The organism is Acidovorax sp. 59 (assembly GCF_002754175.1).
Lineage (GTDB): Bacteria > Pseudomonadota > Gammaproteobacteria > Burkholderiales > Burkholderiaceae_C > Acidovorax > Acidovorax delafieldii.
Window position 1 is genome coordinate 3,073,602 of record NZ_PEET01000001.1, and the last position, 55,868, is coordinate 3,129,469.

The window sequence follows — 55,868 nt, forward strand, 5'->3', positions numbered from 1 at the left end:
GATCATCAACACCGCCGTGGGTGTGCAGCGCGTACCGCAGGACTACATGAACGTAGCGCGCGTGCTCAACCTGAGCGAATGGAAGATCGCCACCAAGATCCTGTTCCCCGCCGTGCTGCCCTACATGCTGACCGGTGTGCGCCTGGCCGTGGGCACCGCGTGGCTGGTGATCGTTGCGGCCGAGATGCTGACCGGCGGCGTGGGCATCGGCTTCTGGGTGTGGGACGAGTGGAACAACCTCAACGTCAAGAACATCATCATCGCGATCTTCGTGATCGGCATCGTCGGGCTGCTGCTGGAGTTTGCACTCATCAAGCTGGCCACCGCATTTACGTTTGAAGAGGTGAAAGCATGAACACGACAGCTCCATCCCCCCACCCTTCCATGAGCACCAAGTTCATCGAGATCCACGGCGTCGAGCAGACCTTCAAGACGGCCAAGGGCCTGTTCCCGGCGCTGCGCGACATTCACCTGACGATTGCCAAGGGCGAGTTCGTGGCGCTCATCGGCCACTCGGGCTGCGGCAAGTCCACCTTGCTCAACCTGATTGCCGGCCTGACGACGCCCACCAACGGCGCGCTGCTGTGCGCCAACAAGGAGATCAAGGGCCCGGGGCCGGAGCGCGCGGTGGTGTTCCAGAACCACTCGCTGCTGCCCTGGCTCACCTGCTTTGACAACATCTACCTGGCCGTGGAGCGCGTGTTTGGCGCCAAGGAAACCAAAGCCCAGCTCAAGGCCCGCACCGACGCCGCACTGGCGCTGGTGGGCCTGACCCACGCGGGGCAAAAACGCCCCGGTGAAATCTCGGGCGGCATGAAGCAGCGCGTGGGCATCGCCCGGGCCCTGAGCATGGAGCCCCAGGTGCTGCTGATGGACGAGCCCTTCGGCGCGCTCGACGCCCTGACCCGCGCCAAGCTGCAGGACGAGTTGCTGGAGATCGTGGCGCGCACCCAAAGCACCGTGGTGATGGTGACCCACGACGTGGACGAAGCCGTGCTGCTGTCCGACAAGATCGTGATGATGACCAACGGCCCGGCCGCCACGATTGGCGAGGTGCTGACCGTGGACTTGCCCCGCCCCCGCAAGCGCGTGGAGCTGGCCGAGGACCCGCAGTACGTGCACTACCGCAAGGCGGTGATCGACTTTCTGTACACGCGCCAGGGGCACGTCGAAAAAGCCGCTTGAGCGGCCGGTCAGCAGCGCACCCGGCCGCCCAAAACAAAAGGGCTCTGACCAGATCGGTCAGAGCCCTTTTTCGCTGTGTCCGCTTGGCAGAGCCGCCGCACGCGCGCAGCTCCAGACCAGCGCACCCGCGCAAGGGCTGCCCCGCCACTCTGGGTGCGTCCCCCTTCCCGCATGGCGCAGACCTTCGAGAGAAGGGGGAAGGCGCGCAGCGCCTCAGGGGGTTGCTCCTAGTGACTCCCGGTGATGTAGTTCTCCAACTGCTCAATGATGAATTTCTGCTCGGAGATGATGTCCTTGACCAGGTCACCAATGGAAATCATGCCCACCAGCTTGCCGCCATCCACCACGGGCAGGTGGCGCAGGCGGTTGTTGCTCATGAGCTGCATACACTGCTCGCTGGTCTGATCCGGGCGCACAAACATCACGGCCGAGGTCATCACATCCTTGACCTGGGTGACGGCTGAAGTGCGCCCCATGAGGGCGATTTTTCGGGCGTAGTCCCGCTCGGTGAAGATGCCGACGATGGACGCACCCTCGGTCACGATGAGCGCGCCAATGCCCTTGTCGGCCATGAGCTGGAGGGCGTCCAGCACGGAAGCAGCAGGGCTGATGGTATGGACGGTGGCGTCGGGTTTGGACTGAAGAATCTTGGCGACTGCGGTCATGGAAACCTCCCTCGTGAAAACGGAAACGGGCACAGGGAGATTTCAGCCCATAAGGCCCGTGCGCGCAACCCACGCAAGCCCCATGTGCAGCGCTTTTTGATCATCTGTTGCACGGCGAATGCAATGGATGTTTCTGCGCGGTTGCATACCGCCTTGCGCGAAACAAACTGAAAAGAAGCGAAACCGCGGCGAGACGACGCCCCCGGCCTGCCCCGGCACGATGGAGCCCATGTTCAACGCACCGACCACGTTCACCTCTGCGGCATCTGTTGCCTGCCACTGCCCGGCGGATTCCATGGCAAACCGCCAGGGTTCCGAGGGCAGGCAGACACGGCAGACGGCCCGGGAGATTGTTTCCAATACTGGAACAGTTAGTTCGCGACTCAGTGGTTTTTCTCTGAACAGCACCGGCGTACAGTTCATCCCATCGATGAGCCGAACCCGCAAGGCGACTCACCGAACCCGGTGCGAAGCGAGTCGTTTCTGATCTTCACCCGGTTTTTTGAGACGCTTTTTTAACTTCAAGGATTTCCATCATGAACAACACCGCACGTTTCCTGTCTATCGCCGCTGTCGCTGCTTTCGCTTCTTTCGGTGCCCAAGCCGACGAAGCTGACGCTTCGCAGTTCGCCACCCAATTCGAAACCAGCCGCACCCGCGCCGAAGTGATCGCCGAAGCAGCTACGGCTGTGCAAATGCGCAGCCAAGAGCCCGCAGGCTCCCGCGTGGTGACCTACAAGTCCACGGCTGACCGCGCTGCCGTGCGTGCCGAAGCTGCCGCACAAGCCATGCGCACTGGCCGCGTGGGCCCTGCTGAAGGCGGTTAATTCAATTTCTTGAATCCACAGCTTCACCCACCGCGTATTCCAGATACCTCGTCCCCATTTTTCGAATTTCACAGGAGTTTCATCATGAACAAGACTGCCCGTTTCCTCTCTATCGCTGCTGTTGCTGCTTTCGCTTCTTTTGGTGCCCAGGCTGACGAAGCCGATGCTTCGCAGTTCGCCACCCAATTCGAAACCAACCGCACCCGCGCTGAAGTGGCTGCCGAAGCTGCTACCGTGGCCCAGACCCGCTCCATCGAACCCGCTGGTTCGCGTGTGGTGACCTACAAGTCCACGGCTGACCGCGCTGCCGTGCGTGCCCAGGCTGCTGAAGCCCTGCGCACCGGCCAGATCTCGTCCGGCGAAATCGGCTCCATGTAATTCGCTGGGCCTGCGCCACGGTGCAGGTAGAAGGTTGCAAATGCCAAAAAGGCCGAGGCCCCTGCAGGGGCCTCGGCCTTTTTTGATGGTACTTCGCTAAAAAGTGAAGCTCGAAGCCCGCCCTCGACAGCTTGGCGGCCGCCGAGGGTCTCCGCCAAGATTTACTTGCCCGCGCGCGCCTGGGCGACCGCTGCCTGTACGTCCTTCCACAGCGCCTCGCCCACGTTGGCGGCAATGCTGGCGTTCACGGCACTGAGCTTGTCGCGCATGCGGTTGGCTTCAGCTGCGGGCAGATCATTGACCTGCATGCCTTTGCCCTTGAGGTCAGCCAGCGCCTTGTCGGCCTCGGCACGGGTGTCCTGGCGCTCGAAGTCGCGGCTCTTCTTGGCGGCGTCGAGCAGCACCTTCTGCTCAGCCTTCGACAGGCCATCCCAGTACTTCTTGCTGACCAGCACGATCCAGGGGCTGTAGACGTGGTTCGTCACCGTGAGGTACTTCTGCACCTCATAGAACTTGCTCGACAGGATGGTGTTGTAGGGGTTCTCCTGGCCGTCCACCGTCTTGGTTTCGAGGGCAGTGAAGAGTTCCGAGAACGGCAGCGGCACCGCATTGGCGCCCAGGGTCTTGAAGCTGTCGAGGAACACGTTGTTCTGCATCACGCGCAGCTTGATGCCGTCCATGTCTTCGAGCTTGTTGACCGGGCGCTTGCTGTTGGTGAGGTTGCGGAAACCGTTCTCCCAGTACACCAGGCCCACCAGGCCCTTTTCCTGCAGCTTGTCCATCACCTTCTGGCCCACGGGGCCATCGAGCACCACGTCGGCTTCCTTGGCGTTGTTGAACAGGAACGGCGTGTCCCAGATCGCCATTTCCTTGGTGATGCCCACCAGCGTGGCCGTGGAGCCCACCATCATCTCCTGCGCGCCGCCGATCAGGGCCTGCTGCATCTGCACGTCAGAGCCCAGCGCAGCAGCACCTATGGCGCGAATCTTCATCTTGCCGCCCGAGGCCTTTTCCACTTCCTGGGCAAACAGTTTGGTGGCCCGGCCCTGGTTGGAGTCCTCGTTGAGGCCGTAGCCAAAACGGATGATGCGCGGCTTGAAGTCTTGGGCTGCGGCCTGGAACGAGCAGGTGATGGCAGCGACCGACAGGGCGGCCAGCAGGGTGCGACGGAAAGTTTTCATGGTTGTCTCCATTGGCAAGAAAAACGGGAAAGAGGAAAAGGAATCAAAAGACATAGATGGCCAATACCGGCGCGGCCTAGGCCAGGGCCCCCGCGCAAGGGCCGCCCCGCCGCGAAGGCGGCGTATCCAGCTCATGCGCTGGGGGCGTCCCCCTCCCGCACTGCGCAGCAATGCGAGAGAGGGGTGAAGGCGCGAAGCGACTCAGGGGGTGCCTCATCTCACCTCAGCCAGACGACGGGCGCAGTCACGATCTGCGGGAAGACCACCAGCAGCGCCAGGATCAGCACGTAGGTGATAAGAAACGGGTTCACGCCCTTGATGACGCTGTGCATAGAGATGCGCCCCACCCCGGCGACCACGTTGAGCACCGTGCCCACCGGCGGGGTGATGAGGCCGATGGCGCCGTTGAGCACGAACATCAGGCCGAAATACACCGGGTCGATCCCCGCCTTGACGGCGATGGGCAGCATCACAGGCGCGAAGATCAGGATGGTGGGCGTGAGGTCCAGCGCCGTGCCGATGAGCACCAGCACGATCATCATCACGGCCATCAAGAGGCGCGGGTTCTCCACCAGCGGGCCCAGCCAGCTGGTCAGCACGTTGGGCAAGTCGGCCAGCGTGATCATGTAGCTGGCCACCTGGGCACCAGCACACAGGAACATCACGATGGAGGTCGTCTTGGCCGCCCGCACCAGCACGCCGTAGATGTCGGCCAGCTTCATCTCGCGGTGGATGAACAAGGCCACCACCAGGGCATAGAACGCAGCCACCACGGCGGCCTCGGTGGGCGTGAACACGCCGGTCTTCATACCGCCGATGATGATGAGCGGCATGAGCATCGCCCAGAAGGCGCGCACGGTGGCGCGCAGGCGGTCCTTGACGGGCAAGGGCTCGCCCTGGGGCAGGTCCATGCCGCGCAACACCCAGCGCCAGGCAAAGATGAGACCCACGCCCATCATCAGCCCCGGCACGATGCCCGACACGAAAAGCGCCGAGATCGAGGTATTGGTCGTCACACCGTAGATCACAAAGGGCATGGACGGCGGAATGATGGGCGCGATGATGCCGCCCGAGGCAATCAGCCCGGCGGATGTGTTCATGGGGTAGCCCTGCTGGCGCATCATGGGCAGCAGGATGGTGGCCAGCGCGGCAGTGTCGGCCAGGGCCGACCCGCTCATGCTCGCCATCAGCACCGCAGCGCCAATCGCCACATAGCCCAGCCCACCCCGGATGTGCCCCACCCAGGCCTGCGCCATGTCGATGATGCGGCGGCTGATGCCGCCGGAGTTCATCAACTCACCCGCCAGGATGAAGAAGGGCACGGCCAGGAGCGGAAAGCTGTCCACCCCGGCCACCAGGTTCTGTGCGAGCAACTGCGCATCCCAGAAGTCGAGCACCCAGGCCATGCCTGCGCCCGTGAGCACCAGGGCCAAGCCCATGTTCATGCCCGTGCCCATCAGCACCAGCATGCCCAGCGAAAAAACGAGAAAAGCCTGCGCTTCGGGTCCCATGGTCACTCCACCTCAGCGCCATGACCGAGGTCCAGCGGCTTGCGTTGAATCAATTCGATGGTTGCCATCACACCAATGGCCACCGCGCACAAAAAGGCCGGCAACGGCAGCAGCGCCGCCGGGTAGGCCATGACGACCGAGCGGCTGCCCATGCCCACCACCACCTGCTGCCAGGCACCCCAGGCCAGCATCGCGCTGGCGGTGATCACCAGCAGCCGGATCACGGCCGTCAGCAGGCCAAAGGCCACCGGGCGCTTGGCCAGCAGGCCAGCCAGGCTGGTGAAGGCCATGTGTTCGCCTGCCGGATAGGCCGCTGAGGCACCGATGAACACCATCCAGACGAACAAAAGGCGCGACAGTTCTTCACTGGCTGCCACGCCGCTGCCAAAGCCGTAACGCAGCACCACGTTGATGAACACGGCCACGGCCATCACACCCAGGCAGCTGGCCATGAGCACCTGGGAGATCCGAGCAAAGCGGCTCTGCGGCACGGCATGTTGTGCAGGGGAACTCATGCGGTCTCCTTCGTTGCCAGCCAGGCCGAGGCCTGTTGTTGCAGCGTGGGCAGGTCCAGCAATGCATCCAGGCGCAGCACGCCCGTTTCGCCCACGGGGGATTCCAGCGTGGCGAACTGGCTGTCCACCAAGGCACTGGAGAAAAAATGGGTGCCCGCTCGGGCAGCCACCCGCTGGCCGGCGTTGGCGCGGTCGATCTCCAGAAAGACAAAACGCAAGCCGGGGCAAGCATTGCGCAAGCGGTCCCGGTAGGCCCTCTTGAGCGCAGAGCAGGTCAGCACCACCCCGCGCGGCTGGTCCTGCAGCAGCTGTCCCAACGTGGCCAGCCATCCTTCACGGTCTGCATCGGTCAGTGCAATGCCCTGGCGCATCTTTTCGCGGCTGGCGGGGCTATGGTGGTCGTCCCCTTCGATCAGAGGCAGGCCCTCGGCCTGGGCCAGGGCGGAACCCAGGCTCGACTTGCCGCAGCCCGCCACGCCCATGACGACCACAAAAGCCGGTGACGCTTGAAAACTCATATTGGTAGCGCTATCCAAACAATCCATAAAAAAGGCATCCGCTCTGGATGCCGCACCATCTGTGGCAACTTCTGCAACTTGATCCAAAATGGTCCCTGTCGCGTTGCCCATCAGCTTGGACAGCGCTATCCTAACCAGATCAAACCCAACCCCCATGAGGGTTAACCCTTGAACAAACCCGAGACAAAACGCCGCTCCAGCGGCCGCATCACGCTGAACGACGTGGCCAAGGCCGCCGAGGTCAGCCCCATCACTGCCTCCCGCGCCCTGCGGGGAGAACGCGGCGTGGCGCAAGAACTGGTGCAGCGCGTAAAAGTCGCCGCTGAGCAATTGGGCTATGTACCCGACCCCGCAGCGCGCGCACTCGCTTCACAGCGCAGCGTGCAGGTGCCTGTGCTGGTGCCGCTGCTGTCCAACGCGCTGTTTGTGGACGTGCTGGAGGCCGTGCACCGCACGCTGTTCCCGCAGGGCTACCAGGCGCTGATCGGCGTCACGCACTACGACCCGCAAGAGGAGGAGCAGCTGCTGCGCACCTACCTCGCGCACCGTCCGGCCGGGCTGCTGGTCACCGGCTTTGATCGCACCGAGGCCGCGCGCCACCTGATTGCCGCCAGCGGCGTGCCCTGTGTGCACCTGATGGAGATGACCTCGGCCCCCGGCGTGTTCTGCGTGGGGTTTTCGCAGCAGGATGCAGGCCACAGCATGACGGATCACCTGCTGGCGCGGGGCTACCGAAAGATCGCTTTTGTGGCCGCCCAGCTGGACCCCCGCACCATGCAGCGCGCAGAGGGCTACCGCCGCTGTCTGCGCGAAGCGGGCCTGTACGACCCCAAGCTGGAGCTGCTGAGCCCGCAGCCTTCATCGATGCGGCTGGGTGGGGAACTGCTGGAAGAGCTGCTGCGCACCCGCCCCGGTGTCGATGCCGTGTTCTTCTGCAATGACGACTTGGCCCAGGGCGGCCTGCTGGCCGCGCAGCGCCTGGGTCTGTCGGTGCCCGGCCAAGTGGCCATTGCGGGCTTCAACGACCTGGCAGGCAGCGACCAGATGCTGCCGCCGCTGACCACGGTCCACACGCCACGCTCCGCCGTGGGCGAGGCCAGCGCACGCATGCTGCTGACGCTGATGCGCGGCGAGGTGCCAGAGTACAACTCGGTGAATCTGGGGTTTGAGCTGACGGTGCGCGAGAGCACCTGACCCCTCTCTCCGCGGCGCCCACCGGAAGCCACAGCGCCGCCCAGACCTACGCCAAGACCCGGCGGCAGCGCGGTCGCTCGTCTCGCGCAGACAACCCATCCCCTCACTATCGCTCAGGCCAGGGTGAGCGCCGTCGCACGCCACAACCGTCGCGTGCGCCCCCCCCACTTTGCCCACCTTTGAGCTCACGCCTCCTACCGGCTCTGCAGACGGGACGAGACCCTGACAGTCACGCAGCGTACGCCGTCGCGGCGGCCCCCCTACCCAGCATGCGACTCGGAGTCAGCGCACAGAGCTCTCGCCTCAATTTAAGACAATATATTTTCACAAAGGCAACAAGAAGTTTTTATCAAAGGTGCTCTTATCTACCGATAAATCTATCGATTTCCTGGAGAAATTCGGGTTAACACCTATCTCACTACAAACGACAACTGTTTGACACATTCAATTTGCATCACTACGATAAGCAAATATGTTGTCTTAATTGCCTTCTGCTGTTGTAGCAGGGGGTGTGCCCCGAACTACTCAGGAGAGAACCATGCGCAATCTGAATGGAAAGACCGTGATCGTGACCGGCGGCGGCGGCGGCATTGGTGGGGCCACCAGCCGCCGCTTTGCCGAAGAAGGCGCCAAGGTGGCTGTGTTCGACATGAACCTGGAGGCTGCGCAGAAAGTGGCCGAAGGCATCCAGGCTGCAGGGGGCGTGGCCCAGGCCTTCCAGTGCGATATCACCCAGCGCACCCAGGTAGACACCGCCGTGGCAGCGGCCGAAGCTGCCCTGGGACCCATCGATGTACTGGTCAACAACGCCGGCTGGGATGTGTTCAAGCCTTTCACCAAGACCGTGCCTGCCGAGTGGGACAAGCTCATTGCCATCAACCTGACGGGTGCACTGCACATGCTGCACGCCGTGCTGCCCGGCATGGCAGAGCGCAAGACCGGCCGCATCGTCAACATCGCGTCCGATGCGGCGCGCGGTGGTTCGTCCGGCGAGGCGGTGTACTCCGCGTGCAAGGGAGGGCTGGTGGCCTTGTCCAAGACGCTGGCCCGGGAGCACGCCCGCCAGAACATCACCGTCAACGTGGTCTGCCCCGGCCCCACCGACACCGCACTGCTGGCCGGTGTGGCTGAAGGCGCCCGCGACCCCGCCAAGCTGCTTGAAGCGTTTCGCAGCGCTATCCCCCTGGGCCGCCTGGGCCAGCCCGATGACCTGGCCAGCGCCATTGCCTTCTTTGGCAGCGATGACGCGGGCTTCATCACCGGCCAGGTCATCAGCGTGTCGGGCGGCCTGACCATGCACGGTTGATCCCCGGATACCTCCTTACCTTTACCGAGAGAACACCATGAATTTCGAAGACATCCTGTACGAAGTGCGCAACGGCGTGGCCTGGATCACCATCAACCGGCCCGACAAGATGAACGCCTTTCGCGGTCAGACCTGCGACGAAATCATCAAGGCGCTGAACAAGGCCGGCTATGACCGTGATGTGGGTGCCATCGTGCTGGCCGGCGCTGGCGATCGCGCTTTCTGCACTGGCGGCGACCAATCAGCCCACAGCGGCAACTACGACGGCCGCGGCACCATTGGGCTGCCTATGGAAGAGCTGCACACCGCCATCCGCGACGTGCCCAAGCCCGTGATCGCCCGCGTGCAAGGTTTTGCGATCGGCGGCGGCAACGTGCTGGCCACCATCTGTGACCTGACCATTTGCTCCGACAAGGCGCAGTTCGGTCAAGTCGGTCCCAAGATGGGCTCAGTGGACCCCGGCTACGGCACGGCTTTCCTGGCCCGGGTCGTCGGAGAAAAGAAAGCGCGCGAGATCTGGTACCTCAACCGCCGCTACAGCGGCGCCGAGGCCGTGGCCATGGGCCTTGCCAACTTCTGCTTCCCGCACGACGAGCTGGATGCAGAAGTGCAAAAAATTGGTGAAGAGCTGTGCGAGCGCAGCCCCACCGCGCTGGCCATTGCCAAGCGCAGCTTCAACGCAGACACCGCCCACCAGGCTGGCATTGCGGGCCTGGGCATGTATGCGCTCAAGCTGTATTACGACACCGAAGAGTCGCGAGAAGGCGTGAACGCTTTGAAAGAGAAGCGCAAGCCCGAATTCCGCAAGTACGTGAAGTAAGCAACCGCCGGAGAAGAACGATGAACCCGAACCCGTACATCAACGAAGACCTGCAGGCACTGGCTGAAACGGTGCGCCGCTTTGCGCAGGAGAAGGTCGCGCCTGGCTTTTTGGAGCGCGACAAGACCCGGGTGCTGGACCGCGCCCTGCTGCGTGAAATGGGCTCGCTCGGGTTCATCGTGCCGGAGTTGCCCGAGCAGTTCGGCGGACTGGGCATGGGGTGTCTGGCTGCGGGCGTGATCCACGAAGAGATTGCCCGCGCCGACCTGAGCTTCTCGTACCTGAATCTGCTGGCATCGCTCAACGCGCAGATCCTGTCCAAGTATGGCAACCCTGACGTGGTCGGCCCCTGGCTGCAGAAGCTCATTCAAGGCGAAGCGATCTGCGCCATCGCCCTGACCGAGCCGCGTGGCGGCTCCGACGCCGCCAACCTGCGCCTGAAGATCGACCGCGATGGCGACCATTACGTCATCAACGGTGAAAAGACCTCCATCTCGGCCGCCGACCAGGCCGACATCACCGTGGTGTTTGGTCGCACCGGCACACCCGAGCAGGCCGCGCATGGGGTGACCGCAGTGCTGGTGCCCATGGATACACCTGGCATCACCACCAACCGCTTTGACTGCCATGGCCAACGCGCCATTGGCCGCGGCTCGATCTTTTTCGAGAACGTGCGCGTGCCCATCAGCCACCGCCTGGGCGACGAGAACAAGGGCTTCGTGCAGGTAATGCACGGCTTTGACTTCTCGCGCTCGCTCATCGGTCTGCAATGCCTGGCCGTGGCGCGCGTGGCGCTGGAGGAAACCTGGGAATACATCACCCAGCGCCAGGCCTTCGGCCAGCCGCTGTCGGCGTTCCAGGGCGTGACGCATCCGCTGGCGCAGTACGACACTGAGGTCGAAGGCGCTCGCCTGCTGTGCCTGCAGGGCCTGTGGCTCAAGGACAAGGGCCTGCCGCACACCGCAGAAGCCGGCATGGCCAAGTGGTGGGGCCCCAAGCTGGCCTACGACGTGATCCACCAATGCCTGCTGTGCTTTGGCCACGGCGGCTACGACCGCGGACTGATGGAGCAGCGCCTGCGCGACGTGCTGGGCTTCCAGATCGGAGACGGCACGGCGCAGATCATGAAAACCATCATCGCCCGCGCCCGAGCCGGCCGCAAGTTTGTGCCGGCCTGAGCGCCCCCCCTAAGTCACCACAGCTCACCGCAGGCCACGGATCACCCACAACAACACCAGGAGACAAGACCATGGAATTTGACGCTGTACTGCTCCCCCCGCGCCGCACGCAGCGGGTGGCCGAAGGCCACTGGCGTGACCGCACCATCAACGATGCGCTGGACGCCTGCGTGGCCACCTGCCCCGACAAGCTGGCGCTGACCGCGCTGCAAGTGGAAACGGGAGCCACCACCCGCTTTACCTACCGCGAGTTGGCACGCATGGCTGATCGCATTGCCGTGGGCCTATCGCGCCTGGGCGTGGGCCGGGGCGACGTCGTGGCGTGCCAGTTGCCCAATTGGTGGCAGTTCACGCTGACCTACCTGGCCTGCTCGCGCATCGGTGCCGTAATGAACCCGCTGATGCACATCTTTCGCGAGCGCGAACTCTCGTTCATGCTGCAACATGGCGAGGCCAAGGTGGTGATTGCGCCCCAAACCTTTCGGGGCTTTGATTTTGAGCAAATGATCACCGCCCTCCAGCCCACCCTGCCGCACCTCAAGCATGTGGTGGTGGTCGGTGGCAGTGGTGCCAACAGCTTTGACGCCCTGCTCAGCGGTCCCGAATGGGAACAGCAGCCCGATGCGCAAGCCATCCTGACCGCCCACCGCCCCGGCCCCGACGAAGTCACCCAGCTCATCTACACGTCGGGCACCACGGGCGAGCCCAAGGGCGTTATGCACTCGGCCAACACCGTGATGGCCAACATCATCCCGTACGCCGAGCGCTTGCACCTGGATGCCGACGACGTGGTGTTGATGGCCTCGCCCATGGCACACCAGACGGGCTTCATGTACGGCCTGATCATGCCCATCCTCCTACAGGCCAGTGCCGTGCTGCAGGACGTGTGGGAGCCCACCAAGGCCATTGCACTGATCAATGCAGAGAAGGCCAGCTTCACCATGGCCTCCACGCCGTTCCTCACCGATCTGGCGCGTACGGTGGCCGACAGCGGCGTAGCCGTGCCCAGCCTGCGCACCTTTTTGTGCGCTGGCGCGCCCATCCCCGGTCCGCTGGTGGAACAGGCGCGCAAGGCGCTGGGCGCCAAGATCGTCTCGGCCTGGGGCATGACCGAGAACGGCGCTGTCACGCTCACCCGTCTGGAGGACGACGATGAACGCTCTTTCAACACCGATGGCTACCCACTGCCTGGCGTGGAGATCAAGGTGGTGGATGTGGACGGCAACGCCTTGCCGCCAGGCGAGCCCGGCAAGCTGCTGCTGCGCTCATGCTCCAACTTTGGCGGCTACCTGCACCGCGCGCACCTGAACGCCACCGACGCCGACGACTGGTTCGACACCGGCGACCTGGCCCGCATCGATGAGCGCGGCTACCTGCGCATCACCGGCCGCAGCAAGGACGTGATCATCCGCGGCGGCGAGAACATTCCGGTGGTCGAAGTCGAGTCGCTGCTCTACCGCCACCCCGCCATCGCCATGGCTGCCATCGTGGCCTACCCCGACGAGCGCCTGGGCGAGCGCGCTTGCGCCGTGGTGGTGCCCAAGCCCGGTCAGACCATCGACCTGCCGGGCCTGGTGCAGTTCCTCAAGGACCAGAAGATTGCCGTGCAGTACATCCCCGAGCGCCTGATCGTGCGAGACGTGATGCCAGCCACACCGTCCGGAAAGATCCAGAAGTTCAAGCTGCGCGAAATGCTGCGCGAACAGGTTGCCTGAAGGTTGCCACCGTTTTCCCGTCGATCACTACACAACAAACCAGCAGGAGACAACGACATGCTTACACGCCAACCTTCCCCCATCCGCAGACGCCTCATCCAGTCTGCCGCCCTGGCACTCTGTGTCCTGGGCGCCATCGGCACGGCGCATGCGCAGGCCTGGCCCACCAAGCCGGTCAAGATCGTGGTCGGCTTTGCCCCCGGCGGCACCACCGATGTGATGGCACGCGTCATGGCCCAGTCGCTCACCGAAGCGCTGGGCCAGCCCGTCGTGGTGGACAACAAACCTGGCGCCAGCGGCAACGTGGCAGCAGCCGAAGTGATTCGCGCACCTGCAGACGGCCACACCTTCCTGATTGCGCCTACTTCGTTCGAAACGGCCAACCCTTTCCTCTTCAAGCAGAGCATTGCCCCGGCCAAGGACCTCACGCCCATCGCGGGCGTGGGCCGCAGCCAGATGTACCTGGTGGTCAAGCCCCAGTCCACCTTCAAGGACGCCAGGGAGTTTGTGGCCCATGCCCGCGCCAACCCGGGCAAACTGTCGTACTCCTCCGCAGGCCCCGGCACGCCACCGCACCTGGCGGGCGAGCTGTTCAAGAAGGTCACCGGCGTGTTTGCAACGCACATCCCTTACCGGGGCGCAGCGCCTGCATTGCAGGATGTGATGGCCAACCAGGCGGACTATGTCTTTGACCCAGGCATTGCCTTCCCGCACGTGCGCGCAGGCAAGGTACGCATGCTGGCCGTGGCGGGGGCCAAGCGGTCGTCGTTCTTCCCGGACGTGCCCACGCTGGCAGAGCTGGGCTTCAAGGGTGCGGAGCTGGACATCTGGTTTGGCATGTGGGCCCCCAATGGCACGCCTGCAGACGTCACGGCCCGCATGGCCCGGGAGATCGCCAAGGTGCTGGCCCTGCCCAGCACCAAGAACCGATATGAATCGCTGGGCGCCGAGCCCGTGGGCCTGGACAACGCCGAGTTCCGCACCCTTCTGACCGAAGAGACCAAGCTGCTGTCTGGCCTGATCCAGGAAGCCAAGATCAACATCGACTGACCCGGCCACCCGCCACACCCACCATGAATGATGCTTTGGTACTGACGGAAACCCGGGGCCGGGTGGGCGTGATCACGCTCCACAGGCCCCAGCAGCTCAACGCACTCAACGACGCCCTGATGGACCAGCTGGGCGCCGCCCTGCTGGCCTTCGATGCGGAAGACGATGTCGGCGCCATCGTCCTCACCGGCAGCACCAAGGCATTTGCGGCCGGTGCAGACATTGCGGCCATGGCCGACTGGTCGTTCATGGATGTGTACCGGGGCGCCTTCATCACCCGCAACTGGGAGACCATTCGCCAAGTACGCAAACCGGTGCTGGCGGCCGTGGCAGGCTTTGCCATGGGCGGCGGCTGTGAGCTGGCCCTGGCCTGCGACATCATCGTTGCCGCTGAATCAGCCCGGTTCGCGCTGCCTGAAATCAAGCTCGCCATGCTGCCGGGCGCGGGGGGCACGCAGCGCCTGCCGCGCGCCATCGGCAAGGCCAAAGCGATGGACATGTGTCTGTCGGGCCGCATGCTCGATGCGCAAGAGGCCGACCGCTATGGTCTGGTCTCGCGCGTCGTACCCGACGCCGAGTTACTGGACCGCACGCTCACGCTCGCGGCGCAGATTGCCAGCTTCTCGCTGCCCGCACTCATGGCCATCAAGGCATCGATCAACCGCGCCTGGGAAAGCCCGCTGACCGAAGGCATTCTGTTTGAGCGCCATGCGCTGTACGAGCGCTTTGCCAGTGCCGACGCCCACGAGGGCATGCACGCGTTCCTGGACAAACGCGCCCCCGCGTTCGAACATCGCTGAGCTGAAGGCACCGATCGCCCCCAACCGGCAGCGGGAAGTCCTTAGCAGGCTCAGCCCTCGGACTCCGCGCCAGTATCCAGCCGCTGCATGTTGTCCAGCAGCTTGAGCAGGTAGTGCAGCGTGTGGGTGATGTCCCCCACCGAGAATTCGTCCAGCGCCTGCTCGTAATATGCATCGATCTTGGGCCGGGCCTTGACCAGCCACGTCATGCGTCCGGACTCGGTCATCTTGATCAGGCGGGAGCGGCGGTCCTTCTCATCGGTCTCCATACAGATGTGGCCATCGCGCTCCAGGCGTCCAATCACCCCCGCAAGGTTCTGGCGGCTGACCAACAGGTAGCGCGCCAGCTCGTTCACCCCCATACCCTGCTGCGCTTCCTCGCGCGAAAGGGCTCCCAGCACCGCCCATTGCTGCGTGGTCAGCCCCTCGCTCTCCACCGCTCGCGAACCGGTTTTATGCAACAAGTTCGCACATTGATACAGCCGAAAAAACAACCGGTTAGCCAGCTCCATACGGGCAATCTGTGCTTTGGAATCAGGGTGGTGCATGCGTGAGTTCTTAGTGGGTTATGCAGACTGCAACCGCGCGGCAATCAAGTCAACATATTGTCTCACTTCAACATCCACCCCGCACCACACCATCACGATCAACCCAATCACCGGCTTTGTCTCTTGCCCTTCGGACTGCATGAATTCAAGCACCCGGTGCGCAACACAATCATTGGCGATCTGCTGCTCATCGAAATCCACAACCCACCGAAAGCGGTCGCGCAACGGGCCAACGCCCTCGGCACTGCGAGCGGGCGGACCATAGGGGCGACAACACCGTCATCGCGCGCTGTAGCGCATGCGGCTGTGTGGGCTCAGGCCGCCGCCAGCGCCCGGCTGCTGGATGAGGCCTTCATCTCCTTGCGCAGCGCCACCGCATCGCGCGACTGGGCGGGCGCCGAGGCGTCGATGCGGAACACCTGCACCGTCTCGGTCATGGTCTGCGCCTGGCCATTGAGCTGCATGGCCGAGGCGGCGTTCTCTTCCACCAGCGCGGCGTTTTGCTGCGTGATGGTATCGAGCTGCGCCACGGCCGAGTTGACCTGCGAGATGCCGCTGAGCTGCTCATTCGAGGCGCTGTGGATCTCGCCAATCAGTGTGTTGACCCGGCGCACCAGCTCCAGCGACTCGGTCATGGTTTTCTGCGCAGCGTCGGTTTTTTCATGGCCCTCGGTCACCTTGGTGGCCGAGTCGTCGATGAGCTGACGGATCTCCTTGGCGGCCGAGAGCGTGCGGTGCGACAGGCTGCGCACCTCGGAGGCCACCACCGCAAAGCCCCGCCCCTGGTCCCCGGCGCGCGCAGCCTCCACTGCGGCGTTGAGGGCAAGGATGTTGGTCTGGAAGGCAATGGAGTCGATCAGCTGCGTGATCTCGCTGATGCGGCCGGACGCGGCCTGGATCTGCTTCATGGTGCTGGCCACACCGTCCACAGCGGCACTGCTGCGCTCGGTGACCTGGGTGGCCTGGGTCGCCAACACCGTGGCCTGGCGCGCGGATTCGGCGGTTTGCTTGACGGTGCCGGTGATTTCTTCCATCGACGCGGCTGTCTGCTGCAGGTTGCTGGCCTGCGCCTCGGTGCGCGACGACAGGTCCTGGTTGCCCTGGGCAATCTCGCGGGTGGAGACCTGCATGTGCTCGCTCTCCTGCCGGGCGTCGCGCACGATGGACAGCAGGTTCACGTTGAGCTGCGCCAGCGCCTTTTGCAGCTGGCCCACCGTGTCGCTGCGCGATGCCGATATCTTCTGGGTAAGGTCGCCCGCGGCCATGCGGTTGGCCCACAGCAGCATCTGCGACAACGGCGCCACCGTGACCTGGTGCAGGTAGACCGCCATGCCCAGCGCCAGCACCACCACCCCCAGCCACGCGGCCCCAGACGCCAGCGACAGCGTGTGCCCGCCCAGCAAGGCGGCGCACCACGAAGCCACCACCAGCAGCAAGGTACACACCATCATCTTGCCCATGGGCCCCAGCGCCAAAGCCCGGGCCACACGGCCCCACAGGGTGTCTTTGACCAGTTGCCCGGCCGACAGCCGGTGCACCAGCGTTCCCGCCTGCTTTTCGGCCTGCATCTGCTTGTACAGCGACTCGGCCGCCTGGATCTGTTCGCGCGTGGCTTCGGTGCGCACCGACATGTAACCCGTGGGCTGGTCGCCCTGCATGAGCGGGGTGACGTTGGCCATCACCCAGTAAAACGTACCGTCCTTGCGCCGGTTCTTGACCGGGGCCGACCAGGGGATGCCTTTGGCGATGGTCTCCCACATGTCGCGGTAGGCCTCCTCGGGCATGTCGGGGTGTCGCACGATGTTGTGGGGCTGGCCCAGCAACTCTTCCTTTTCGTAGCCGCTGACCTCGATGAACATCGGGTTGCAGTACAGGATGCGGCCCTTGAGGTCCGTGGTGGACACCAGAGTCTGGCCCTTGGGAAACGCATATTCGTGCTGGCTGACCGGCAGATTGACGCGCATGGGAACCCCATTTCGTAGATGCCTTGATGCTCCCTGACCGGGCAACACGGCAGTGGAAAAGCCGAACACATCCTATGACGAAGGCCATGGATTTGAAACAGAAAAATGGCATCTCCATCGCGAACTCACCAACTCAGTGCGCAACACCAACACTGTGCGTCGCACTCCGCTGCAATGCACCAAAGTGAGCACTTGGCAGAAAATGCGCTTCATTTTTGATAGCTAAAAGTACTTAATTTACAAGCGCTTCCTGGCAATTTCCTCACAATCCCTCCCCCATATCGGCACTGGCATAGCCATTGCTTGCCGTAAGGCGCGGCCAACGCTGGCCGCGTGTCAGCCCGGTGCAATGGCGGATTGGGCGAACAGGACGTTGGCGTCTTCATGGAGTGCGTTGGGGCTGGCCAGCCCGCGCGGTCCGTGTGGACGCCTTTTTGTTTTCTGGCCGGGCGAAGGGGTCACCCCCTCAGCCCTTTGCACTCACACCCATGCATTACTTCAGAGAGTTCCTCAAATCCGGCCACGCGCCCACGCTGTGGGCGTCGTTTCTGTACTTCGGCTTTTCGTGCGCGGTGTGGGTCATCAACGGTGCGATGGCGCCGTTCATCCGCGAGAGCTTCCAGCTCTCACCCACCCAGATGGGCATGATGCTGTCCATCCCCATTTTTGCGGGAGCGCTGATGCGGTTTCCGCTGGGCATCCTGGCGCAGTACATCGGCCGCAAGAGCGCCACCCTGGTAGAGATGGCCGGCATCTTTTTGGCCATGGGCTATGGCTACTTGTTCGTGCACACCTTCAACGACCTGCTGGCGCTGGGCATCCTGCTGGGCGTGGCGGGAGCGAGCTTTGGCGTGGCGCTGTCGCTGGGCTCGGGCTCGTTCCCACCGCGCTACAAGGGCCTGGCCATGGGCATCGTGGGCGCAGGCAATGTGGGCACTGCCGTGGCCGCGCTGCTGGCGCCTGCCCTGGCGCAGAAGTTTGGCTGGCAGGCAGTGTATGGCTTTGCCGCCGTGAGCGTGGCCGTACCCGCCGTGGTGATGGCGGTGTATGCGAAGGAACCGCCGGACCTCGCGCCCCACGCCACGTTTCGCGAACACATTGCCTGTCTCTTTGAAAAAGATGGCTGGGCGTTCAGCCTGATCTACGCCGTGACCTTTGGGGGCTTCATCGGCCTGACGGCCTTCCTGCCCAGCTACTTCTACGACCAGTTTGGCGTGAGCAAGGTGCAGGCAGGGCAACTGACCATGCTGGCCGCCTTTCTGGGTGCGGCACTGCGGGTGATGGGCGGCTGGCTGTCCGACCATTGGGGCGGCGTCAACACGCTCACGGGTGTGCTGGCCATCACCGCCGTGAGCATGGTGCTGTGCGGCCTGGCCGAGAACTCGCTGCCGGTGACGATGCTGCTGTTCCTGGTGTGTTTTGCGGCACTGGGCGCGGGCAACGGCGCGCTGTTCCAGCTGGTGCCGCTGCGCTGGCCGCTGTCCACGGCCGTCGCCGGCTCGATGATTGGCGAGATCGGCGCGCTGGGTGGCGGCCTCATCCCCAACGGCATGGGCTTTTCGCGCCAGTACACCGGCACCTACCTGTGGGGCTTTGTGGGCATTGCGGTGTGCGCCGCTGCCATGCTGGTGCTGTTGCGGGTCATGCAGATCCGCTGGACCCGTACGTGGGCGGAAAAGGGCGGTCGGGCACGCAGTGCCTGAGCTGGCGTAGCCAGCCAAGGCGTAGCATTGCCCGCGCTTTCGCCAGAAGGGTGGCCGTGCGCGCAGCGCATGACCGGCGTTGAGCAAGTAAGCGCGACAGCGCTTGCCACACTTTCGCCAGAAGGGTGGCCGCGCCCGGGGCGCGTGAACGTCCGTAGTCAGTCAACGCGCCGGCCACCCCACATTTCAAGCCCAATCGCCACCAAGCGCATTTCCCATATGCATCGATAGCTATATTTTCAATAGCAAATCCATCGATCTCATCGCGGTAAAAACAGCAGCCAATACACCAGCAAAAGGTTCACCAGCACACTCACCGCCAGCGCGATCTTCCACAGTGCCGTGGCATCGCGCTGCATCAGCGGCTGCGGGCCCGGGGCGGACAAGGGGCGCGAAGCCCCCCGCTCCAGGGCCAGCAGCAGTTCCTCGGCGGTTTCAAAGCGTTGTGTGCTCTGGCGGGCCACAGCCTTCAACGCGATCTGGTCGAGCCAGATGGGGACGCTGGGGTTGTGGCGGCTGGGGGCCAGGGGGTCGCGGTGGTAGCGGCCCAGCTGGTACTGCACCACCTCGCCATAGGGCAGGCGCCCATGGCTCAGCAGCTGGTACAGCGTGACGCCCAGGGCAAACAGATCGCTGCCCGCATCGGGCAACTGGCCGGCGGGGTCCCCGTTCTTTTCATAGCCCGGCCACTGCTCGGGGTTCATGTAGCTGGGGGTGCCCGCGTGCAGGCGGCGCGTGGCCTCGGGCTCGCGGCCCGACAAGGCCACGCCCAGGTCCAGCACCCGCAGCACACCGTCATCGCCCAGGTGCAGGTTGTCGGGCTTGATGTCGCGGTGCACCACCCCTTGCCGATGCAGCCAGCCCAGCACCTGCGCCGCCTGCATCACCACCGACACGGCCTGCGGCACGCCCAGGTGCTGGCGGCCGCGCAGGCGCTGGCCCAGGGTCTGGCCCGCATGCCAGTCATAGAGCAGATAAAACGCACTGGCGCCGGGGCTTGCACCGCCCTGCTCTGGCGGCCAGGTGTTCAGACGCGCAAGGTGCACCGCCGCGTGGCCGGACTGCATGCGCCGGGCCACCCAGGCCTCATGCGCCAGAGTGGCGCGCTCCTGCGCATCGTGCGCGCGGGCGGGCACCAGCGTCTTGAGCGCGTACAGCCGCTGCGTGGCCGGGTCGCGCACCTGGTAGATGCAGTGCACGCCGCTGTCGGCCACCAGCGCGGTCACCACCAGGCCATCCACCGGCTCGCCCACCTTGAGCAGCGGCAACACTGGCAAGTGCTGCGCCCGGCGGGACTCATCCTGCAAGGTGGCTTCCAGCGCCCCCTGCACCCGCACCACCAGCGCGGTCACGTTGTCGGTGCTGCCCCGGCGCAAGGCTGCGCGCGTGATCTCCTCGCTCAGCGCCTGGGCGCTGGCGGCACTGGCGGTGTTGGCATCCTGTGGCTGCAGCAGCAACTGGCGCAGTTCACGCTCGGGCAGGCTGCCGTGCACGCCATCGGACAGCAGCACCAGCAGGTCACCGCTGTGCAGTTCGCCCTGGCTGTAATCCACCACCACATGGTCGTCCAGACCCATGGCGCGGGTGAGCTGGTGCGCCAGGTCACGCTGCGCCATCACATGGTCGGTCGTCAGCAGTTGCAGCCGGCCGCCCCGCAGCAGATAGGCGCGCGTGTCACCCACATGGGCCAACGTGTACGACTGGCCGCGCAGCACGATGGCGGTGAGCGTGGTCAGGCCCACGGCGGGCTGGCGGCGCCGGTTCATCGACGCCAGCCAGCCGTTGTGCGCGCTCAGGATGCGGTCCAGCGCCACGGTGGTGTCCCAGGTGTCGGGCGTGGCGAAGTAGTCGTTCACCAGGGTGTTCACCGTGGTCTGTGCGGCTTCTCGGCCCTTGCCTCCGGTGCTTACACCATCGGCAATGGCAGCGATGGCGCCGCGTTCGCGGTCGCGCCCCTGCCCCTGCACCAGGGCGGCAAAGTCTTCATTGACTTCGTTGCGCCCGGCCTGCGAGGTGTGGCCGATGTCCAGTTCAAAACTCATGCACCACCTCCATGCAGGTTCCATGCCCAAGGTGGTGCATACACGCACCGCACCGCGCAGCCGAGCCACCCGTCAACACCCAAAACTCCGCCCTCTGCAGGGCGGACAACACCGGATCACCCCACATCAGTGCACAAACTCTGGCACGGGCATTGCTTACCCGAAGCAACGGCCCAGCTGGGCCACGCAATTCAGCGGTGCAACGGCGCACCAAGGGGTTGTATGGACGAAGGCGTCCCCACATGCGGTTTCGATGGAATGTCGGAGCTGCATCGTGTGGACGCCTTTTTTGTTTTTTGCATCGCCCAGGCGATGGAACCGACGGAGTCACGATGAAAAAGCTCAAACTGGTGATGGTGGGGAACGGCATGGCCGGTGTGCGCACGCTGGAAGAGCTGCTCAAGATTGCCCCCGATCTGTATGACATCACGGTCTTCGGGGCCGAGCCGCACCCCAACTACAACCGCATTCTGCTGTCGCCGGTGCTGGCTGGCGAGCAGACCATCGACGAGATCATCCTCAACGACTGGCAGTGGTACGCCGACAACCACATCACGCTGCACACCGGTTTCACCGTGACCGATGTGGACCGCGTGCGCCGTGTGGTGAGTGCAAGCAGCAAGGACGGCGATGTGATCACCGCCGAGTACGACCGCCTCATCATGGCCACGGGCTCCAACCCCTTCATCCTGCCCGTGCCCGGCAAGGACCTGAAAGGCGTGCTGGCCTACCGCGACATCGCCGACACACAGGCCATGATCGACGCAGCCGCCACGTACAAGCACGCGGTGGTCATCGGCGGCGGCCTGCTGGGCCTGGAAGCCGCCAATGGCCTCATGAAGCGCGGCATGACAGTGAGCGTGGTGCACGTGATGCCCTCGCTGATGGAGCGCCAGCTCGATGACGTGGCGGGCAAGATGCTGCAGAAGTCGCTGGAAGACCGTGGCATGCGCTTTTTGATGGGTGCGCAGACCCAGGAGCTGGTGGGCAATGCCGAAGGCCGGGTGGCCAGCGTCAAGTTCAAGGACGGCACCGAAGTGCCCGCCGACCTGGTGGTGATGGCCGTGGGTATCCGCCCCAACACGCAGCTCGCCGAAAAGATGCGCCTGCACGTGAACCGCGGCATTGTCGTGAGCGACACGCTGCAGACCACCACCGACGCCCGCATCTATGCCGTGGGCGAATGCGCGGCACACCGGGGCATTGCCTATGGCCTGGTGGCCCCGCTGTTCGAGCAGGGCAAAGTGCTGGCCAACCACCTGGCCGAGTTCGGTATCGGCCGCTACCAGGGCTCGCTCACCTCCACCAAGCTCAAGGTCACGGGCATAGACCTGTTCAGCGCGGGCGACTTCCAGGGCGGCGACAACACCGAAGAGATCGTGATGAGCGACCCCTTTGGCGGCGTGTACAAAAAGCTGGTCATCAAGGACGACAAGCTGGTGGGCGCCTGCCTCTATGGCGATACGGTGGACGGCAGCTGGTACTTCAAGCTGCTGCGTGATGGCCGCAGCGTGACCGACATTCGCGACAAGCTGATGTTTGGCGAATCGCACCTGGGCGACACCGGCCACCAGGGCCAGAGCAAGGCCGCCGCAATGCAGGACAGCGACGAGGTCTGCGGCTGCAACGGCGTGACCAAGGGCGCCATCTGCAAGGCCATCAAGGACAAGGGCCTGTTCACGCTGGATGAAGTGCGCAAGCACACCAAGGCCAGCGCATCGTGCGGATCGTGCACGGGCCTGGTCGAGCAGATCATCATGTTCACTGCCGGTGGCGACTACAGCGCCACGCCCAAGACCAAGGCCATGTGCGGCTGCACCGACCACGGCCACCAGGCGGTGCGCGACGCGATTCGCGCCAACAAGCTGCTGAGCATTGGCGATGTGTTCAAGTTCATGGAGTGGAAGACGCCCAACGGCTGCGCATCCTGCCGCCCCGCCGTCAACTACTACCTCATCAGCACCTGGCCCAAGGACGCGAAGGACGACCCGCAAAGCCGCGCCATCAACGAGCGCAGCCACGCCAACATCCAGAAAGACGGCACCTACAGCGTCATCCCCCGCATGTGGGGCGGCGAAACCACAGCCGACGAGCTGCGCCGCATCGCCGATGCGGCCGACAAGTACAACATCCCCACCATCAAGGTCACGGGGGGCCAGCGCATCGATTTGCTGGGCGTGAAGAAGGAAGACCTGGTCAACGTCTGGAAGGACATCGGCATGCCCAGCGGCCATGCCTATGCCAAGGCACTGCGCACCGTGAAGACCTGCGTGGGCAGCGAGTGGTGCCGCATGGGCACCCAGGACAGCACGCAGATGGGCAAGGACCTGGAGCGCGCCATGTGGCGCATGTACGCCCCGCACAAGGTCAAGTTTGCGGTGAGTGGCTGCCCGCGCAACTGCGCAGAAGCCGGCATCAAGGACGTGGGCATCATCGGCGTGGACAGCGGCTGGGAGATGTATGTCGCCGGCAACGGCGGCATCAAGACCGAGGTGGCGCACTTCTTCACCAAGCTGAAAACCGCCGAGGAAGTGCTGGAGTACACCGGCGCGTTCTGCGAGCTGTACCGCCAGGAAGGCTGGTACCTGGAGCGCACCGTGCACTACGTGAGCCGCGTGGGCCTGGACTATGTGAAAAAGCGCATTCTGGAAGACCACGAAGGCCGCAAGGCGCTGTGGGAGCAGCTGCAGTTCGCGCTGGACGGCGAGCCCGACCCCTGGTTCGAGTTTGACAAGGCAGCCGTGGACACGCGCCAGTTTGCCCCGCTGACCGCTGCCTGAAGCGCCCGGAGCCGCACACCATGCAACGCCGCACCTTGCTGACCGCCGCCGGCTACACCACGGCCTGGAGCACCCTGGGCATCATGTCGCTGGGCACCGCCCAGGCCCAGGTCACAGACCTGAACGACGCCATCAACAAGGCAGGTCGCCAGCGCATGCTGAGCCAGCGCATGGGCAAGGCCTGGCTGGCGTTGGCGCACAAATCCGACACGCCTGCTGCACGCGCCGTGCTGGACCAGTCGCTGGCGCTGTTCGAGCGCCAGCTGGGCGAACTCAAGGCCTACGCGCCCTCGCCCACCATCCGCGACACCTACACCAAGCTGGAATCGGCCTGGACCGACCACAAGGCCACGTTGCTGGGCACCAGCCCGTCGCGCGACGGCGCGGCCGCCTTGCTGCAGGCCGACGCCAAGGTGCTGGCCCTGGCCCACCAGGGCACCGTGCAGTACGAAGCCGCCTCGGGCAAGCCCGTGGGCAAGCTGGTCAACGTGGCAGGCCGCCAGCGCATGCTGAGCCAGCGCATGGCCAAGTTCTGCCTGTCGGCCATGCTGGGGGTGGACACCTCCACCGCCACCACCGAGATCGCCAAGGCGCGTGACGAGTTCATCAGCGCCACCGAGCTGCTGCGCAATGCCCCACAGGCCACCAATCGCATCCGGCAAGAGCTGCTGCTGGCCGATGGCCAGTGGGTGTTTTTTGACGCCGCGTTGCAACGCCTGGGCACCAGCAACAACACCTTCCGCCAGGTGTCTGAAGTGTTTGTGAGCAGCGAAAACCTGCTCGCCAGCATGGACCGCGTGACCGGCCTGTATGCAGCGCTGGGCAGCAGCTGAAGGCCTGCCCTGCAACGGCCCCCCTGCACGCCCCCGACATCCCACCGAACAACACCAAGGACGATTCCCATGACCACCAACAACCCAACCCCTGAATGGAAGCTGATCTGCCGGGTGGACGACATCCCCGTGCTGGGCTCACGCCGCGTGGCGCGCCCCCAGGGCCTGGACGTGGCCATCTTCCGCAACGACGCCGGTGGCGTGTTCGCGCTGTTGGACCGCTGCCCGCACAAGGGCGGCCCGCTGAGCCAGGGCATCGTGTTTGGCACCCATGTGGCGTGCCCCCTGCACAACTGGACCATTGGCCTGTGCGACGGCCAGGCCTCGGCGCCCGATGAGGGCTGCACGCCGAAGTTTGCCGTGAAGGTGGAAGACGGCGCGGTGTACCTGGACGCGAGCGAGATGGCGACGGTGGCCACGGATTTGACGCGCCCCATCGCAGGGCCTGCGCGCAGGACGGTGGGCGCGTGAGCGGTGGAGAGTGTTGCGCCCCAGGCGCCGCATGCGTACCCGGCGAGGACACGACAACACTATCAAAACAATAGCTGACAGCGCAACATGCACTAGCGCCTGAGGCCAAAACAACCCCAACCACGCCATGCAAGAAACCAAATCCACCTGCCCCTACTGCGGCGTAGGCTGCGGCGTGATCATCGAAAGCACAGGCACCCAGATCACCGGTGTGCGCGGCGACCCCACACACCCCGCCAACTTTGGCCGCCTGTGCACCAAGGGCTCGACCCTGCACCTCACAGCCACCAGCCCGGTCACCCTGCAAACCCGCCTGCTGCACCCCCTGCAACGCGCACAGCGCAACGAAGCCGCCCTGCCCGTGACCTGGGATGCCGCGCTGACGCTGGCGGCCGACCGGTTCGCCCACACCATCGCCCAGCACGGCCCTGATGCCGTGGGCTTCTACGTCAGCGGCCAGTTGCTCACCGAGGACTACTACGTCTTCAACAAGCTCGCCAAGGGCCTGATCGGCACCAACAACATCGACACCAACTCGCGCCTGTGCATGAGCAGCGCTGTGGCCGGCTACAAGCAAACGCTGGGCGCCGACGCGCCGCCCGCCTGCTACGACGACGTGAACCACGCGCAGTGCCTGTTCATCGTGGGCAGCAATGCGGCCTGGGCCCACCCCATCCTGTTCCGCCGCATCGAAGACGCACGCGCCGCCAACCCGGGCATGAAGGTCATCGTGGCCGACCCGCGCCGCACCGACACTGCGGGCATGGCCGACCTGTTCCTGCCCATCCAGCCCGGCAGCGACGTGATGCTGTTCAACGGCATGCTGCACATCATGCTGTGGGAGGGCTGGGTCGACACCGCCTACATCGCCGCCCACACAACGGGCTTTGACGAACTCAAGGCCCTGGTGCGCGACGCCACGCCCGAGCGTGTGGCGCAGACCTGCGGCATCAGCGTGGCCGACCTGACCACCGCCGCCAAATGGTTCGCCACCTCCAAAGCGACCCTGAGCCTCTACTGCCAGGGCCTGAACCAGAGCAGCAGCGGCACGGCCAAGAACGCCACACTCATCAACCTGCACCTGGCCACCGCGCAGATCGGCAAACCCGGCGCGGGCCCCTTCAGCCTGACCGGCCAGCCCAACGCCATGGGCGGGCGCGAAGTGGGTGGGCTGGCCAATTTGCTCAGCGCCCACCGCGACCTGGCCAACCCGCAGCACCGCGCCGAAGTCGCCGCGCTGTGGGGCGTGGCCGATGTGCCATCCAAGCCCGGCAAGACGGCGGTGGAGATGTTCCAGGCCGCTGCCGACGGCGAGATCAAGGCCCTGTGGATCGCCTGCACCAACCCCGCGCAAAGCATGCCCGACCAGGCCACCGTGCGCCGCGCCCTGCAGCGCGCCGAGTTTGTGGTGGTGCAAGAAGCCTTTGCCACAGCCGCCACCTGCGCCTTTGCCGACCTGCTTCTGCCCGCCACCACCTGGGGTGAAAAGACCGGCACGGTGACCAACAGCGAGCGCCGCATCTCGCGCGTGCGCACTGCCGTGCCCGCACCCGGCCTGGCGCGCCACGACTGGGCCATTGCGGTGCAGTTTGCGCACCAGCTGGAGGCACGCCTGCGGCCTGGTGCACCCACGCTGTTCCCCTACGCCACAGACGCGGCCGATATGGGCGCAGAAGCCGTGTGGAAGGAGCACCGCGAAAGCACACGCGGGCGTGACCTGGACATCACGGGGCTGTCCTGGGAGATGCTCGAAGCCCAAGGCCCGCAGCAGTGGCCACTGGAGGATGGCACCACCACCGGTAAGGCCCGCCTGTACGAAGATGGCGTGTTCCCCACCGCCGACGGCCGCGCGCGTTTTGCTGCGCATGCATGGCAACCCACCGCCGAGTCCCGCGAATCGCGCTACCCCTTCAGCCTGACCACGGGCCGCCTGCGCGACCAGTGGCACGGCATGACCCGCACCGGTACGCTGGGCCGCCTGTTTGGCCATGTGGCCGAACCCAGCCTGCAGATGCACCCGCAGGACATGGAGCGGCGCAAGCTGGCCAGCGGCGACCTGGTGCATGTGACCAGCAAGCGCGGCTCTATCGTGGTGCCCGTGCAGGCCGACACCACGCTGGGCCTGTCGCAGGTGTTCATGGCGATGCACTGGGGCAGCGAATTTTTGAGCGGCGTGTCCTCCGCCGGCGAGCGGCTGGCGGGCGTGAATGCGCTCACCACCTCGGCGTTCTGCCCCACCTCCAAACAGCCCGAGCTGAAACACGCGGCCGTCAAGGTGCTCAAGGCCGAACTGCCGTGGACGCTGCTGGCCATGGCCTGGCTGCCTGCCGAAGGTGCACTGGCAGCGCGCGAAACCTTGTCCGCACTGATGGCGCGGTTTGCGTTCGCCAGTTGCGTGCCCTTCAGCAACAACACCCCGCTGGATGAGCCCGGCCGCGAGCGCACTGGCGTGCTGCTGCGCGCCGCCGCCCACGAGGCACCGCCCGATGCGTTGATCGCACAGATCGAAGCCCTGCTGGGCATGGCAGGCGCCGACACGCTGCGCTATGCCGACAAAAAACGCGGCCAGCGCCGCGCCGCACGGCTGGCGCGCCAAGGCGACAACACCACGCTCGAAGGCATCGTGCTCGCTGGCGACACCAGCGCCGAAGGCTGGCTCAAGACCCTCCTGCAGGAAGAGCTTCCTGCACAGACCTACGGCCGCCTGCTGCTGGTGCCCGGCGCCAAGGCGCCCGTGGCCGTGCAGTCGCGCGGCAAACCGGTGTGCACCTGCTTCAACGTGACAGACGCCGCCATCACCGCCCAACTGGCGCACTGCCATGGCACCGACGACGACCGACTGGCGCAACTGCAAGGCCAACTGCGCTGCGGCACCAACTGCGGCTCGTGCGTGCCCGAACTCAAGCGAATGGTGAGATCCACGGGACCGCTGGCATCCAAACCGCTCGCGCAGGCCGTCATATAACCAAAAGTTCTCTTGCTTGCAGGAAAATAGCCCTCGAACCAACAAACCCCACCAGGACTTGTGCAACAGGGCTCCAGCTAGGCGCTTTCGGCGCAGACAGTACGCCTGTACGGCAAGCCGATACAACGACGCTGGCGCCCTGTTTCACAAGTCCCGCCAACAAAAGCCATGGGCATTAGCCAGTACATCAAGGAAATCGGCCGCGGCGCGCGCGGCGCCAAGCCGCTGACGCGCGAGCAGGCCACGGACCTGTTCGGCCAGGTGCTGGATGGCGCCGTAACCGACCTGGAGATTGGCGCCTTCTGCCTGGCCATGCGCATCAAGGGCGAGACGTCCGAGGAGATGTGCGGCTTTCTGGATGCCACGCACAGCCGCCTGGCGCTGCTGCCCGCCAGCGACCGCCCGCTGATCGTGCTGCCCAGCTACAACGGCGCACGCAAGCTGCCGGTGCTGACGCCGCTGCTGGCGCTGCTGCTGGCCCGTCAAGGGTTGCCCGTGCTGCTGCACGGCATGCGCACCGAGGCGCGGCGCGTTTTGGCATCGGATGTGCTCAATGCGCTAGAAGTACCTGCCCTGATAGCTCCTGAAAAAATAGCAAATGGCACGGTCCGCCATATCCACACCCAGCACCTGCACGCAGGGCTGGCACGCCTGCTGGCCGTGCGCGAGGTGGTGGGCCTGCGCAACCCAGGGCACAGTGTGGTCAAGCTGATGAGCCCGTGCGCGGGGCCGTCGGTGGTGGTCACGGCGTACACACACCCCGAATATTTCGAGATGCTGCAGAGCACCTTCCGCACCCTGGGGATGAACGCCTTGCTCTCGCGCGGGCTGGAGGGCGAGGTCGCCACGGACCCACGCCGCACCCCCCGCTACGACGGCTTTGTGCACGGCGTGCATACGGTGCTGGAGGCACAACAACCGGGCACGGCCAGCGAGGTGCCCGGTCTGCCCGCCGAGATCGATGTGGCCACCACAGCCAACTACACGCGCCAGGTGCTGGCGGGCGATTTGCCCATTCCACACGCCATTGAACGGCAGGTGGAACATATCTTGCGACTGGTCGATCAAACCGTTTCGGAGACATCCCCATGAGCCGCCCCACGCCTTCCACCACATCGCCCACAGCCCCACCCCACCTGGGCACCGGCGGCAGCTGCACGTTGGTGGGCGCAGGCCCGGGCGACCCGGAGCTGCTCACCCTCAAGGCGCTCAAGGCCATCCAGGCGGCCACCGTGCTGCTGGTGGATGACCTGGTGAGCGATGCCATCGTGGAGCACGCATCGCCCACGGCGCGCATCGTCTACGTGGGCAAGCGCGGCGGCTGCAAAAGCACGCCACAGGCCTTCATCGAAAAGCTGATGCTGATGGCCGTGAACGAAGGCGAGAACGTGGTGCGCCTCAAGGGCGGCGACCCCTTCATCTTCGGCCGGGGTGGCGAAGAAGTGGAGCACCTGCGTGCCGCCGGCGTGCAGGTCACCGTCATCAACGGCATCACCGCAGGCCTGGCGGGCCTGACCTCGCTGGGCGCACCGCTCACACACCGTGAGCATGCCCACGGCGTGGTGTTTGTCACCGGCCACGCCAAGCCCGGTGACGCTGGCACCGATTGGCGCCAACTGGCCGCCACGGCGCGCGACGCCAAGCTCACCCTGGTCATCTACATGGGCGTGAGCGGCGCCGCCACCATCGAGCAAGAACTGCTCACCGGCCTGCCTGCCGACACACCGGTCGCCGTCATCCAGCACGCCAGCCTGCCGCACCAGCGGCATGCCATCACCACCCTGGGCGCGCTGCACGCCACCATCACCCGCGAAGGGCTGGCCAGCCCCTCGGTGATTGTGGTGGGCGATGTGGTGCGTGGTGTCGCACTGGCCGTGCAGGACGCTGGCGCAGTGCCGTTGCAGGCCCGGCGCGCGGGCTGAGCACACACAACGACCCCCACAATTCCGCAGGCCCGAGTGCGCGCTGCGCAGGTCGGGGATGCACCGTGCGCGAGCGCAAACCAATGTGCTTCAGGGCACGCCCACGCGCTGCGCAGCCGCGTGTTTGATCAAGCCTGGCCTCCCGCTCCACAGCACCGCATTGGGTCACGCGGCTGTACACACATTGGCCCGGGTATTGCTTGACGACATGCATCTGAATGCAACACGCACAAGGAACACCATGGCAGCCTTCCCCCTCCCCGCACGCACTTCCAGCATGCCCACGCTGTCGTCCTCTGCACAGGCTCCATCGCGCGATGGGGGCATGTCGCTCGTCAATCTTGCAGCGCGCCAGCGCATGCTGTCGCAGCGCATGGTGCTGCAAACCGTGCTGGCCGCGCGCGGCAGCGACCTGCACCTGAAGGCCGCGCGCAGCTCGCTCACGCTGTTCACCGACAGCCAGGCCCGGCTGGTGGACACGCCCCGCCACCTCGATACCGCCAGTGGCGAAATCATCCGGAAGGCCTACCACGGCCCCCAGGGTGTGGGCGCCACCATCGACGCGTTTGCCCAGCAGGTGGGCACGGCGCTGGACCTGGCCGAGCGCCAGAGCCCGCGCGTGGAAGACGCCCTGGCTAGGTTGGTCGAAACCACCGACGGTGTGCTCGACGCACTCAACACGGCCACCACCGCGTTCGACCAGGTGAGCAAGGCGCAGTCCGAAACCCTGATGAAAGAGCTGGCCGGCATCGTGGCCTCGATCCAGACCGTGGCACGCGAGGCCAAGGTGGTCAGCTTCAACGCCCAGGTGATGGCAGCGCGTGCCGGGCAGCACGGGCGCGAGTTTGCGGTGGTGGCCAATGTGCTGTCAGGCATCACCAACGAAATTGACGGCCTGTCCCTGCAGGCGGTGTCATTGGCCGGACGCAGCCGCAACGCGGCCTGAGCAGCACAGCGTGAGGGGCAGAGAAAAGGCCCGGGGCGATGCGCCCAGGGCCTTGGAAGGCGTCCATTCAAGGCGCCCACTCAACGGCTTACTGCCCGGCGGTTTCTCGCACTTGCTGAAACCGCTGTGCCAGTTCCTTGCGCAGCGTCTTGCGGATCACCGCAGCGTCCCAGCGGCGGCGTTCGTCGGGGGTGGAAGGCGACAGTGGCGGCACCTGCACGGGCTTGCGCGCCTCATCCACCGCCACCATGGTGAAAAAGCAGCTGTTCACATGCCGCACCACCTGCGAACGGATCTCTTCGGCCACGACCTTGATGCCGACTTCCATCGACGAGCTGCCTGTGTAGTTCACGCTGGCCAGAAACGTCACCAGCTCGCCCACATGGATGGGCTGCAAAAACATCACCTGGTCCACGCTCAGCGTCACGGTGTAGCAGCCCGAATAGCGGCTGGCGCACGAGTACGCCACCTGGTCCAGCAGCTTGAGGATGGCGCCGCCGTGCACGTTGCCCGAAAAGTTGGCCATGTCGGGCGACATGAGCACGGTCATGCTGAGTTGGTGTGAAGGGATGTTCATGCAGCGATTTTAGAAAGCTGCGTGTGCTGCGTCGCGTGCAAGTTGAGCCCGGTGCACAGCGGGTGGCAGCTTCGCTACACTCGCGCAGCACCTGCTGACCGGGTGCGAGGAGGAACCGATGATCGAACTAGAAAAACTCAACGAATTCACCGAAAGCCACGGCGCATTGCGCACCGGCAAGGGGCTGGTGTCGGGCGTGATTGCACTCACGCTGGCCATCCTGTGCCTTCTGGGCGTGTTGGCCTTTCACTTCCCCGAGTACCTCACCACGCCGCAGCTGCGCAAGAGCTACGACGTGGCGGTGATACGCAACATCATGCTGGTGGCCATGGCAATTGCGGGCGGCATCTCGTTGGTCAACATCCTGTTCAACCGCGCCCGCTGGCTGGCCACCTTTGCGTTTGCCATCGTGGCGATTGCCGCGCTGCTGGGCGGCCACAAGGTGGAGGTGGACCCGAACTTCCCCGACAACACACCCTACATCGGCCTCGACTGGTTCATCCTGGACCTGCTGGGCAGCTCGCTGATCTTCATCTTCATCGAGAAGCTGTTTGCGCTGCGCAAGGACCAGCCCATCTTCCGCGCCGAGTGGCAGACGGACTTTCACCACTTCATCGTCAACCACATGGTGGTGGGCTTTGTGCTGCTGGCCACCAACCTCATCGTGCACAAGTTCTTTGGCTGGGCGGCCAGCGACGGCATTCGCGGCTGGGTGCAGGGGCTGAACTTCTGGGTGGCACTGTTCCTCATCATCCTGGTGGCCGACCTGGTGCAGTACTGGACGCACCGCGCCTACCACGAGGTGCCCCTGCTGTGGCGCCTGCACGCCGTGCACCACAGCGTCAAAAGCATGGACTGGATGGCGGGCTCGCGCCAGCACATCCTGGAGCTGCTGATCACCCGCACGCTGGTGCTGGCCCCCATCTATGTGCTGGGCTTCAGCAAGGAAGTGATCGACGCATACATCGTGGTGGTGGGCTTCCAGGCCGTGTTCAACCACGCCAATGTGAGCGTGCGACTTGGGCCGCTGCGCTACGTGCTGGTCACGCCCAACTTCCACCACTGGCACCACAGCCAGGACCAGGAGGCGCTGGACAAGAACTACGCCGCGCACTTCGCGTTTCTGGACTACCTGTTTGGCACCGCCGTCAAAAGCACCAAGCTCTGGCCCGAGCACTATGGCGTGCTGGGCGACTACGTGCCCAACGGCTTTGTGAAGCAGTTCAAGTTTCCGTTCACCTGGAAGGGATGAGGACTCGTTAGGTACAGGGCTAGGGCATCGCCGCCAGCTCTCGCTCCAGCACCCGCAGTTGCTCGCGCAGGGCCTCGGTCCGTTCTTCACACGCGGCTTTGGCATCGGCGGCCTTTTCCGCGCCCTCCTGCACAAACTGGTTGCCCGACGGCAGGTTGCCGCGCCGCAGCGGCCCTGCCGTGGCCACGGCATTGGGCTGGGCTGTGCATTCACGCTGGTTGCGCTCGATAGCGGCGCGCGCCTGGGGGATGCCCTGGGTCTGCAGGTAGTTCTTGCGCTGCCAGGTGGGGCCAAACGCGCCCTCGGCCAAAGGCGCTACGGGGGGCTGCACCGGGGTGGCGCCACGGGTGGTGGGGCGCACGTCGATCTTCTCGCCCTCGCCCGCACAAGGCGCGTCCTGGAACGACACCTTGCCATTGGCGTCCGTGCACTTGTTGATGGCCCAGGCGGGGGCCAGGCAGCCCAGCGCCAGAGCACAGAGGGCGTAGCGGATCAAAGTCATGGTGTTGTCCTCGGCAGGTCCATGCCACATGCTACCGCGCCGCATGGGGCGGGGCGAATCGCACCGTTTCGCGCGGGTGCCGACAGAGCCATGGGTGGATAGACACATGTCCCTAAGATGACGCGCCCCCGGTAGAAACCCGGTGCGTGCCGGGCACAGCGCCCTCCTACCATCGCCGCTCTTCGGGGCCTCGCAGCCCTTTGAATCGGTTTTTTGCTGGAGATGCTGTGTGATGAAGACCCCGAATGCAAATGCGTGGCCCGCCGACCAGGGGCTGCCCCTGGCGCGCCGCCGCAGCCTGGTCCTTGCGCTGGCCGGTAGCGCGGCCCTGGCTGGCCTGCCCGCCCGCGCACAGCCCGCCAGCGGCGGCAAGGGAGACATCCTCATTGGCCGCTCGACCGCACTGTCAGGCGGCATGGCGCCGTTTTTGTCGCCCATCCACGAGGGGCAGGAGGCCGCCGTGGAAGACGCCAACGCCAAGGGCGGCATCGGTGGCCGCAAGATCCGGCTGGTGTCGCTGGACGATGGTTTTGACGCCCGCCGTGCGCTCGACAACGCCAAGCAGCTGAGCGAAAAAGACGGCGTGCTGGCGCTGTTTGGTGTGGCCGGCACCTCGCAGGTCATGACGCTGTTGCCCTACCTGGCGCAAGCCAAGCTGCCGCTGATCTCGGTGTACACCGGCAGCCCTGCCGTGCGAGCGCAGCAGCACCCCTACCTGTTCACCACCCGCGCCAGCTATGCCGACGAACTGGTGAAGATCGTGCGCAACCTGGTGGCCGTGCAGACCTCGCGCATTGCTGTGGCCTACGAAAACAATGACTTCGGCAAACTGCTGCTGCCCCTGGTCGAAAAGACGGTTGCCGCTGAAGGCGCGACGCTGGCGGGATCGCATGCGCTGGCCTCGTCGGGTGAAGACGCGAACGAAGCCGCCAAGGCCCTGGCCACCCAAAAGCCGCAGGCCGTGCTGCTGGTGGCAGCAGGCCCGTCGGTAGTGGCCTATGTGCGGGCCAACCGCGCTCACCTGGGCGTGCCCATCTACACCCTGTCGCTGGGCGCAGGCACCGCTGTGCTCAAGGCGCTGGGCGACGATGCGCGTGGCCTGGCGGTGGCGCGTACGGGCCCCTCGCCCACCAAACCCACCATTGCGCTCACGCGCGACTTTCAGGCCTCCATGAAGCGCTACGACAAGCCCGTGGACTACGACCGCTACACCGGCTACATGGACGCGCGCGTGCTCATCGAAGGCCTGCGCGCTGCGGGGCCTGGCGTCACACGCACCAGCCTGGTCACTGCCATGGAGGGCCTGGGCAATCTGGACCTGGGCGGCTTCAGCTACCAGTTCAGCGCACAGAACCACCACGGGTCCAACTACGTGGACATTGCGGTGGTGGGCACTGGCGGGGTGTACAGGCAGTAAGCGCCGCATCAGCAGTCGCTGGCGGCTTCGGCGCCAGCGGGCCTGCAGGGCACGGCACACCCGTGGGCGTGCCGCAGTGCCCACCAAAGCGCCACGCAAAGGCATCACCCTGGCTACCAGGTGCAGCGGACTGCCTCCCACCCGGTAAGTTGTGCCGCCAGAACAACAAAAACCCGCACGTTGGGACCATATCCGCCAAGTTTTTGCGAATAGTTCGCATTTGTATTTAAAATTTTACAAATCCCAGCCAGCCGTGCATCCCGTCGGAGGAGCGTTGCCAGCCAGCCTGCCAACGTTTCTCCCCCAGGAGCCCTTTCATGCACGCACCCCGCAGACACCTTGTCTGTGCCCTCCACCCTCTGGCGGTGGCCGCCTTCCTTGCAGCCAACCTAGCGGGCACCGCCAGAGCCCAGACCGCCGCCGAGTCACCAGCGCCCGCCGCCGAACCCTCCCTCTCGGGCACAGCCAACACCGACCAGGTCGTGGAGCCCAAGGCGCTGGACAGCGTCACCGTGTCGGGTGCGCGCGAGAGCGCATCCACCCGCCTTCAGCTCACCCCGCGTGAAACGCCGCAGTCCGTCAGCACGGTGACGCGCGCGCAGATCGAGCGCCAGACGCTCACCAGCATCGACGCCGTGCTGCGCAACGTGAACGGCATTGCCGTGAGCTTCTACGACACGCAGCGCCCGCTGTACTACGCGCGCGGCTTCCAGATCACCGACTTCCAGACCGACGGCCTGCCCAGCTACAGCAGCAGCACCAACCAGGAGTTCGACACCGCGCTGTACGAGCGCATCGACATCGTGCGCGGCGCCAACGGCATCCAGACCGGTGTGGGCGTGCCTTCGGCCACCATCAACATGATCCGCAAGCGCCCACAGCGCGAGTTCGCCGCGTCTGTGGCGCTCACAGCGGGTTCTTGGAACCTGTACCGGGGCGAGCTGGACATCAACGCACCGCTCAACAGCGACGGCAGCGTGCGCAGCCGCCTGGTCGTGGCTCCGCAGAAAAAAGAGAGCTTCCGCGACCGCTACTCCGAGGACAAGACCGCCCTGCTGGCTGCGGTGGAGGCCGACATCGGCACCGCCACCGTGGTGTCGTTGGGCTACCAGCGCCAGTCCAACGACCCCAAGGCGCCGATCTGGGGCACCATCCCGCGTTTTGCCACCACGGGCGTGCCCATCGACCTGCCGATCTCCACCAGCTTCTCGCCGCCCTGGACGCGCTGGGAGCGCACCTCGGGCACGCTCTATGCCACGCTGGACCACCAGATCAACGACGACTGGAGCCTGAAGGCCGCGCTGAACCACACCGAGGGCGACACCTTCCGCCTGAGCACCTACGGCTATGGCGCCACCACCAGCCAGGCCCCATTCATCAACCCGGTCACCGGCGCGGGCACCACGCTGTATGCCGCCGTGAGTGGCAGCAGCGAAACGCAGGACACGGTGGACGCCTACCTGTCGGGCAAGTTCGAGCTGGGTGGCCGCAAGCACGACTTGGTGGTGGGCATGAGCTCCACCCGCACCGCCACGCGCACCGATGGCTACACGTCCGTGGCGGGGTGGAGCTACGTGATCCCCAACATCTACACCTGGGACGGCAACGCACCTGCGCCCACGTATTCCAAGACCGGCGCATGGCGCACGCAGATCACGCAGCAGACGGGCTTGTTCGCCTCGGCACGCTGGCGCGTGGCTGACCCGCTGTCGGTGCTCACCGGCCTGCGCCTGACCGACTGGCACCGCCACTCCGACACCTATGGCACCACCGGCAGCTATGCAGGCCGCTCGGCTATCCAGGACGAGAACCGCAAGGTCACGCCCTTCATCGGCGCGGTGTACGACATCACGCCCACCCTGTCGGCCTACGCCAGCTACGCGCGCATCTTCAACCCGCAGAACTACAAGGACCGCAACAACAATCCGCTGTCGCCCGTCATCGGCAGCAATGCCGAGGCCGGCCTCAAGGCCGAGCTGTTCGAGCGCCGCATCCAGGCGCACTTTGGGGTGTTCCAGACCAAGCAGGACAACTTCGGCGTGCGCGACAGTGCCATCACCACCCCGCTGCCCGACGGCAGCCTGCCCTACGTGGCCGTGAACGGCACGAAGTCCACCGGCTTCGAGCTGGAGTTTGCGGGCATGGCCACCCGGCAGTGGCGTGTGAGTGCCGGCCTCACCCGCGCCAAGGTCACGCGTGCCCCCACCGACCTGATCTACGCCAACATGCCCGACTACCTGCTGCAACTGGGCACGGACTACCAGCTGTCGGGCGCGCTGGCGCCGCTGTCGGTGGGCGGCAACCTGACCTGGCAAAGCGCCATCGAGGGCTTCAACATCCCACACCCCAGCGGCACGGTGACGGTAAAACAGTCGCCCAAGGCCATCCTCAACCTGCGCGCGTCCTGGCAGTTCAACCCCAAGGTGAGCGCCACGCTGGCCGTGAACAACGTGACCAACCAGAAGTACTGGGCCAACCTGGACTACGGCAACTATGCGGACCCGCGCAACCTGAGCGTGACGCTGCGCGCGGCTTTCTGACCGGCCTACCCGCAACACAAGAGGGAGCGAGGGGGCGACCGGGGCTTGCGCCGCAGCGGCATCGCGCCGTGCGGAGCAGGCCCCGGGGCAGCCGGGGGGACAATCACGCCTTTGTCCCTTTTGATGCCTTCCCGTGTCCCTCCCATTTTTTGACGCCATCATCATCGGCGCCGGCGCTGCCGGCCTGTTCTGCGCGGGCCAGGCGGGCCAGCGGGGCCTGAAGGTCTTGCTCATCGACCATGCCGACAAGGTGGCCGAAAAGATCCGCATCTCGGGCGGCGGGCGCTGCAACTTCACCAACCGCGACCTGGACCCGGCCGCACCGCACAAACACTTTGTGGGGCAGAACCCGCAGTTCTGCCGCTCGGCGCTGTCGCGCTACACGCCCGCCGACTTCATCGCGCTGGTGCAAAAGCACGGCATCCCGTTTCACGAAAAGCACAAGGGCCAGCTGTTTGCCGACCGCTCGGCCGAGGACATCATTGCCATGCTGCTGGCCGAGTGCGAGGCGGGTGGCGTGACCCGCTGGCAGCCCTGTAGCGTAAAAAAAATAGACTTTTTGGCATCAAGCGCTAATGAATCATGCCGGGGCAGCTATCAAATGGATACTGATCGTGGGCCGGTGTCGGCGGGTGCGCTGGTCATTGCCACCGGCGGCTTGTCCATCCCCAAGATCGGCGCCACCGACTTTGGCTACCGGCTCGCGCAGCAGTTCAGCATCCCGCTCATCGAGCGCAAGCCGGGCCTGGTGCCGCTGACCTTTGACGGCGCGGGCTGGGCGCCGTATGCGCAGCTGGCGGGGCTGGCGCTGCCGGTGCAGATCAGCACCGGGGCCAAGAAAACCCGCATGGCGTTTGACGAAGACCTGCTGTTCACCCACCGGGGCCTGTCGGGCCCCGCGGTGCTGCAGATCTCCAGCTACTGGCAGGAGGGCACGCCCCTGGCCATCAACCTGGCGCCCACGGTGGACCTGCCCGCAGCGCTGGCGCAGGGCAAGGCCCGCTCGCGCAAGCTGGTTGCCAACGAGCTGGCCACCCTGGTGCCGAGCCGCCTGGCCGACGCCTGGGCCAGCCGCGAGGCGGATTGGCAACGCCCCATCAATGAGGCCAGCGACAAGGCCCTGGCGCGCCTGGCCGAGCAGCTGGCACGCTGGGAGCTGACGCCCACGGGCACCGAGGGCTACAAGAAAGCCGAGGTGACGCTGGGCGGCGTGGACACGCGCGCGCTGTCGCAGCAGACCATGGAGTGCAAGACGCAGCCAGGCCTGTACTTCATTGGCGAAGTGGTGGACGTGACAGGCTGGCTGGGCGGCTACAACTTTCAGTGGGCCTGGGCCAGCGCGCATGCCTGTGCGCAGGCGTTGGCAGCGACACCCACCTGAGGCCCTACGGGCCTTCCCCCGCTCTCGCTACGCTACGCTGCGCGGGCAGGGGGACGACGCCCTCGCTGCAGGGCGGCCCTTGCCCGGCGTCCCGCGCGTGCGCAGCGCCCGCTTGACCGCTACGCTGCCGCTGCCTCTCGCGTCAACAATCCGCAATGCTGTCGGGCCCAGGCCTCCAGCTCCGGCACCGGCAGCGGGCGGCTGAAGTGGTAGCCCTGCAGCTCCTCGCAATCGAGTGCACTCAGCACCTGGGCCGTGGCCAGGTCTTCCACGCCCTCGGCCACGATGCGCAGCCCCAGCGTGTGGCCCAGCGCGATGATGGCGCGGGTGATGGCCATGTCGGCAGGGTTGGCGAGCATGTCGCGCACAAAGGACTTGTCCACCTTGAGGCGGTCGATGTCAAAGCGCTTGAGGTAGGCCAGGCTGGAATACCCGGTGCCAAAGTCGTCGATGGACAGTTGCACACCCAGCGCCTTGAGCGCCGCCAGTTGCTGCTCGGCCGCATGGGCGTTGTCCATGAGCTGGGACTCGGTGATCTCCAGCTCCAGCCGGTGCGCCGGCATGCCGGTGCGCAGCAGCAGTGCCTCGATGTCGGTGACCAGCGCGGGGTCGGACATCTGCGCGGCCGAGAGGTTGACCGAGATCGACACCCGGGCCAGCGGGTGTGGCATCAAGGCATCGCCAGGGCCCGCCTCCAGCGCCAGCTGTTGCCAGCGCACCCACTGCTCGCAGGCTTGCTGCAACACCCAGCTGCCAATGGCGCGGATCATGCCGGTCTCTTCGGCGATGGGGATGAACTCGCTGGGAGGGATGGAGCCCAGCACCGGGCTGGTCCAGCGCAGCAGCGCCTCCACGCCCAGCAGCTGGGTGCCCTGGGCGCTCAAGCGGGGCTGGTAGTGCAGGCTCAGCTCGTGGCGCTCCAGCGCGCGGCGCAGCTGCTGCTCCATGGTCTGGCGGGCCACCGCACGCTGGTCGGTCTCCATGGAATAGAACAGCGCCATGTCACGGCCGGTGGTTTTGGCCTCGTACATGGCGGCGTCGGCGCGGCGCATGAGTTCGTCAATGTCGCTGCCATCCTCGGGGTACACGGCGATGCCCACGCTGCAGGACACATTGAGTTCATGCCCCTCCACCGGGTGGCTCTGGCGGATGAGCGGGATCAGCCGCCGCTCCACCAGCTGCTGCACATCCTCGCGCCCGGCCACGTCGCGCATCACCACCACAAACTCGTCGCCGCCCAGGCGGCTCACGGTGTCGCGGCTGCGCACGGCCTGCGTAAGACGCGCGGCCACCGAGCGCAGCAGGCCGTCGCCAATGTGGTGGCCCAGCGTGTCGTTGATGGCCTTGAAGCGGTCCAGGTCGATGAACAGCACCGCGACCTTTTCGCCCGTGATAGGCGCCTGCGCCAGCGCCATCTGCAGGCGCTGCACACACAGTGATCGGTTGGGCAGCTCAGTGAGCACATCGTGGTGCGCCAGGAACTGGATGCGCTCCTCGTTGAGCTTGCGGTCGGTGATGTCGATGGCAATGCCGATGTGGTTGGCCACCGCACCGCCCTTGCCCTCGCGCACGGCCGACACCATGAGCCAGGCCGGGTAGGTCTCGCCCGAGCGGCGGCGAAACCGCACCTCGCCCTGCCACGACTCCTTGTCGAGCATGGTGCGCTGGATCTGCACCGACAGCGGCTCGGCGCCCGCCTCTTCCAGCAGAAAGCCCAGGTCTTCGCCAATGACCTCGTAGAAGTCGTAGTGCGTGCTGCGGCAGAACGCCTTGTTCACGCTGATGATCTGCTGCTCGGCGTTCATGATGATGATGCCCTCGGACGAGGCCTCGAACACCTTGGCCCAGAGCTCCAAGCGCTGCTCCATCACCTTGAGCACGTTGATGGGCGTGAAAGCGGTGAGCACCGAGTCGCGCCCCTGGAACTGCAGGCGCCGCGCCGACAGCACGGCCCAAGAGGGCTCGGGGCTGCCCTTCCAGCGCACCTCGAACTCATCGACCGAGCCCTGGTCGGCCAGACGCTGAAAGAAGCGCGCGCGCACGCCGGGCTCCAGCCCCACGGCCCAGGGGTCGGTCTTGCGGCCACCCAGCCAGTGGGCCGCGGGTGCGTTGGAGTGCAGCACCTCGTGCTCGGGAATCGACGTGACCACCATGGGGATGGGGAAGGCCTCCACCAGCTCGCGCTGGGCCTCGGCCGCACGGGCGCTGGCGGCCAACTCTTGCTGCAGCACGCGGTCGCGGTCGAGCTGGGACAGCATCTCGTTGAACGCGGTAACCAGGCGGCCGATCTCGTCGCGGCTGGCCCAGTGCGCGCGCAGCGTGTGGTCGCCGCTCTTGCGCACCTCGTCGGCCACGCGGGCCAGTTGCTGCAGCGGCTTGGCGATCTGGCGCGCGACCAGGGTGACGAGCGAAAGGATGCAGCCCAGCAGCACCAGCGCCGTGCCCAGGTGCAACCACATGCGGGCAAACAGGCTGTCGGCGCGCTGGTTCAGCAAACGCTCCAGGTCCACAATGCCCACCGACCAGGCATCGCGCAGCGCGCCCAGCACCTGCGCCTCCTGCACACCCACTTGCGCCACCGTCAGGCGCGACTCGCCCGACGCAATGCCCTGCAGCAAGGCCTGAAAGCCCTCCTGCGCCGCCTTGAGCGCCTCGCGCTGGCGCACCAGCGCGGCCCGCATCTCGGGCGAGCCTGCAATGAAGGCCTGGTTGTAGTCCGACTCGATGCCCAGCATCACCGCATCCAGCCGCCCCACCAGCGTCAGCAGCTCGGACGACCACTGCGGCCCGCGCCTTGATGGCGCTGCGTTCAAAAAGCTGACGGTGTCATGCACCGCCTGCAGCAGCTCGGGAAACCGCAGCACCACCAGCGACATCACGTAGTAGCTGTCCAGGTCCGGGTCCAGGATCAGGTTGGACTGGTTGCCCACGGTGGTGAGCAGCTCACGCCCCTCGCGCAGCAGCTGGCTGCGCAGCCGGGTGAGCGTCTGCGGATCAGCAGCTGGAGCGCCCCCTTGGGGCTGGCCCGTCAGCTGCTGCAGCGCCACGCCAAACCGCTGCCCCACCTCGGCCGTGTGCAGTTGTTCGTCGTGGGCTGCCCGTACGGCGTCCAGGCGGGTCAGCACATCGGCCACCAGCGGAGGCTGCTGCGAAGCATCCAGGAACTGCCCCATCAGCCCATCGCGCACCACGGCCGCATAGGTCGTGCCCACCACCTCCTTGCGCGTGAAATCAATCGCCAGGTACTTTTCGTGGATCAGGATGCTGGAGACGTAGATCACCGCCGTCAGGTCCAGCAGATAGATGAGCATGAGCTTGCGGCCCACACTGAGCCGGCCCAGCCAACCCGATACGCGGTGCATGAATGCCATGGTGTCTGCGGCGGGGCCGCCCGGGCGGATGGCCAGGGCTCTCCACCGGTGAATAGGAGTGTTACAACATGAAGCAACTTCCGCGCCATTGCGGTGTGGCCCTGCTGTGAGAAGCCCACCGGACGCCCTGTTCGGGGACAGACCGGCAATCCTTGCGCTCTGGGCGTGGATAAAGGCTATAATCTCCGGCTTTGCTGGCAATGCCCCGTCGGCCAAATACTAGTTACAGACGGGGAAACCGCTTTGTACGGACTTGAGGCCCGATCTCCCCAAGCCCCTCTGCAGGCACCATTTGGAAAACATTAGCTAATGACTACGATCCGCGTAAAAGAAAACGAACCCTTTGACGTTGCACTGCGCCGCTTCAAGCGCACCATTGAAAAGCTCGGCCTGCTGACCGACCTGCGCGCCCGTGAGTTCTACGAAAAGCCCACCGCCGAGCGCAAGCGCAAGAAGGCTGCTGCGGTGAAGCGTCACTACAAGCGCGTTCGCAGCATGCAACTGCCCAAGAAGCTGTACTAAGTACCGCTTTGGCCCCGTCCTGATACGGAGTGCCGACAAACCCGCGCTAGGGACGCCAAGCGCGGGTTTTTGTTTTTGGGGTTTGCCAAAAGGCTTTCTGGCGTCGTTGCAACGCCTTGCCGTAGCAGCACTACTGTCTGCGGCGTTGACGCCTAGCCAGAAAGCCTTTTGGCAAACCTCTGTTCTTGTCTAAAACCAACCAAGGAAGCCGCCATGAGCCTCAAGGATCAGATCACCGAAGACATGAAAACCGCCATGCGCGCCAAGGACAGCGAGCGCCTGGGCACCATCCGCCTGCTGCAGGCCGCGATGAAGCAAAAGGAAGTGGACGAGCGCATCGTGCTGGACGACGCGGCTGTGGTCGCCATCGTGGACAAGCTCATCAAGCAGCGCAAGGACTCGATCACCGCGTTTGAAGGCGCAGGCCGCCAGGACCTGGCCGACAAGGAAAAGGCCGAGATGGCTGTGCTGCAGGCCTACCTGCCCGAGCGCATGTCGGCCGAAGAAACGCTGGCTGCCGTGAAGGCCATCGTGGCCGAAATCGGCGCATCGGGCCCTGGCGACATGGGCAAGGTCATGGGCGTGGTCAAGACCCGCCTGGCGGGCAAGGCCGATATGGGCCAGGTGTCGGCCGCCGTGAAAGCGGCACTGGCAGGCTGATCGCCCCTGCGGTCGTGCCCACGGTACGACCGGTATCTTTTTGATAGCTGCTAGCGCTTGTAAGACGGGCGCTAGCAGCTATTTTCACTTCAAACCGAGGCGTTTGCGCCCACACCGGTCTCTGCGCTGCGCGACGCCCAACCGGCGCGAAAGTGCGCCTGCAAAAACTCCACGCACACCCGCACTTTGGCCGAGCGCTCCAGCCGCGTGGGGTAGACGGCCCACACATTGGCTTCTTGCTGCCACTGCGGCAGCACCTGCACCAGGCGCCCGGTCTGCAGGTGCGCGCCCACATCCCACAACGAGCGCAGCACCACGCCACGTCCGTCCACCGCCCACTGCACGGCCATCTCGCCGTTGTTGGCCGACAGCGGGCCGCGCACCTTCACCGACTCTTCCTGCGCACCGCTGCGCAGGCGCCACACGCCAAATGGATGGTCACGCTCCTTGATCACCAGGCAGTCGTGCGCGGCCAGATCGGCCACCGTGCGCGGCGAGCCCTTGCGCTGCAGGTAGGCAGGCGCTGCACACAACACGCGGTGGTTGTCGGCCAGGCGGCGGGCGATCAGGTGCGGCGCAATCTCGTCGCCCACGCGCAGGTCCAGGTCAAACCCTTCGCCCGCCACGTCCACCAGCCGGTCGAACACCTCCAGCCGCACCTGCAGCCCCGGGTGCTGCGCCACCAGCCGCGACAGCGCGGGCGCCACGATCTGGCGGCCGAAGCCAAAGCTGCTGCTCACCCGCAACAGCCCGCGCGGCTCGCTGCGCGTCACCGCTACCTCCTGCATCAGCTGCTCCATGTCGTCCAGGATGCGCTGCGCCCAGTGGAAGACGCGCTCGCCCTCCTCCGTCACCGCCACGCGGCGGGTGGTGCGGTGCAGCAGCTTGACCTGCAGGTCCTGCTCCAGCAGTCGGATGCGTTTGCTGACGTAGGCCGGCGAAGTGCCCAGCTCGGTGGCGGCGCCGCCAAAGCTGGCCTTGCGCACCACGGCCGTGAACACGCGCAGGTCTTCCGCTGCAGGATTTTTATGCACGATGTGTGAAGGATAAGGCCACAGTTAGCGGATTGTAGTTATCGGAAGCGTTGGGAACAATGCAGGCCATGCCGCTGGCTGCGCCCTGCAGCCGCACCCTCGAAGCCATTGCAAGGACCGCTTGATGACCCCCTCCACTGCCCCCAAAACCTACCGCATCGCCCTCATCGCCGGAGACGGCATTGGCAAGGAAGTGCTGCCAGAAGGCCTGCGCGTGGTGCAAGCCGCCGCAGCGCGTTTTGGCATTGCGCTCGAAACCACTGCCATCAACTGGGCCAGCTGCGACTACTACGCCGCCCACGGAAAAATGATGCCCGACGACTGGAAGGCGCAGCTGTCGGGCATGGACGCGATCTTCTTCGGTGCCGTGGGCTGGCCCGCCACCGTGCCGGACCATGTGTCGCTATGGGGTTCGCTGCTCAAGTTTCGCCGCGAGTTCGACCAGTACATCAACCTGCGCCCCGTGCGCCTGTTCGAAGGCGTACCCTGCCCCCTGGCGGGCCGCCAACCCGGTGACATCGACTACTGCGTGGTGCGCGAGAACACCGAGGGGGAGTACACGTCACTGGGCGGCATCATGTACGAGGGCACTGACCGCGAGATCGTGATCCAGGAATCCGTCTACTCCCGCCACGGCGCCCACCGCCTGCTGAAGTTCGCGTTCGACCTGGCGCAAAGCCGCCCCAAAAAGCACGTCACCCTGGCCACCAAAAGCAACGGTATCGCCATCAGCATGCCCTGGTGGGACCAGCGTGCCGACGACGTGGCCCAGGCCTACCCCGAGGTCACGCTGGATAAGCAGCACATCGACATCCTCACCGCCCGCTTTGTGCTGCAGCCTGGGCGCTTTGACGTGGTGGCTGCCACCAACCTGTTTGGCGACATCCTCAGCGACCTGGGCCCGGCCACCACCGGCACCATTGGCCTGGCCCCTTCGGCCAACCTGAACCCCGAGCGCACGTTCCCCAGCCTGTTCGAGCCCGTGCACGGCTCCGCGCCCGACATCTACGGCCAAAACATCGCCAACCCGATTGCGATGATCTGGTCGGGAGCGCTGATGCTGGACTTCCTCACCCACGGCCAGGGCGCGGGCAGGTTGGCACATGATGCCATCGTGGCGGCCATCGAAGAGGTGATCAAGAGCGGGCCGCGCACGCCGGACCTGGGAGGAAGCGCCAGCACAACGCAAGTGGGACAAGCCATCGCGGAGCACGTTGCTGCCGCCTGATAGGTGCCCGGCGTCACGAACGCATCACTGTTGGCAACGAGCTCCCGTCACCAGCATTGAACTGCCCCAGCACGGCTGCAACACCGGTACTGCCGAATCGATAGCAGCCCCACTCCATCCTCTGAGCAATGCCCCCATGAAGCCCATCCCCACCATCTTTTGCGCCACCGCCATGGCCTGGCTGGCCGGCAATACCTATGCATGCAGCTGCAAGCTCGCCTCGGCGGAAGCAAATGCTCCACAGGCCACGGTCGTGTTCAAAGGGGTTGTGACAGAAGAGATCGTCGACCCTGCGAACAAAAACGAGTACCGAGCCCTTTTCAGGCCCACGACCATCTACAAAGGCGATCAGGCCCCAGCCATCACGGTGCACACTCGGGGCGACCAGGGAAGTTGCGGCGTGCGGTTCGCCAAGGGGTCAGAGCACATGGTGTTCGCCTTCCAATCAGGCCAACGGCTGCGCACCAGCCTGTGCAGCACCTGGCCCATCTCCAAGAGCTATGCCGGCCATACCGCCGAAGTCGAGAGCCATTTCAACCAGCGCAAGTAACCACCTTCAGGCCCCACACACGTCGGATGCCCCGTTTTGCCCATGACACTGCGGGGGCGGACTGAGGCGAAGGCGACTGCCGGCTGACCAGCAACGAGCCTTCACTCCTGAAATGATAGCTACCAGCGCATGAATTACCTGCGCTACACCCCAATTTCATTCAAATATGGCTCTCACCCCCCACCTGGGGGCACCCTGAACTGCTCGGTGACGCCCCGCTCGGCGCGCGCCGCAGCGGCAGCCCACCGATCCCTGGCGTTGCGCGCGCCCGCCACGGCCCAACGCAGCGCATGCAGAAACACGACTATGGCAACGGTTCGCAACGGTCGCTGGCGGCCCACAAGGTTTGAAGCAGAGACGGCTCTGGGGGCAGTGGTGTGGGGATGCGGGTGTTTCATGGCCCCGCAATGCTCTCGCCGGGCTTGCCATCTGTAAAGTTGAATTCAATGACGATTCACTTCATAAAAGCTGATGCGTAACCTCAATCTCGACCAGTTGCAAACCCTGATCGCCATCGCCGACCTGGGCACCTTTGCGGCCGCCGCGCAGGCGTTGCACCTCGCGCCGCCCACGGTGAGCATGCACATCAAGGAACTGGAATCGCGCCTGGGCGCCGAGCTGGTGGTGCGCGGGCGGCGGCAGGCCGACCTCACCCCCGCTGGCGAGGTGCTGGTGCGCGAAGGCCGCCAGCTGTTGCTGGCCAGCGATGACCTGGTGGAGCGCGTGCGGCGCCACGCATCGGGCCGCGAAGGCATGGTGCGGGTGGGAGTGTCGGCGGGTGTCAGCACCCGGCTGCTGCCACGCATGCTGGAGGCGCTGGCGGCACGCAGCCCCGGGGTTGAAATCCGCCTGGAGGCCGTGGGCTCGGCCGAGTCAATGCAGCGGCTCAAGGCCGGTACGCTGGACATTGCCATCGTCGCCAGCCCCCAGCCGCCGCTGGCAGAGGTGCGCCAGACCCCCTGGCGCAACGACCCCATGGTGGCCCTGCTGCCCGCCGCGTGGGACGCGCCAGACCGCGTCGGCCCCGACTGGCTGGCCAGCCGACGCTGGGCATCGTTTGCGCCCGCCACGCAGATGCATGGGCTGATTGCCAACTGGTTTGGTCAGGCAGGCCATCACCCACGCCCCTTTCTGGCCCTGAGCTACCCTGGCGCCCTCAAAAGCCTGGCCGTGGCCAGCCAATGCGCCGCACTGCTACCGATGGAGGAGGTGGAGGACCTGCAGGGCACGCCCGATGTCCAAATCCGCCCGCTGCAACCGCCGCTCATGCGCCCCATGGCCGTGGCGCACCGCCACCAGCCACCGCCCTCGCCCGCCGTGGAGGGCGTGCTGGAGTTGCTGGCGGACTTTGCAGATTTCGCAGAGTGATGGCGGGACACACCGCGTGCCGTCACGCGGGCGGCAAGCCCTGGGCGCCCGGGGCAGGCCGAACAGAAGACCGGACAGCAAGCCGCTGCAGGTAGGGTTGCACGAACAGGTACAACCCCGTCAACAGCAGCAGTGCCAGCGGCGGCAGGGGGGCGTACGTGACCCAGTCCGGCGGGTTGCCTGCACCCTGGGCGCGAGCCACAAAATTGGCGATGACGGCCAACGTGAACGCCATCGACACCCAGCGATGGAACCGCCGAATTTCCACACCGGCGCTCATTGCACACCTCCAGCGGCTAGCTGGATCATCTTCCAGCCGTTGCCCGCCGGGTCCCGAAAGCCCGCGTCCACGTTGCCGTACCGGTCCACGGGCTCCTGTGTGAACTCCACACCCAGGTCGCGCAGCCGGGCATAGTCGGCGCGGCAGTCCGCCACATGGAGCACCAGCGCAGGCATGGCTCCTTTGGCCACCATCGCGCGCAAAGTTTGCGCTGTGGCTTCATCATGGATCGGTGGGCCAGGCCTGAACAGGCCGAGCTGGAAGCCCGGCTGATCGGGGTGCTGCACCGTCAGCCAGCGGTAGGGGCCATTGCGCACATCCGTGTGCACCTGAAACCCGAGCTTGCCCACATAGAACTCGAGCGCTTCGTCCTGATCGTCCACATACACGCCCACCACACCAATGCCTTGGTTCTTCGTCATCAGATCTCCTTGGTTGTTGATGACGGGTTTGTACCTTCCGCCAGGCGGCGGCGCTTCTCCGAAACTGCGGTGGTGAGGTCAGGGCGTTGTGCGGCTTTCAATACGCAGGCCGGCACCTTGTCCAGTGGCTCCAAGCGGGCCTGGGCCTGAAGGCGCACCGCACTGGGGCTCTGCCCCGTGATGTCGCGAAAGGTGCGGCCGAAGGTGCCCAGGCTCTCCCAGCCGGTGGCAAACGCAATCTCGGTGATGGGCAAGTCCGTGTCGCGCAGCAGCGTGGTGGCCTGTTCGATGCGGCGGGTCAGCAGGTAGCGGTGGGGCGGGATGCCAAACGCCTGCCGGAAGGATCGTGCGAAATGCGCGTCGGAGACGCCGCTGACCTCGGCCAGCCGCTGCACCGGCCAGGCTTCGTGCGACGCAGCGTCCATGCGGTCCTTGGCGCGCAGCAGACGGCGCAGAAGCGCCGGGTCCTGGGGCGCAATCGGGTGGGAGGCTTCGCCTTTGGCTGGGGTCGTCGGGGGCACGGAAGGCATGGTGGGTGCAGCATATCGCCTGTCTGGCGGCACTCCTGCACCGCCGGCACAGAGGCAGGCAAGTCTTGCGAGGCACCACAAGCGAAGACAAGCACCGTGAACAAAGTCACCGTCTTCGCGATGGACCTCACCCGCCATTAGTGCTGCAGAGACGATGGCATGGAATCATCGCGGCATCGCCCGTCGATGACCACCCGGCCATCGGCAGACCTTTCCTCAATCCTCTCGCGAATCATCATGAAGCGTCTTCTCATCCTGGGAGCCACGGGCTCCCTCGGCCGCCACGTACTGCAGCAAGCTGTTGCGGCGGGCCACCAGGTGTCAGTGCTAGTGCGCAACCCTGCCCGGCTGCCCCAGGACCTGCGATCACGCATCACGGTGCACCAGGTGGACCTGGGGTCCGTGGCAATCAGCGCCTTGGCAGACATCATCCGGGGCCACGAGGCGTTGATCAACTGTGCGGGACTCGTCACCGAAGGTCGCGCGTTTGTCGACCTCGTGGACCGCATTGTTTCCAGCGTGGAGTCCCTGGCACCCGCAGAGCGGCCAACCTGCTGGTTTCTAGGGGGCGCTGCGGTGCTCGACATCGGCCAGACAGGCCGCCGGGGTGTTGAACTGCCCAAGGTGCGCGACACCTATTGGCCGCACAAGAAGAACTTTGAGCGCCTGAACACCTCGTCCCTCGATTGGCGCCTGCTGTGCCCGGGACCGATGGTCGACCAACCCGCGCTGGGGATCGCCCGGCTGCGCATCGCCGCGGACCAGCTGCCGGTCTCCGTGCCAGCCTTTGCGGGCAGGCTACCCAGCCCATTGATGCTGCTGCTGTTCGCGTCGAAGGTGCCGCAGATGATCGTTCCCTATGCCGACGCAGCTTCTCTGATGCTGGCCCATCTTGAGCCCCGGGATGCGATGTCCCGGCACCGCGTCGGGCTCGCGCTGCCCGTGGGCATGCGCGGGAAGAAAGACACCTGGGCGGCCAAGCCCCGCAGTGCCACCTGACGAAATCCTCCATGAAAAAAGGCCCTCGCAGTCACGAGGGCCTGGGGCGGGAGAGTTGCAGAAAACCCGCATCACAACAGCCACTGGCGGTATCCGCCTGCTGCGGACGCGAACATCAGCTGCCCGCCACCTTCATGCGGTTGACCAGGATCGAACCCACCGTCTTGGCACCATAGTTGTAGGCATCGGCACCCACGGCCTCGATGCCCTTGAGCATGTCCTTGAGGTTGCCTGCAATGGTGATCTCGTGCACGGGGTAGACGATCTTGCCGTTCTCGACCCAGAAGCCGCTCGCGCCGCGCGAATAGTCGCCGGTGACGTAGTTCACGCCCTGGCCCATCAGCTCCACCACAAACAGGCCCGTGCCCAGCTTTTGCAGCATGGCGTCCAGGTTGTCGCTGGCTTGCGTGAGGCGCGATGTCATCACCAGGTTGTGCGAGCCTCCGGCGTTGCCCGTGGTCTTCATGCCCAGCTTGCGGGCCGAGTAGCTCGACAGGAAGTAGCCCTGCACGCGACCACCCTGCACCACCTTGCGCGGCGCCACGCGCACGCCTTCTTCGTCAAACGGCGAGCTGCCCTTGCCACCCAGGATGAACGGGTCTTCCAGGATGTCGATGTGCTTGGGAAAGACCATCTTGCCCAGCGAGTCGAGCAAGAAGCTGCTCTTGCGGTACAGCGAGCCGCCACTGATGGCCTGCACAAAACCGCCCAGCAGGCCAGCGGCCAGGGTCGATTCAAACAGCACGGGGCATTGCGTGGTAGGGATCTTGCGGCTGCCCAGGCGGCTCAGCGCACGCTGCGCGGCGTAGCGGCCCACGGCCTCGGGCGAGGCCAGGTCGGCTGCGTTGCGCATCGAGCTGTACCAGGCGTCGCGCTGCATTTCGGCGTTCTTGCCGGGCAACGAGGCGATGGGGGCCACCGAGAAACTGTGGCGCGAGCTGGCATAGCCACCGCGAAAGCCGCGTGTGTGAGCGCTGAAGAAATGGCTTTGCTGGGCCGACACGCCAGCACCTTCACTGTTGGTGATGCGGCGATGCGTCTTGAAAGCCGCGGCATCGCAGGCCTTGGCCATCTCTGCGGCTTCTTCGCTGGTGATGGCCCAGGGGTGGAAGAGTTGCAGGTCGCGGTGCGTCTCCTGGGGCGCGATATCGTCGGCGTCGGGCAGGCCAGCCACAGGGTCTTCGGCCGTGAAACGGGCGATGTCATAGGCCGCTTGCACGGTCTGCTCGATGGCCTTGGTAGAAAAGTCCGACGTGCTGGCGTTGCCTCGGCGGTGGCCGATGTAGACCGTCACGCCCAGAGACTTGTCACGGTTACGCTCCACGTTCTCCAGCTCACCCTTGCGCACGCTGACCGACAGGCCACAGCCCTCGGACGCCTCGGCGCCCGCGTCGGTCGCACCGAGCTTTTTGGCATGGGCCAGGGCGCGGTCCACCAGGTCTTCAAAAAACGGGCGGCTGTAGCTGAAGCCGCTGTCAGGGGTGCGGGAGGTGGCAGCTGCGGGCACAGCAGCCAGCGCGCCGGGGGTGCGCGGGGCGCGTTTGGAGGGTTTGTTCATAGCGGCAGCTATGATACTTGCCACTGCGGCGCACCCTGCGCCCGCCTCTCTTTGCCCCCACCCCATGTCACGCAAACCCAAAAAAGGCTACTTTGTGCGAGGCCAGTTTGTTGCCGAAGGCAGCGAACTGGACATTCAGCTCAAGGCCGAACTCAAAGGCACGCCCGATGCCAGCCGCACCGATCTCAAGCGCGAGAGCGACGAACTGCAGGACCTGGGCAAGGAGCTTTTGAACCTGCGCGCCGACCTGTTCGACGCCGTGGGCCTGCCCGACAAACTGGTGGAGGCGCTGGCCGAGGCCAAGCGCATCACCAACTTTGAAGGCAAGCGCCGCCAGATGCAGTATGTGGGCAAGCTCATGCGCAAGCTCGAACCCGAGCTGGTACAAGCCGCCCGCCAGGCGCTGGAAGAACAGCACAAGGGCTCTGCCACCGAAAAGCTGCAGCTGCATCTGGCCGAGCAATGGCGCGACCGCCTGATTGCCGACGACGATGCACTCGCCCCCTGGATGGCCGAGCATCCCGACACCGACACCCAGCAGCTGCGCGCTCTGATCCGCCAGGCCCGCAAGGATGCGCAGCCTGCGGGCAAAGAGGCCAACGTCCAGGTCTCGCAAGGCCTGGCGCCCCGCAAGGGCCGGGCATACCGCGAGCTGTTCCAGCTGGTGCGCGAGCACTTGGGCGGCACCGGCACGGCAGATGCCAGCGACACCGACGAGGACAACGACGATGAGTGAAGCCGTCCACGACGCCGTCAAGATCGGCATCGTCTCCATCAGCGACCGCGCCAGCAGCGGCGTCTATGAAGACAAGGGCCTGCCTGCCTTGCAGGACTGGCTGACGCGTGCGCTGCACAACCCCATCACCTTCGAGTCGCGCCTGATCCCCGACGAGCAGGCCGGCATCAGCGCCACGCTGATCGAACTGGTCAACGCGGGCTGCAGCCTAGTGTTGACGACTGGCGGCACCGGCCCTGCGCTGCGCGACGTAACGCCCGAGGCCACGCTGGCCGTGGCGCACAAGGAGATGCCGGGCTTTGGCGAGCAGATGCGCCAGATCAGCCTGAAGTTCGTGCCCACCGCCATCCTCTCGCGCCAGGTCGCTGTGATCCGAGACCAGAGCCTGATCATTAATCTGCCTGGTCAGCCGAAGGCGATTGCCGAGACGCTGGAGGGGCTGAAAGACGCCAACGGCCAGCAGATCGTGCCGGGCATCTTCGCCGCCGTGCCTTACTGTGTGGACCTGATCGGTGGGCCGTACCTGGAAACGCGGGATGAGGTCTGCAAGGCGTTCCGGCCCAAGAACGCTGTCCGGGCCAAGACCGCCTGAACCGCCTGCGGGCCAGCGCTGGCCCACGGGCGGAAGCTCCCCATCGCCCATCACACAGACGATGAAGTACCTTGCCTTCGCCCTCCCCCATCTGCTGGTAGTCGCCCTGCCCTTGTGGATGTATGTGCGCATACGCGCCATGAAACAGCGCCAGGATGCGCTGGTAAAAGACCTCAAGGGTCGGCACTACTGGCGCATCAACCTGGCCCGCCCCGCATTTTTTGGACGCTGGATGCGGCTTATGGCTTTCGAAGCCAAGGGCGTGCTGATCGACGATGGAGAAGCATTCCGCATCCGGGGGCATTGGGCCAAGACGGGCAAGGCTTTCGAGTCGTTGGTGCCCAAATCGGGGCTGAAGGTCGAGTGGCTGGGCAACCAATCCATCAAGACGGGCAACATCCACTGGGCTCGGCTGGACACCCCCAAAGGCCAGGTGCTGTTCACCGCCGATACCGGCTGGAGCGCCGGGCCGTCGCGCGAGGCCTTGTGCGACATCTTCCGCTCGGCGTTTCCCGACTATCCGCTGGACGAAGAGAACACACACGATTTCGCACTGGAGAAGAACCCTCGCAGCCTGGGCGCGACGGTGCTGTTCCTGGGCCTGATGCTGTTTGCGCTGCTCGACAGCTTTGTGTTCTCCGGCTACGAGCGCTGACGGATGCGCAGCTCTTCAGCATCCTGCGCTCGCCCCTGACCTGGCTGGTGGCGTCGGTGGGCATCGCAACGTTGGTGGCACTGTGCTACCGGTTCTTCGCTGCAGGGCGCATCCCCTCGCGCGAATCGATGGCGCTGGCCTTGATGCTGGGCACCGTATCGGCCGGGGCTGCCCTGCCCGTGCTCAAGCGGGTAGACCAAATGCTGGCAGGCTCAGTGTCAGAAGACCACGCATACCGCCTGTCGGGCACCTATCGGCTGGAGCCCATCGACACCACGCACGGCCTGCCGCCACTGAAGTTTCCGCGCATGCGGGACTATTGGGAGCAATGGCCCGATGGCAGCGAACACCGCATTCCGCTGATGCACGGACCGCTGGGGCTGTGGCAACTGGACCACGCAAAGTTTGATCCGCCCATCGTGGCTTTCTACGAAAAGAAGAGCAGCAAGCCTGGCAAGCACTGAGCCCGCAGTGCCCCCACGCAACGGCAGGAAGCCTACTTGCCCACCAGCTCGTTGAGCTTGCCCGCCTCGAACTGCTCCTTGATCGCCGCGTCACAGGGCACGCAGTCCTTGGCCTGCAGGTTGGCGGCCGAGAGCTTTTCGATCGCCTGCCACAAGAGCGCGATCTGGTGCTCTTGTGACGAGGCGTTGTCGATCAACCCACGCATGGCCTGCGAGAGCGGATCATCCTCCTGCGTGATGCCGTAGGCGGTGAATTTGCGCGATGGCTGGGGCTCGGTCACGTCGGCGCTCTGGCCTTCCTTGGACGGGATGATGCGTGCCGGGATGCCCACGGCCGTGGCGCCAGCGGGCACGGGTTTGATGACCACGGCATTGGAGCCGATCTTGGCGCCGTCGCCCACTTCAAAGCCGCCCAGCACCTTGGCGCCTGCACTCACCACCACATCTTTGCCCAGCGTGGGGTGGCGCTTGGTGCCCTTGTAGAGCGAGGTACCGCCCAGGGTCACGCCCTGGTAGATGGTGCAGCCATCGCCGATCTCGGCGGTTTCGCCCACCACCACGCCCATGGCGTGGTCGAAGAACACACGCTCCCCGATCTTGGCGCCGGGATGGATCTCGATGCCGGTGAACCAGCGCGCAAAGTGCGAGATGAAGCGCCCCAGCCACTTCAGGCCGTGGTGCCAGCACCAGTACGCGGGGCGGTGCAGCCAGATCGCGTGCAGGCCTGGATAACAGGTGATCACCTCCCACGTGCTGCGCGCGGCAGGATCGCGGTCGAGGATGCACTGGATATCGGAGCGCAAGCGGGCGAGCATTGGTTGTTATGGTTATTTGTAAATGGGCCGCACAGTCTATCGTTTCGCCTGCGCCGTCTCGATCATGGCTTTGGCGACACCTCTCAAGATGTGGATTTCCTCGGGGCTGAGCTGCGCGCGGTTGAAAAGCTGGTTAAGGCGGGGCATGAGCTTCTTGGGCGCGGCCGGGTCCAGGAAACCGATGGATGTGAGCGCCTGCTCCCAATGGCCCAGCATGCCCGCCACCTGGGCAGCGTCGGCCAACGCACGCGGCGGTGTGGCGTCCTGCACCGCAAAGCCGCCCAGCGCCTGGCGCCACTCGTAGGCGATCACCTGGATGGCCGCCCCCAGGTTGAGCGAGCCGAAGCCGGGGTTGGTGGGAATCGACAGCGCCACGTGGCAGCGGTACACATCCTCGTTGGTCATGCCAAACCGCTCCGAGCCAAAGAGAAAGGCCACACCGGCCTGCGGGGCCGCACTCGGGTCTGCAGCGGTGTCGTCGCCTGCGTTTTGAGGGCTTTTGGCCTCTAGCGCTAGTACTTCATGCCTGAGTAGCTCACTTTTTAATAGCCCTTCAAAGTGCGCACGCGGCGCTGCTGTGGGGGGGCCAAAATCGCGTGGGGTCATGGCCGTGGCGCACATGTGGCTGATACCGTCGAGCGCCTCGTCCAGCGTGGCGACGATGCGTGCGTTGTTCAGTACATCGATGGCGCCGCTGGCGCGCTGGATGGTTTCCTCGCGCCTGAGCACGTTAGCCCAGCGGGGAGCGACCAGCACCAGGTCGTCAAACCCCATGGTTTTCATGGCACGGGCGGCGGCGCCCACATTGCCGGCGTGGCTGGTGTTAATCAGGACAAAACGGGTCTTCATGGACAGGCGGAGCGAGGGGGGGAAAGCGGCCGGTTAGGCAAAAAAGGGCACTGCGGGTAAAATTCCGCCCTCTATTGTCGCCGCCCGCATCGCCGGGACGGGTCGGACCTCCCCGCTCATCCTGTACGCAGACGCCCGCGCCATCTTGGCCGCGCGCTGCCAACCACCACAATTTATGTCGTCCAATCTGCACCCCATGCTCAACGTGGCCATCAAGGCCGCACGCGCCGCCGGCGCCATCATCAACCGCGCGGCCCTGGACGTGGAATCAGTGCGGATCTCGCAAAAGCAGATCAACGACTTTGTGACTGAGGTGGATCACGCCTCCGAAAAGATCATCATCGAGACGCTGCTGACGGCCTACCCCGGCCACGGCATCCTGGCTGAAGAGTCGGGCAAGGAATACGGCGCCAAGGATTCAGAATTTGTCTGGATCATCGACCCGCTGGACGGCACCACCAACTTCATCCACGGCTTTCCCGTGTACTGCGTGAGTATCGCGCTGGCCGTCAAGGGCAAGGTCGAGCAGGCCGTCGTGTACGACCCCAC

Annotated in this window: 54 protein-coding genes (2 of these 54 cut by a window edge); 34 read left to right on the forward strand and 20 right to left on the reverse strand. The window is 65.3% G+C overall.

The genetic code is table 11. The features are described 5' to 3' along the window. Nucleotides 1-355, forward strand: the end of a protein-coding gene (gene ntrB, locus CLU87_RS13955; protein WP_099730821.1) for a nitrate ABC transporter permease. Its footprint begins 608 nt before the window's first position; only the last 355 of its 963 coding nucleotides appear in the window; its start codon lies off the left edge, out of view; its stop codon occupies nt 353-355. Continuing rightward, the gene (locus tag CLU87_RS13960) at nt 352-1,185 is read left to right on the forward strand and encodes an ABC transporter ATP-binding protein (protein WP_056058319.1); all 834 of its coding nucleotides are present in this window, start codon (nt 352-354) and stop codon (nt 1,183-1,185) included. Before ntrB ends, CLU87_RS13960 begins: the two co-directional genes overlap by 4 nt. Nucleotides 1,186-1,412: 227 nt before the next feature. Here CLU87_RS13960 and CLU87_RS13970 read toward each other — a convergent pair whose 3' ends face one another. Next, the gene (locus CLU87_RS13970) at nt 1,413-1,850 is read right to left on the reverse strand and encodes a CBS domain-containing protein (protein WP_015015148.1); all 438 of its coding nucleotides are present in this window, start codon (nt 1,848-1,850) and stop codon (nt 1,413-1,415) included. 42 nt (nt 1,851-1,892) lie between these two features. After that, complete coding sequence (locus CLU87_RS13975) at nt 1,893-2,147, reverse strand: hypothetical protein (RefSeq protein WP_099730822.1); 255 nt, start codon at nt 2,145-2,147, stop codon at nt 1,893-1,895. Nucleotides 2,148-2,386: 239 nt separating this feature from the next. Here CLU87_RS13975 and CLU87_RS13980 point away from each other — a divergent pair, with 239 nt between their 5' ends. Then, on the forward strand, nt 2,387-2,677 hold the full coding sequence (locus CLU87_RS13980; RefSeq protein ID WP_056058312.1) for a DUF4148 domain-containing protein: 291 nt from the start codon (nt 2,387-2,389) through the stop codon (nt 2,675-2,677). Nucleotides 2,678-2,761: 84 nt separating this feature from the next. Beyond that, nucleotides 2,762-3,055 carry a DUF4148 domain-containing protein gene (locus CLU87_RS13985; protein WP_099730823.1) on the forward strand — a complete coding sequence of 98 codons (294 nt, stop codon included), beginning with the start codon at nt 2,762-2,764 and terminating at the stop codon, nt 3,053-3,055. Nucleotides 3,056-3,216: 161 nt separating this feature from the next. Here the strand turns inward: CLU87_RS13985 and CLU87_RS13990 are convergent, their stop codons facing one another. The 4 genes from CLU87_RS13990 to CLU87_RS14005 all read right to left on the reverse strand — a co-directional run bounded on the left by CLU87_RS13990 (nt 3,217) and on the right by CLU87_RS14005 (nt 6,780). Then, the gene (locus CLU87_RS13990; RefSeq protein ID WP_056058306.1) at nt 3,217-4,236 is read right to left on the reverse strand and encodes a TRAP transporter substrate-binding protein; all 1,020 of its coding nucleotides are present in this window, start codon (nt 4,234-4,236) and stop codon (nt 3,217-3,219) included. Nucleotides 4,237-4,454: 218 nt separating this feature from the next. Beyond that, the gene (locus tag CLU87_RS13995; protein WP_056058302.1) at nt 4,455-5,747 is read right to left on the reverse strand and encodes a TRAP transporter large permease; all 1,293 of its coding nucleotides are present in this window, start codon (nt 5,745-5,747) and stop codon (nt 4,455-4,457) included. A gap of 2 nt (nt 5,748-5,749) precedes the next feature. Then, nucleotides 5,750-6,262 carry a TRAP transporter small permease gene (locus CLU87_RS14000; protein ID WP_099730824.1) on the reverse strand — a complete coding sequence of 171 codons (513 nt, stop codon included), beginning with the start codon at nt 6,260-6,262 and terminating at the stop codon, nt 5,750-5,752. Further along, nucleotides 6,259-6,780 (reverse strand): gluconokinase, encoded by a 522-nt coding sequence (locus tag CLU87_RS14005; protein WP_233193786.1) that lies wholly within the window; start codon nt 6,778-6,780, stop codon nt 6,259-6,261. The genes CLU87_RS14000 and CLU87_RS14005 overlap by 4 nt, the downstream gene beginning before the upstream one ends. Before the next feature lie 168 nt (nt 6,781-6,948). On the opposite strand from CLU87_RS14005, the gene CLU87_RS14010 reads away from it, so the two are divergent. The 7 genes from CLU87_RS14010 to CLU87_RS14040 all read left to right on the forward strand — a co-directional run bounded on the left by CLU87_RS14010 (nt 6,949) and on the right by CLU87_RS14040 (nt 14,843). Then, complete coding sequence (locus tag CLU87_RS14010; RefSeq protein WP_099730826.1) at nt 6,949-7,974, forward strand: LacI family DNA-binding transcriptional regulator; 1,026 nt, start codon at nt 6,949-6,951, stop codon at nt 7,972-7,974. Between the two features lie 538 nt (nt 7,975-8,512). Beyond that, nucleotides 8,513-9,280, forward strand: coding sequence for a 2-hydroxycyclohexanecarboxyl-CoA dehydrogenase (gene badH, locus CLU87_RS14015; RefSeq protein ID WP_099730827.1), 768 nt, complete (start codon nt 8,513-8,515; stop codon nt 9,278-9,280). Between the two features lie 37 nt (nt 9,281-9,317). Beyond that, a complete protein-coding gene (badI, locus tag CLU87_RS14020) occupies nt 9,318-10,100 on the forward strand; it encodes a 2-ketocyclohexanecarboxyl-CoA hydrolase (protein WP_099730828.1) in 783 nt (260 codons plus the stop codon). A gap of 20 nt (nt 10,101-10,120) precedes the next feature. After that, nucleotides 10,121-11,278, forward strand: coding sequence for a cyclohexanecarboxyl-CoA dehydrogenase (gene aliB / locus CLU87_RS14025; RefSeq protein ID WP_056058286.1), 1,158 nt, complete (start codon nt 10,121-10,123; stop codon nt 11,276-11,278). A gap of 71 nt (nt 11,279-11,349) precedes the next feature. Then, nucleotides 11,350-12,993 (forward strand): cyclohexanecarboxylate-CoA ligase, encoded by a 1,644-nt coding sequence (gene aliA / locus CLU87_RS14030; RefSeq protein ID WP_099730829.1) that lies wholly within the window; start codon nt 11,350-11,352, stop codon nt 12,991-12,993. A gap of 57 nt (nt 12,994-13,050) precedes the next feature. Further along, nucleotides 13,051-14,043 carry a tripartite tricarboxylate transporter substrate binding protein gene (locus CLU87_RS14035; RefSeq protein WP_099730830.1) on the forward strand — a complete coding sequence of 331 codons (993 nt, stop codon included), beginning with the start codon at nt 13,051-13,053 and terminating at the stop codon, nt 14,041-14,043. Between the two features lie 23 nt (nt 14,044-14,066). Further along, nucleotides 14,067-14,843 carry an enoyl-CoA hydratase-related protein gene (locus CLU87_RS14040; protein WP_099730831.1) on the forward strand — a complete coding sequence of 259 codons (777 nt, stop codon included), beginning with the start codon at nt 14,067-14,069 and terminating at the stop codon, nt 14,841-14,843. A 50-nt stretch (nt 14,844-14,893) separates the two neighbouring features. Here the strand turns inward: CLU87_RS14040 and CLU87_RS14045 are convergent, their stop codons facing one another. From CLU87_RS14045 to CLU87_RS14055, 3 genes are all read right to left on the reverse strand, one after another. Beyond that, on the reverse strand, nt 14,894-15,391 hold the full coding sequence (locus CLU87_RS14045; RefSeq protein WP_056743974.1) for a MarR family winged helix-turn-helix transcriptional regulator: 498 nt from the start codon (nt 15,389-15,391) through the stop codon (nt 14,894-14,896). 18 nt (nt 15,392-15,409) lie between these two features. Further along, entirely contained in the window at nt 15,410-15,616 is a 207-nt protein-coding gene (locus CLU87_RS14050; RefSeq protein ID WP_143227279.1) for a hypothetical protein, read from the reverse strand. A gap of 89 nt (nt 15,617-15,705) precedes the next feature. Next, complete coding sequence (locus CLU87_RS14055) at nt 15,706-17,355, reverse strand: methyl-accepting chemotaxis protein (protein WP_099730833.1); 1,650 nt, start codon at nt 17,353-17,355, stop codon at nt 15,706-15,708. Nucleotides 17,356-17,843: 488 nt separating this feature from the next. Here CLU87_RS14055 and CLU87_RS14060 point away from each other — a divergent pair, with 488 nt between their 5' ends. Then, the gene (locus CLU87_RS14060; protein ID WP_099730834.1) at nt 17,844-19,058 is read left to right on the forward strand and encodes a nitrate/nitrite transporter; all 1,215 of its coding nucleotides are present in this window, start codon (nt 17,844-17,846) and stop codon (nt 19,056-19,058) included. A 260-nt stretch (nt 19,059-19,318) separates the two neighbouring features. Here CLU87_RS14060 and CLU87_RS14065 read toward each other — a convergent pair whose 3' ends face one another. Then, entirely contained in the window at nt 19,319-21,100 is a 1,782-nt protein-coding gene (locus tag CLU87_RS14065) for a bifunctional protein-serine/threonine kinase/phosphatase (protein ID WP_099730835.1), read from the reverse strand. A gap of 332 nt (nt 21,101-21,432) precedes the next feature. On the opposite strand from CLU87_RS14065, the gene nirB reads away from it, so the two are divergent. The 7 genes from nirB to CLU87_RS14100 all read left to right on the forward strand — a co-directional run bounded on the left by nirB (nt 21,433) and on the right by CLU87_RS14100 (nt 31,017). Beyond that, nucleotides 21,433-23,880, forward strand: a complete 2,448-nt coding sequence (gene nirB, locus CLU87_RS14070) for a nitrite reductase large subunit NirB (protein WP_099730836.1) — start codon at nt 21,433-21,435, stop codon at nt 23,878-23,880. 20 nt (nt 23,881-23,900) lie between these two features. Further along, the gene (locus CLU87_RS14075) at nt 23,901-24,713 is read left to right on the forward strand and encodes a type IV pili methyl-accepting chemotaxis transducer N-terminal domain-containing protein (protein WP_099730837.1); all 813 of its coding nucleotides are present in this window, start codon (nt 23,901-23,903) and stop codon (nt 24,711-24,713) included. Between the two features lie 69 nt (nt 24,714-24,782). Further along, nucleotides 24,783-25,184, forward strand: a complete 402-nt coding sequence (gene nirD / locus CLU87_RS14080) for a nitrite reductase small subunit NirD (protein ID WP_099730838.1) — start codon at nt 24,783-24,785, stop codon at nt 25,182-25,184. Between the two features lie 127 nt (nt 25,185-25,311). Next, nucleotides 25,312-28,149, forward strand: a complete 2,838-nt coding sequence (locus tag CLU87_RS14085; RefSeq protein WP_099730839.1) for a nitrate reductase — start codon at nt 25,312-25,314, stop codon at nt 28,147-28,149. A gap of 168 nt (nt 28,150-28,317) precedes the next feature. Further along, a complete protein-coding gene (gene ybiB / locus CLU87_RS14090; RefSeq protein ID WP_099730840.1) occupies nt 28,318-29,241 on the forward strand; it encodes a DNA-binding protein YbiB in 924 nt (307 codons plus the stop codon). Next, nucleotides 29,238-30,071, forward strand: a complete 834-nt coding sequence (cobA, locus tag CLU87_RS14095) for a uroporphyrinogen-III C-methyltransferase (protein WP_099730841.1) — start codon at nt 29,238-29,240, stop codon at nt 30,069-30,071. Before ybiB ends, cobA begins: the two co-directional genes overlap by 4 nt. Nucleotides 30,072-30,312: 241 nt before the next feature. Next, nucleotides 30,313-31,017: a type IV pili methyl-accepting chemotaxis transducer N-terminal domain-containing protein gene (locus CLU87_RS14100; RefSeq protein WP_099730842.1), complete on the forward strand. Its 705-nt coding sequence runs from the start codon at nt 30,313-30,315 to the stop codon at nt 31,015-31,017. 88 nt (nt 31,018-31,105) lie between these two features. Here CLU87_RS14100 and CLU87_RS14105 read toward each other — a convergent pair whose 3' ends face one another. Next, the gene (locus CLU87_RS14105) at nt 31,106-31,594 is read right to left on the reverse strand and encodes an acyl-CoA thioesterase (protein ID WP_056058237.1); all 489 of its coding nucleotides are present in this window, start codon (nt 31,592-31,594) and stop codon (nt 31,106-31,108) included. A gap of 118 nt (nt 31,595-31,712) precedes the next feature. Between CLU87_RS14105 and CLU87_RS14110 the strand changes: the two genes are divergently transcribed. Next, entirely contained in the window at nt 31,713-32,846 is a 1,134-nt protein-coding gene (locus tag CLU87_RS14110) for a sterol desaturase family protein (protein WP_056743951.1), read from the forward strand. A 19-nt stretch (nt 32,847-32,865) separates the two neighbouring features. Here CLU87_RS14110 and CLU87_RS14115 read toward each other — a convergent pair whose 3' ends face one another. Continuing rightward, entirely contained in the window at nt 32,866-33,348 is a 483-nt protein-coding gene (locus tag CLU87_RS14115) for a DUF4124 domain-containing protein (protein WP_056058397.1), read from the reverse strand. 232 nt (nt 33,349-33,580) lie between these two features. On the opposite strand from CLU87_RS14115, the gene CLU87_RS14120 reads away from it, so the two are divergent. From CLU87_RS14120 to CLU87_RS14130, 3 genes are all read left to right on the forward strand, one after another. After that, nucleotides 33,581-34,765 carry an ABC transporter substrate-binding protein gene (locus tag CLU87_RS14120; protein ID WP_099730843.1) on the forward strand — a complete coding sequence of 395 codons (1,185 nt, stop codon included), beginning with the start codon at nt 33,581-33,583 and terminating at the stop codon, nt 34,763-34,765. A gap of 317 nt (nt 34,766-35,082) precedes the next feature. Further along, nucleotides 35,083-37,305: a TonB-dependent siderophore receptor gene (locus CLU87_RS14125; protein WP_099730844.1), complete on the forward strand. Its 2,223-nt coding sequence runs from the start codon at nt 35,083-35,085 to the stop codon at nt 37,303-37,305. 133 nt (nt 37,306-37,438) lie between these two features. Next, nucleotides 37,439-38,686, forward strand: a complete 1,248-nt coding sequence (locus CLU87_RS14130; protein ID WP_099730845.1) for an NAD(P)/FAD-dependent oxidoreductase — start codon at nt 37,439-37,441, stop codon at nt 38,684-38,686. 119 nt (nt 38,687-38,805) lie between these two features. On the opposite strand, the gene CLU87_RS14135 is transcribed toward CLU87_RS14130, so the two are convergent. Further along, complete coding sequence (locus CLU87_RS14135) at nt 38,806-42,057, reverse strand: EAL domain-containing protein (RefSeq protein WP_099730846.1); 3,252 nt, start codon at nt 42,055-42,057, stop codon at nt 38,806-38,808. 309 nt (nt 42,058-42,366) lie between these two features. On the opposite strand from CLU87_RS14135, the gene rpsU reads away from it, so the two are divergent. Both rpsU and CLU87_RS14145 read left to right on the forward strand, forming a co-directional pair. Next, complete coding sequence (gene rpsU, locus CLU87_RS14140) at nt 42,367-42,579, forward strand: 30S ribosomal protein S21 (protein ID WP_007833691.1); 213 nt, start codon at nt 42,367-42,369, stop codon at nt 42,577-42,579. A 213-nt stretch (nt 42,580-42,792) separates the two neighbouring features. Next, complete coding sequence (locus tag CLU87_RS14145) at nt 42,793-43,239, forward strand: GatB/YqeY domain-containing protein (RefSeq protein ID WP_055400197.1); 447 nt, start codon at nt 42,793-42,795, stop codon at nt 43,237-43,239. 89 nt (nt 43,240-43,328) lie between these two features. On the opposite strand, the gene CLU87_RS14150 is transcribed toward CLU87_RS14145, so the two are convergent. Beyond that, complete coding sequence (locus tag CLU87_RS14150; protein ID WP_099730847.1) at nt 43,329-44,273, reverse strand: LysR substrate-binding domain-containing protein; 945 nt, start codon at nt 44,271-44,273, stop codon at nt 43,329-43,331. A 124-nt stretch (nt 44,274-44,397) separates the two neighbouring features. Here CLU87_RS14150 and CLU87_RS14155 point away from each other — a divergent pair, with 124 nt between their 5' ends. From CLU87_RS14155 to CLU87_RS14165, 3 genes are all read left to right on the forward strand, one after another. Beyond that, complete coding sequence (locus CLU87_RS14155) at nt 44,398-45,501, forward strand: tartrate dehydrogenase (protein WP_099730848.1); 1,104 nt, start codon at nt 44,398-44,400, stop codon at nt 45,499-45,501. Nucleotides 45,502-45,637: 136 nt separating this feature from the next. Continuing rightward, nucleotides 45,638-46,051, forward strand: coding sequence for a hypothetical protein (locus tag CLU87_RS14160; RefSeq protein WP_099730849.1), 414 nt, complete (start codon nt 45,638-45,640; stop codon nt 46,049-46,051). A gap of 471 nt (nt 46,052-46,522) precedes the next feature. Beyond that, nucleotides 46,523-47,419: a LysR family transcriptional regulator gene (locus CLU87_RS14165; protein ID WP_099730850.1), complete on the forward strand. Its 897-nt coding sequence runs from the start codon at nt 46,523-46,525 to the stop codon at nt 47,417-47,419. 22 nt (nt 47,420-47,441) lie between these two features. On the opposite strand, the gene CLU87_RS14170 is transcribed toward CLU87_RS14165, so the two are convergent. Genes CLU87_RS14170 through CLU87_RS14180 form a run of 3 tightly spaced genes read right to left on the reverse strand, consistent with a single transcriptional unit; the run spans nt 47,442 to nt 48,651 of the window. Further along, nucleotides 47,442-47,699, reverse strand: coding sequence for a hypothetical protein (locus CLU87_RS14170; RefSeq protein ID WP_099730851.1), 258 nt, complete (start codon nt 47,697-47,699; stop codon nt 47,442-47,444). After that, nucleotides 47,696-48,121: a VOC family protein gene (locus CLU87_RS14175; RefSeq protein WP_099730852.1), complete on the reverse strand. Its 426-nt coding sequence runs from the start codon at nt 48,119-48,121 to the stop codon at nt 47,696-47,698. Before CLU87_RS14175 ends, CLU87_RS14170 begins: the two co-directional genes overlap by 4 nt. Further along, nucleotides 48,121-48,651, reverse strand: coding sequence for a helix-turn-helix domain-containing protein (locus CLU87_RS14180; RefSeq protein WP_099730853.1), 531 nt, complete (start codon nt 48,649-48,651; stop codon nt 48,121-48,123). The genes CLU87_RS14175 and CLU87_RS14180 overlap by 1 nt, the downstream gene beginning before the upstream one ends. 237 nt (nt 48,652-48,888) lie before the next feature. Between CLU87_RS14180 and CLU87_RS14185 the strand changes: the two genes are divergently transcribed. Then, the gene (locus tag CLU87_RS14185; RefSeq protein WP_056058204.1) at nt 48,889-49,650 is read left to right on the forward strand and encodes an NAD(P)-dependent oxidoreductase; all 762 of its coding nucleotides are present in this window, start codon (nt 48,889-48,891) and stop codon (nt 49,648-49,650) included. A 115-nt stretch (nt 49,651-49,765) separates the two neighbouring features. Here the strand turns inward: CLU87_RS14185 and pmbA are convergent, their stop codons facing one another. After that, entirely contained in the window at nt 49,766-51,208 is a 1,443-nt protein-coding gene (gene pmbA, locus CLU87_RS14190) for a metalloprotease PmbA (RefSeq protein ID WP_099730854.1), read from the reverse strand. 64 nt (nt 51,209-51,272) lie between these two features. Here pmbA and yjgA point away from each other — a divergent pair, with 64 nt between their 5' ends. The 4 genes from yjgA to CLU87_RS23530 all read left to right on the forward strand — a co-directional run bounded on the left by yjgA (nt 51,273) and on the right by CLU87_RS23530 (nt 53,655). Then, nucleotides 51,273-51,944, forward strand: a complete 672-nt coding sequence (yjgA, locus tag CLU87_RS14195; RefSeq protein ID WP_099730855.1) for a ribosome biogenesis factor YjgA — start codon at nt 51,273-51,275, stop codon at nt 51,942-51,944. Next, nucleotides 51,937-52,536, forward strand: coding sequence for a molybdopterin adenylyltransferase (gene mog, locus CLU87_RS14200; protein ID WP_099730856.1), 600 nt, complete (start codon nt 51,937-51,939; stop codon nt 52,534-52,536). The genes yjgA and mog overlap by 8 nt, the downstream gene beginning before the upstream one ends. A 61-nt stretch (nt 52,537-52,597) precedes the next feature. Continuing rightward, nucleotides 52,598-53,191 (forward strand): hypothetical protein, encoded by a 594-nt coding sequence (locus CLU87_RS23525; protein WP_233193787.1) that lies wholly within the window; start codon nt 52,598-52,600, stop codon nt 53,189-53,191. A gap of 56 nt (nt 53,192-53,247) precedes the next feature. After that, entirely contained in the window at nt 53,248-53,655 is a 408-nt protein-coding gene (locus CLU87_RS23530) for a hypothetical protein (RefSeq protein WP_233193788.1), read from the forward strand. Between the two features lie 32 nt (nt 53,656-53,687). On the opposite strand, the gene cysE is transcribed toward CLU87_RS23530, so the two are convergent. Further along, on the reverse strand, nt 53,688-54,470 hold the full coding sequence (gene cysE, locus CLU87_RS14210) for a serine O-acetyltransferase (RefSeq protein ID WP_099730857.1): 783 nt from the start codon (nt 54,468-54,470) through the stop codon (nt 53,688-53,690). 36 nt (nt 54,471-54,506) lie between these two features. Beyond that, entirely contained in the window at nt 54,507-55,319 is an 813-nt protein-coding gene (locus CLU87_RS14215) for an RNA methyltransferase (protein ID WP_099730858.1), read from the reverse strand. A gap of 175 nt (nt 55,320-55,494) precedes the next feature. Between CLU87_RS14215 and CLU87_RS14220 the strand changes: the two genes are divergently transcribed. Continuing rightward, a protein-coding gene (locus CLU87_RS14220; protein WP_099730859.1) for an inositol monophosphatase family protein crosses the window boundary here: on the forward strand, nt 55,495-55,868 show its start. It continues 583 nt past the right edge of the window; only the first 374 of its 957 coding nucleotides appear in the window; it begins with the start codon at nt 55,495-55,497; the stop codon falls past the right edge of the window.

Excerpts from the sequence above, each read along its gene's own strand:
- CLU87_RS14035 (WP_099730830.1), top strand. The coding sequence starts at position 13,051 with ATGCTTACACGCCAACCTTCCCCCATCCGCAGACGCCTCATCCAGTCT.
- CLU87_RS14215 (WP_099730858.1), bottom strand. The coding sequence starts at position 55,319 with ATGAAGACCCGTTTTGTCCTGATTAACACCAGCCACGCCGGCAATGTG.
- cysE (WP_099730857.1), bottom strand. The coding sequence starts at position 54,470 with ATGCTCGCCCGCTTGCGCTCCGATATCCAGTGCATCCTCGACCGCGAT.
- CLU87_RS13995 (WP_056058302.1), bottom strand. The coding sequence starts at position 5,747 with ATGGGACCCGAAGCGCAGGCTTTTCTCGTTTTTTCGCTGGGCATGCTG.
- CLU87_RS14055 (WP_099730833.1), bottom strand. The coding sequence starts at position 17,355 with ATGCGCGTCAATCTGCCGGTCAGCCAGCACGAATATGCGTTTCCCAAG.
- CLU87_RS14120 (WP_099730843.1), top strand. The coding sequence starts at position 33,581 with ATGAAGACCCCGAATGCAAATGCGTGGCCCGCCGACCAGGGGCTGCCC.
- yjgA (WP_099730855.1), top strand. The coding sequence starts at position 51,273 with ATGTCACGCAAACCCAAAAAAGGCTACTTTGTGCGAGGCCAGTTTGTT.
- pmbA (WP_099730854.1), bottom strand. The coding sequence starts at position 51,208 with ATGAACAAACCCTCCAAACGCGCCCCGCGCACCCCCGGCGCGCTGGCT.
- CLU87_RS14175 (WP_099730852.1), bottom strand. The coding sequence starts at position 48,121 with ATGACGAAGAACCAAGGCATTGGTGTGGTGGGCGTGTATGTGGACGAT.
- cobA (WP_099730841.1), top strand. The coding sequence starts at position 29,238 with ATGAGCCGCCCCACGCCTTCCACCACATCGCCCACAGCCCCACCCCAC.
- mog (WP_099730856.1), top strand. The coding sequence starts at position 51,937 with ATGAGTGAAGCCGTCCACGACGCCGTCAAGATCGGCATCGTCTCCATC.
- CLU87_RS14075 (WP_099730837.1), top strand. The coding sequence starts at position 23,901 with ATGCAACGCCGCACCTTGCTGACCGCCGCCGGCTACACCACGGCCTGG.
- CLU87_RS13985 (WP_099730823.1), top strand. The coding sequence starts at position 2,762 with ATGAACAAGACTGCCCGTTTCCTCTCTATCGCTGCTGTTGCTGCTTTC.
- badI (WP_099730828.1), top strand. The coding sequence starts at position 9,318 with ATGAATTTCGAAGACATCCTGTACGAAGTGCGCAACGGCGTGGCCTGG.
- rpsU (WP_007833691.1), top strand. The coding sequence starts at position 42,367 with ATGACTACGATCCGCGTAAAAGAAAACGAACCCTTTGACGTTGCACTG.
- CLU87_RS13990 (WP_056058306.1), bottom strand. The coding sequence starts at position 4,236 with ATGAAAACTTTCCGTCGCACCCTGCTGGCCGCCCTGTCGGTCGCTGCC.
- CLU87_RS14160 (WP_099730849.1), top strand. The coding sequence starts at position 45,638 with ATGAAGCCCATCCCCACCATCTTTTGCGCCACCGCCATGGCCTGGCTG.
- CLU87_RS14065 (WP_099730835.1), bottom strand. The coding sequence starts at position 21,100 with ATGAGTTTTGAACTGGACATCGGCCACACCTCGCAGGCCGGGCGCAAC.
- CLU87_RS14135 (WP_099730846.1), bottom strand. The coding sequence starts at position 42,057 with ATGGCATTCATGCACCGCGTATCGGGTTGGCTGGGCCGGCTCAGTGTG.
- CLU87_RS13975 (WP_099730822.1), bottom strand. The coding sequence starts at position 2,147 with ATGGAATCCGCCGGGCAGTGGCAGGCAACAGATGCCGCAGAGGTGAAC.
- CLU87_RS14000 (WP_099730824.1), bottom strand. The coding sequence starts at position 6,262 with ATGAGTTCCCCTGCACAACATGCCGTGCCGCAGAGCCGCTTTGCTCGG.
- CLU87_RS14110 (WP_056743951.1), top strand. The coding sequence starts at position 31,713 with ATGATCGAACTAGAAAAACTCAACGAATTCACCGAAAGCCACGGCGCA.
- CLU87_RS13960 (WP_056058319.1), top strand. The coding sequence starts at position 352 with ATGAACACGACAGCTCCATCCCCCCACCCTTCCATGAGCACCAAGTTC.
- aliB (WP_056058286.1), top strand. The coding sequence starts at position 10,121 with ATGAACCCGAACCCGTACATCAACGAAGACCTGCAGGCACTGGCTGAA.
- CLU87_RS14005 (WP_233193786.1), bottom strand. The coding sequence starts at position 6,780 with ATGAGTTTTCAAGCGTCACCGGCTTTTGTGGTCGTCATGGGCGTGGCG.
- CLU87_RS14145 (WP_055400197.1), top strand. The coding sequence starts at position 42,793 with ATGAGCCTCAAGGATCAGATCACCGAAGACATGAAAACCGCCATGCGC.
- nirB (WP_099730836.1), top strand. The coding sequence starts at position 21,433 with ATGAAAAAGCTCAAACTGGTGATGGTGGGGAACGGCATGGCCGGTGTG.
- CLU87_RS14170 (WP_099730851.1), bottom strand. The coding sequence starts at position 47,699 with ATGAGCGCCGGTGTGGAAATTCGGCGGTTCCATCGCTGGGTGTCGATG.
- CLU87_RS14040 (WP_099730831.1), top strand. The coding sequence starts at position 14,067 with ATGAATGATGCTTTGGTACTGACGGAAACCCGGGGCCGGGTGGGCGTG.
- CLU87_RS14105 (WP_056058237.1), bottom strand. The coding sequence starts at position 31,594 with ATGAACATCCCTTCACACCAACTCAGCATGACCGTGCTCATGTCGCCC.
- CLU87_RS14165 (WP_099730850.1), top strand. The coding sequence starts at position 46,523 with ATGCGTAACCTCAATCTCGACCAGTTGCAAACCCTGATCGCCATCGCC.
- aliA (WP_099730829.1), top strand. The coding sequence starts at position 11,350 with ATGGAATTTGACGCTGTACTGCTCCCCCCGCGCCGCACGCAGCGGGTG.
- CLU87_RS13980 (WP_056058312.1), top strand. The coding sequence starts at position 2,387 with ATGAACAACACCGCACGTTTCCTGTCTATCGCCGCTGTCGCTGCTTTC.
- ybiB (WP_099730840.1), top strand. The coding sequence starts at position 28,318 with ATGGGCATTAGCCAGTACATCAAGGAAATCGGCCGCGGCGCGCGCGGC.
- CLU87_RS14045 (WP_056743974.1), bottom strand. The coding sequence starts at position 15,391 with ATGCACCACCCTGATTCCAAAGCACAGATTGCCCGTATGGAGCTGGCT.
- CLU87_RS14155 (WP_099730848.1), top strand. The coding sequence starts at position 44,398 with ATGACCCCCTCCACTGCCCCCAAAACCTACCGCATCGCCCTCATCGCC.
- CLU87_RS14115 (WP_056058397.1), bottom strand. The coding sequence starts at position 33,348 with ATGACTTTGATCCGCTACGCCCTCTGTGCTCTGGCGCTGGGCTGCCTG.
- CLU87_RS14060 (WP_099730834.1), top strand. The coding sequence starts at position 17,844 with ATGCATTACTTCAGAGAGTTCCTCAAATCCGGCCACGCGCCCACGCTG.
- badH (WP_099730827.1), top strand. The coding sequence starts at position 8,513 with ATGCGCAATCTGAATGGAAAGACCGTGATCGTGACCGGCGGCGGCGGC.
- CLU87_RS23525 (WP_233193787.1), top strand. The coding sequence starts at position 52,598 with ATGAAGTACCTTGCCTTCGCCCTCCCCCATCTGCTGGTAGTCGCCCTG.
- CLU87_RS14100 (WP_099730842.1), top strand. The coding sequence starts at position 30,313 with ATGGCAGCCTTCCCCCTCCCCGCACGCACTTCCAGCATGCCCACGCTG.
- CLU87_RS14185 (WP_056058204.1), top strand. The coding sequence starts at position 48,889 with ATGAAGCGTCTTCTCATCCTGGGAGCCACGGGCTCCCTCGGCCGCCAC.
- CLU87_RS14180 (WP_099730853.1), bottom strand. The coding sequence starts at position 48,651 with ATGCCTTCCGTGCCCCCGACGACCCCAGCCAAAGGCGAAGCCTCCCAC.
- CLU87_RS14125 (WP_099730844.1), top strand. The coding sequence starts at position 35,083 with ATGCACGCACCCCGCAGACACCTTGTCTGTGCCCTCCACCCTCTGGCG.
- CLU87_RS14085 (WP_099730839.1), top strand. The coding sequence starts at position 25,312 with ATGCAAGAAACCAAATCCACCTGCCCCTACTGCGGCGTAGGCTGCGGC.
- nirD (WP_099730838.1), top strand. The coding sequence starts at position 24,783 with ATGACCACCAACAACCCAACCCCTGAATGGAAGCTGATCTGCCGGGTG.
- CLU87_RS13970 (WP_015015148.1), bottom strand. The coding sequence starts at position 1,850 with ATGACCGCAGTCGCCAAGATTCTTCAGTCCAAACCCGACGCCACCGTC.